The organism is Aeoliella straminimaris, from assembly GCF_024054565.1.
GTDB classification, from domain to species: domain Bacteria; phylum Planctomycetota; class Planctomycetia; order Pirellulales; family Lacipirellulaceae; genus Aeoliella; species Aeoliella straminimaris.
In genome coordinates this window covers 1-57,671 of record NZ_JAMXLR010000051.1, presented here as the reverse complement: position 1 = coordinate 57,671, position 57,671 = coordinate 1, and the positions used below count along the sequence as shown (strand labels likewise).

Sequence of the window (57,671 nt, the reverse complement as noted above, 5' to 3'; positions counted from 1 at the left end):
TCAACGCCTAACGGCCGTGCTGCGGGGCTTGGTGTCGGGCTTTGCCTGCGATGCGGCCGACTTCTACCTGCTCAACGCTGCTAGCAACGAACTAGTGCTGCGGTCGCATTACCACGCCGAAGAGGGCGAACCAGGCGCCGCGCGGCGAACGCTGGCCGCAGCCCGGGCCGACGTCACCGCGCTGGCTGGCAGCGCCATCGTGCTGGAAGACGACGTGGAGGTAGCCGGTTGGCCGGTGCCTGTGTGGTGCGGCGCGGCGATTTGCCTGCCCGTGGCCAGCGACGAAACCATCCACGGCACATTGTGGCTGTACAGCAGCCAACCGCGGACGTTTGCCGACGCCGAACTGGAGTTGGCCGAAGTCGTGGCTGGTCGCCTGGCCGTGGAAATCGAACTGAATGCCTGGCGCGTAGCGGGAAGTGGGGGTAACGATCCGGCACCCACCCCGCCGCCAGTTGAGGTGGAAACATCGTCCGCAACGCCGGCAGCCAGCCCCACCACCAAAGCGCGCATCGCCCGCCCGGCGTCGAATCCGCTGGTCGACGAGTGGGAGCTAGCCGGCTGGACGTTCGATGGCGTGACACCGCAGGCATTTTACGATTGGCAGACCCTACCCGACGGACGGACGTTGGTTGCGACCGGCTCGATCGATTGTGCCGACGCCATGGCCGACGGTTGGTTGCAGGCGGCGCGAATCGCACTGCGTGCCCACGCCGGCGCGGCGAGCGACGCTGGAGAACTGCTCACCCGAGTCAATCACACGCTGTGGCTGGCTTCGCCCGGCGGAGAGGGACTTGCTGTATCGGTGGCGATGCTCGACGTCGATGGCACCCACGCATCGCTGGCCACGGCCGGCGAGGCGGGATTTGCCCGATGGCGTGCGTCGTCGTGCGATTGGACCTCCGCCAATTGCCCGGCACTCGGTTGGTCGGAGCGAGCCGTTTACTCGCCGAGCCGAGTAGAGTTGCTGGTTCGCGAACGACTGGTACTAACGGCCGCCGGCATGCCGATCGCTGAGAAACGCGATGCCCATCGCCTGTCGAGCCGACTTCGCCATAGTTCGCCCGACGAATTGCGGGCGATGCCGGGTAAGCGTGCCTTGCGACTGTTCGCCGAAGCGGCGCACAGTGTCGGCAAGCGGCCGGCCGGCCTCGCCCTGGTGCGTCGGCGTTAAACGAGTTGGAGGGTGGTCGACAGCCACCCACCAATCAGGACACCTGTGGACCACCGCGCGGAGCGGACGATTGCTCGGCAGATCACCATGCTGGTGCCCGATCCGTCGAAACGCGGGCCATCATGTCTTTCTGTGTGAAGATGTTTGCCATTCTCTGGTATACCACAGCCTTTCGGCTGGCTGGCATCTCGTTTGCAACCTGTCTTCTGTGTTGAAGTACGAGATAGATACACAGATGAAGGAGGTTTGCAGATGGGTTTATTGCTTACAAAGAAATTCGACACCCTTAACGACTTGTTTGTCGATCAGGTGAAAGACTTATACGACGCCGAGCAACGCCTGACCAAGGCGATTCCGCATATGGTGGAAGCGGCGCAGTCGCCGGAGTTGAAGAGCGCCTTCGAACATCACTTGAAGGAGACAGAAGGACAGGTGAAACGTTTGGAGAAGGTGTTCGAGCTGATCGACACCAAGCCCGATCGTGAGACCTGCGATGCCATGAAGGGCTTGCTGAGCGAAGGCGATGAAGTGCTCGATTCCGATGGCGATCCATCGGTGATCGACGCCGCTTTAATTGCGGCGGCGCAGCGTGTCGAGCACTATGAGATGGCCGGTTACGGCACCGCCCGCACGCTGGCCAGGCAGCTTGGTCTGGAACAGGTCGCCGAGTTGTTGCAGCAGACCCTCAATGAAGAGTCCGCAGCGGACGACAAGCTTACACACATTGCCGAAACTTCGGTAAACGTTGCCGCTGCTACGAGCTAGCTGACTCCCAATTACCTTAGCTGGCAAAAGATGTATGTATCGCTCCCCGGTCGAGTCTGGTTTATTCCACGCTCGGTCGGGGTTTTTTTGTGTCAATCGGCAACTGCTGGGAGCACTGAGTTCCCGTCGGCGTTGCGATATCGTGTGGGCTCTCGTCGTCGATGATGGGCTTCTGGTCGATGTAGCCCATCTCCCAGGCAAATTCGGCCCAATCTTCTTCGTCTTGCCCCGGCCAGTGGACCCGCAGCTTCTCGCGAGTCCGTTGCTGCCCATAGCGGTCGACGAGTTCGCGGAGGGCATTTCGGCAATCAACAAAACCGTCGTTCTCGGCGCTCCGCTCGAAGTCAACCAGCCAGTATTTCCCGGTCGGCAGCTCGTCGTCGCTGGCGAGATCGAGATCTAGATGCGGCCAGTCGACATTGGGGGTAGTGAGAAATCGCCTAACGCACTCCTGCCAACCAGTGCGATGCCACTTGCGATAGAGTTCTTCGCCGTTCTTCGCGACCGGGTCGTTTCCCAAGCCACCGCTGACGAGCACCGTCTCGGGCAGGTCCGCCGGTGGAATGACGTAGTATTCCACCACGATTGGCACGGGGCGAAACATCAAGGCGACGCCGGAGACTGCGGTGGCCGCAAGCATCAGCGTGTGGAGGCGAAAGCGGAGCATCGATCAACGCTGCGGCTGAAAGCAGTGGGATTTATCGATATGCTTGGGCCGTAGACAAACTACTTCGGAGCGTTCTGAGGCTGCTGTGCCTGACGCAGTGGTTCTTCGACACGCTTCCAGCCCAGCGGGGTGCGGGGTTCCTGGAACAGGTTGGAGAACCAGGCTGCAATCACCGGGTTCACCTGGGCTTCGTTCAGGTCGAACACATACTCGTCCCAACTGCGGTTGGGATGGACCACTCGAATACCGACCGGCATCAGCGGTTTACCCGCCACGTTCTGCAGCACCACGTAGATGTCCGAGTACTCAGCGGCGTCGGCCTGGAACTTCGGCTTGGCGTGGATACCGACGTAGCTGCCACGGGTGGTGGTCATGTCGGGCTCCATCCAGAATCGCTTCTTCAGCTTTTCAGCTTCAGCGCCGAACATGAAGGGCAGGGGGCCGTTAACGATTTCCTTGCCTTGCATTTCCTTGGGTACCGGGGTGACGACCAGTTCCTTGTCGTGGCGACGGAACTGGAAGATCTTTTCACCGCTGCAAACCCAATGCTCGCCTGGCTCTACCTTGCCGTCGACATCTTTGCGAGGCAGGTAGCTTCCTTCAACGGGTTGCGCCTGCTGTTGTTGGGGAAGCTGGTTCGGCTGTCCAAGAGGTTGCTGCTTGGGAGTCCACACCAGCGATTCGGTGATCTGGAAGCTGCCGCGGTCGGGCTTGTGGTAGGCCAGCTTGCCTTGTTCTCTAGCGGCGGGGCGGCCGTCGCCGGGACCAGCAATGGTGTGACGCGAACGCTTGAAGTTGCAATAGAAATTGTTGACGTTTTTGCTCTCGCCTTCCCACTTCCGGAGCACATCGTCGACCCAGGCAAGCTGGGCGGGGGACAACTGAAACGGTCCACCCGGAGCCACGGCCGGCTGTTGTTGAGCGACCTGCTGGATGCTTGGATTCGGGGTGGTAGGCTGCTGTGCCGTGGCTGCGGTCGTGGCGGCGAGGCAAGCTATGGCGAGGAGGATAGGCGTACGAGGCATGGACCGTTTCTCTCCGGCGCAAGGTGGCGTAGGCTGGGGGGGATGAATTCGGGCCGGGAGTGTAGCAAGCAATCCGTGGGCCACCTAGAGCGATTGGCGGAAAGTTCCTGGCAGGCCGCCGGCGGGCAATATTGGCGAAGGTTGAGAGTCGGACATATGAATTTGATCTGGAAAGCCTCGGCATCGGCCAGCGCCCTGCATGCAGTGCATGCACTGGCGCGAGGTTTAGCGTTGGTGCCCCCCGGACTCGCCGAAGCGCTCGGGCCACTGGTCGCCGGACCACCGTCGGCGGCGCAGAAAGATTTGCCAGGTCTAACAGCGGGGCTACTGCAGTACGCCGCGGCGGGGTGTGAGCAGAATCGGCAACTGGCCGAGCAGGCACTCGCCAAGCATGGCGGGCGAGACAAGCTGGACGAGGCCGATGTTTCGGAGTTGGCTGACTGGGTAAGCAGAGTCGAGCAGGCGTACTTCCAGTGGCATCGTGGCCAGACCGGACGGCAGTTGGCGGACGAGATTGCCACTCGCACCGTACCAATGCGAGATCACTGGGATGCCCGTGGGCCTGGAATGATTCGGCAAATCGAACGCCTGACCGAGCCTTGGCTGGTTGCCGAGCGGGTTGAGGTGGTGATGGTACTGCCCGTGGTAGGGGGCGATGGAACGGCGCACCTGCCGGCGAACGTGGTCACCATCGAGGCGCTGCTGGCCAATGTCGACCCACAACTGCCCGAGGTGGTTCGCCTGGCGTGGCTTGCCTCGCAGTTACAGTTCGATCTGCCGGCCATTGCCGAACAAATACCGCCCGGCAGGTTGCCCCACATCGCGGCGCTCGCCATGTTGCCGGCAACGCTGGCGGCGGCCGAGGCCGTGGAACTGGCAGAGTACTCCACGGAGAGTTTGAGCAGCGCCCTCCAGTTGTGGAGAGTCGCTAGCACCGCCGCCGAGGTGCAACCACTGGCCGAGACCCTCACGCAGTGGTGGGACAGCTATCAGTCGAGCGACATGGCCTTGGCCGCTGCGGTTGCATCGCTCGAGGCCACGCTGGTGGAGTAGCGGAACTGCTCGATCTTGACCCAGGTCGCAGAACTTACCATCATCCGCCGCGGATTCCCTCGCGTCGTCGGCAAGGCGGCAGTTCCTACTCTTTCGCGGATGGTTGTGATGCGAATTCTATTGGCGATCGCGGTGATGTCGTTTGGCTCGTTAGCTCTGGCCGAGGAGAATGGTCCCCGGTTGGCGGCCTACGAAACGCTGAGCTTGCCGAACCAGGCCAAGACCGTGACCTTCACCAAGCGGGGCGCCCAGCGGGGCGACCGCGTCGACCAGCAGGTGGATGTTTCGCTTCGCATGGACTCCACCACCCGCCGGGCCAATCAGCCGATTGAAAAGTCGACCAGCACCATCCAGCGCAAGCAGCAACGGATGCTCGTTGTCGAGCGGGTGGTCGATGGCCGTACCGTGGCCGCACAAGTCCGTTTTGGCAAGTGCGAGCGGACTGCCGATGGAGAAACGGAGGAGCCGCCCATCGTTGGCAAGACCTATCGGTGCGAGCGGAAGGAGGACGACACCCTGGGCATCACTCGAGCCGATGGCACATTGGCACTGCCCGACGAGTTCGCCCTGGTGGCCGAGAGCATGCACGCTCTGGGGCGGCCCAATCCACTGGCCGACTACCTGGACGGCAAGTCGGTCCGCACCGGGCAGAAACTCGAAGTGCCGAAGGAACTGGGCGACTCGCTACTGTCGGGCGATGGTGCTCTGGGCAGCGTGTCGAAGTTCGAACTTACCCTCAAGGGCGTCGACCCGACGACCAGAGTTGCAAACTTCGCGATCGAAATCCTTTCCGAAGGCGCCGAGACGACGCAGATGAAGCTGATGGTGCACGGCACGCTGGACATCGAGATCGATACGTGCCGCACTCGCAAGTTGCAGTTCGGCGGCCCATTGGGAATGGCGACCACCACTGGCAGCTACAGCGCGTCGCAAACCACGTTTGTCAGCGGCACACTGAAGATGGAGATGTCGGCCAACTACACCGATCGGTGAACCAGATCACTCGGGGAATTCCGAGTCGACGGCGTCGGTTTGGTAGATGGGCATGTGGCGGTAGTAAACTTCCAGCGTCATACATGCCATGGCGGTGCAGTACAGGCGGCCACCTTTTTGGGTGTCGTGTCCATGGTTGACGTGCCAACTGCCCTTGAGGTGCCCCTCTTTTTCCTGCGTCTCTACCAGGTAGTCGCGAAGCTTCGTGTTCCATTCCCGCCACATCGGCCCAGTGCCGTTGGTGTATTGGAAGATGAGCTGTGCGGCATAGTAGTTGTAGTAGAAGTCATTTTTCGACGGGCCGATCTTGGCGATTCGGTCGGTGCCTTCGATGATGGCCTGATGGTCCTTCTTCCAGCCCAGGTACATGCGGCATAACAGGCCCACTGCGCTCGTACTGGCCCGATAGGTTTGCTTGGCGTCGGTCGTATAGGCGTAGGCGGCGCCGTAAGAACCGTCCATCTGGGCGAAGTCGAGGAATCGCGACGCCCCCTCCACGGTGGAATGAGGCACATTCAGGTGCGCCAGGTGGGCACTCTTGAGGGCCATGATCTGCCAGCCCACGACCGAGGTGTCGCCCGCTTGCTGGAAGGAATACCGCCAACCACCGTCGTTAGGATTCTGGGCCGAGACAATGTAGTCGATTGCCGCCTGGGCAGGCAGCGCTAGCTGGCTTTCGCCGGTCATGCCGTACGCTTCGCAGATGGCGATGGAACTCAGGCCGTGGGCGTACATCGTGCCGCCGTCGGTCCAGGAGACGCCAGCCCCCCGGCGAGGCTTCTCTCCCAACCGCACCAGGGCATCCAGGCCGCGGCCGACCACGGCTTTGTACTTACCCTCGTAGCGAGTTTGGCCGGCACCCAGGAACGGCAGCAGAGCCAGGGCCGTTGCACTTTTCAGCGAGTTTTCAATCTCGCCGGGGTCGCCACACTGTCCGTTGCAGTCGCCCCCGCCACGATGGTCGAGGTGCCAGGTGCCATCGCGATTCTGATGCGTGGCGAGCCACTTCAGGGCCGCCTCCACGGCCTCTTCGCTCGCGCCGTTGCCGCCTTTGGCACGTACCAGGGCAGCCCGTGACGCGTGTCCTCGTCCCTCCAGGGCATTACCTGCGAACGCGTTGACGTTGGCCGTCATGGCGTCCGGTGCGCTGGTCAGACCGAAGTCGGCCAAGTCCACAGGGGCCGCCGCTTCCATCTGCTCGCTGAACGGCGAGAAGCTTACCTGCTCCTCAATCACATCGGTATCGGGTTGGAAGTCGAGGTCTTCGGGTTCGATCTCGACATTCACGTCGTTGAAGTCGACCTCGGGAACATCGACCACTTCGTCCGAAATCTCTTCGCTATTCGAGGCCGACAGCAGCGAGTCGAGCGACTCGGGCATCCGAATCACGCTCAATGCCAGGATAATGATGACGATCATGTGCACGATGACACTAATCATCCAGCCCGCACTGTTGTTGAGCATGTTGCCGACGAACCCCCGGGTGTCGTCCAGCGGCTCGTCGTCGGCCGGATCGGCCTGGGCTTGACTCTCCTGCTTCGCTTGGCGTGGCGATGTTTTACCAGCAGGATCTTGTTTGGCCTTGGTGGGGGGATCAACCAGCGCTACATTCACCTCGGCAGGTGGCAGATTGGAAGAGGAGTTCGACTTGCCCATGGACCGGTTGCTCTCTGTTCGTGGGAAGCTCGGCGCAAGAGAATTCCGAGGGTAGGGCGCCGGGCATCGTCCCTTATGCCATAGTAACAAAATCCGGGGCACTGGGCCACTATTTGAGACGGGAGAATCTGCCCATTATCCCCAGAGAAAACCGTGCCTTCGGCGAATTACCCTTATCCGCAGCCCTATCCGTTTCAGTTGCAATACTTTGCCTGCGGGTGGATGTAAAACTATAATTTGGCCGCCCCAAGAAACTCAGGATTTGTAGGATTCGCCCGGATGGTTCCGTCTAGTCAGGTTTTGATGGGCTCGCGCCCGCCAGCTGTCCGCCATTGGCGGCATGCGGGAATTGCTATGTTGGCCGTATCGGTGGCGCTGACCGCAACGCCGCTGTGGGCTCAAGAAGCGGACGATCCGCCGGCTGCTGATCAACAGGACGAGATGCGCCGCCCGGGACGATTGTTGCGCTTGCGGCTGCCGATCACCGGTAGCGCCGACTCGGCGTTTCGGAGCATCGTGCAGCGTACCAAGACTCGTTTGCTAACCGATTATGACGGCGAGGACCGCCCCGTGATCGTGATCGAGTTCGCGCCGCTTGCCGAAGGCGACGGCTTCGGCCAAGGGACCGACTTTGAGCGCGCCTTCTCGCTGGCCCGCTATCTGACCAGCGACGAGCTGGCAGGAATCAAGACCGTGGCGTTCATCCCCCGCACGATTAAGGGGCATGGCGTGCTGGTGGCCCTGGCGTGCGAAGAGATCGCCATGGCGCCGACCGCCGAGTTAGGCGAGGCCGGTATCGACGAAGATCCCACCCGGCCAATCGAGCCAGCCGTGATCGAGGCCTATCGCCAGATCGCCCGTGCCCGCCGCACCGCGCCCGAGGCCGTGGCCATCGGGCTGGTGGATCGCAACACCGAGGTGCTGGAGGTGGAGACCGAGTCGAGCATCGAGTACGTCGAACGTGAGGATTTGGAAGAAGTGGAGCAGGACGAAACCGTCATCCGCACCACGCCACTGTTCGCCAATGGCTCGATGGGCATCTTCACCGCCCGGGAAGGTCGTATGTTTGGCGCGGTGAAGTACGTGGTGGAGGATCGCGAGTCGCTGGCCGGGCTGCTACGACTCGATTCCGACGCACTGGCCGAGGACGCCGCGCTGGTGGCCGACTGGCGGCCGATGTTCTACACCATCGAAGGTCCCATCACCGCGAAAACACCGGGCCGCACCCGCCGGCTGGTCGATGGGGCGATCGATAACGACGGCGCCAATTGGATTGGACTGCGGATCAACAGCAGTGGTGGCAGTCGGACCTACGCCCTCGATTTGGCTTCCTACGTGGCCAGCTTGGGCAACGACCAACGCCGCAGCGTGGCCTACGTGCCCGAGGAGGCCAGCGGCGTATCGGCCCTCGTGGCCCTGTCCGCCGACCAACTGGTGTTGGGACGCGACGCCATCCTGGGTGGCGGCGAGCCGGAGCCGCTCGACGAAGTGCAGCTGATTCCGCTGCGCGACTCGATCAAAGAATCGCTGGCGCCGAGCACGCCGCATACCTGGTCGCTGCTCATGGCCATGGTCGACCCGGACCTGGAGGTCTACCGCTACACCAATACCCAGACCGGTGCCGAACAACTGTTCTGCGAAACCGAAGCGGACGAGCAAGCCGACGCCAATGACTGGCGGCAGGGCGACGCCATCACCACGCCGGGCGAAGTGCTTCGTCTGACTGGCGAGGATGCCGTCTCGCTGGGCATTGCCACGCATGTGGTGGACAACGTCGAGGAGCTGAATCAGATCTACGGCTTCCAGTCGACTCCGCGTGAAGTGCAGACCACCTGGTCGCTCGAGTTGGCCGAGGCGCTTGCTTCGCCAGGGGTAACGGTGCTGCTGCTGGTGATCGCTTTCGCCGGCATCTACTTCGAACTGCACACGCCTGGGCTGGGCATTGGCGGATTCGTGGCCGCCGTAGCGCTGCTGTTGTTCTTCTGGAGCAAAGCCCTGCACGGCACGGCTGATTGGCTGGAAGTGCTGCTGTTCGTCGGCGGGATTGTGGCCATCATGATGGAGATCTTCGTGCTGCCAGGCGTCGGCATCTTCGGACTTGGCGGCGCCCTGATGGTGGTGGCCTCGTTGGTTCTGGCGGGGCAGCATCGCTTGGTGCCACGCAGCCCCGAAGAGTTCGCCGAACTGCAGACGTCGCTGGCCGTGGTAGCGACCGCTGGCGCCCTGATGGTGGTAGCTGCGCTCCTGCTGCGTCGTTACTTGCCAAAAATTCCCATTCTGAACGACATGATGCTGGCTGGTCCCGAAGGAGAGGAACTGGCCCAGCTAAACTACCGCGAAAGCCTGGCGGAGTACTCGCACCTGGTGGGCAAGCAGGGCGTCACTACCACGCCGCTGATGCCATCCGGCCGAGCCGAAATCGATGGCGAGCTGGTCGACGTGACGGCCGGCGGGCAAGTAATCGATCGCGGAGTCGCCATTGAAGTCGTCAGCGCTCGAGGCAGCCGTGTCGAGGTCCGCCAGGTGACCAGCTAGCGGTACGTGCGGCTTTTGTCATCTGCGGCTGCTGTGGGCGGTGCCAGCGGTAATTTTGCCGAACCTTCGCGGGTAGAAATGGGGTCGTTTCATGGAAACTTCGCTATAATTAGCCCGTAAGGGCGAATAGGTGTTGGTAGGTTGGATAAGCGGAGCTGAACCATGGAAACCATCGATCCTCTAGTCTGGGCTGCGCTGCTGGTCGTAGCGGGCTTTGCGCTGTTGGTGTTGGAGATCCTGCTGCCTTCCGGTGGAATTTTGAGCGTACTGGCCGCGTCGGCACTGATTGCCAGTGTCATCATCGCCTTCCGCACTGGCGGAGCGACGACCGGCTTCACGTTTATTACCATCGTGCTGGTGCTTGCGCCGGCGGTATTGACGGCCGCGTTTCGTTATCTCCCTCGCACCCCCATTGGTCGCGCCCTGTTGGGGGAAGCTCCGAAGGACGAGGATGTGCTGACCGCTGATCCCAGGCGCCAGCTCATCGGCAAGGTGGGTGTCGCCCGCAGTAAGATGCTGCCCAGCGGTTCGGTAGAAGTCGATGGGCAGATGCTCGATGCGGTATCCAAGGGCCAGGCCATCGAGCCAGGGCAAAACGTTCAAGTGATCGAGGTCCGAGGCAACCGCGTCGTGGTCCGCCTGGCGCCCGACGACATGCGCCCTGGCACCTCGAATCCCGCGGACCTCCTGAATCGCAGTATCGAAGAACTCGGCATCGACTCGCTGGACGACCCGTTGGCGTAGGGGCCGTTGGTTGCTGGCTATCAGCAAAAAGGCGGTGCAATTCCCATCGCGACTAGCCGACGACCTGCGCGTCGTTGGTGTGTAGCCCATTCCTCTTGTCTCATGTGATTTTCTGTCCCATGATGCGCAGCTTGTTGGCTATGCTGTAGCCATTGAGAACAATCGCTTGCTGTAGGCGAATCGCTGACAGCCGGCAGCATGATTGGTTGGATTGATCGTTCTCCAATGGGGGAGGCCAGCAAATGCGTGGTGCGACAGCTTTTCTGATTCTGTCTGTCCTGGTCACATCGGTCGCTGCGGAAGAGCCTGAATTGACGTTGGGTATTTCGGGGACGGTGGTGGACCAGCAGGGCGCAACGGTCGAGGATTTCGACGTTGCCCACTTCTGGTCGTCGAATGGTGTTTGTTGGAATGCTGACGGAGAGTACTACCAGCCCGCAGCAGAAAGCGATGAGCAGAAGATATGGAAAGACGAGGGAGAGCTTGGAGAGCTCGCGCCACTTCCCCGGAATTTAGCGCAGCGACTGCCGGAAGGCCACTTCTTTATTGAAGTTCCCGACCTCGATCAGGTGGCCCTCATGGCGGTGGATCGCGATCGCCAGCGGGGTGGCATCGTGGTGGTGGACATCGCCGCGACCAATCAGCCAGTGGAAATTGTCCTCAGGCCACTCACGCGGGTGACCGGCGAAGTCTATTGCGCCGAAGCCGGCCGGAAGCCCAAGTCCTCGGCTGCCCGCGTATGGGCGAGGCACGACCAGGGAACTGGACCCGCGATCACATTCTGTGTTTCCCTCCAGAGCAAGTTTTCATTTCTACTCCCACCTGGCCAATACGACATCAACGTACACAGCGAGTCGCCCGATGCCGCATTGCCCCGGCCGTTTCAAGTTGAGGTACCCACCGGGAAGCCGTCACTCGACCTGGGGGTGATCAATGTCTTGATGACTCAGCCTGAGGATGGCATTCCCCGCGACTACAGACAGTTCTACGGCAAGCAGCCACCGCCGCTGAACATTACCGATGCGCGGGGCGTTAGGGAGGACGTGAAGCTGAGCGACTTTCGTGGCAAATGGGTGGTGCTGGATTTCTGGGCCACTTGGTGTGGACCGCGTGTGAAGAATAACCTCTCGGAACTGGCTGAGTTCTGCCAGCAGCACGCCGAACAGCGAGACCATTTCGAGATCCTCTCAATCTGCAACACCCAGGGCCAAAAGGCAATCACCATCGAAGCCTTCGAGAAGTTCTCGGCACCGCTAGTCGACGGTGCGTGGAAGGGCACGTCGCTGCCCTATCCAGTGCTCGTGGATGGTGAAGGAAAGACGGCCGGCGCGTATGGAATCTACCGTTGGCCAACGGCGCTGCTCATCGACCCCGAAGGCTGCCTGGTGAAAGACGGCGATTTGGCCTACTTGGCCGAGAGGTTGAAAGAGCGTCGGCCAGAATAGCTCTTTGGATTTCCTGTTCGCTGGCCGCTTACAACAAATGCCGCGCTTTGACTTCCAAGTAGCGGTTCACCAGTTGCCCGGTTAGATTCTCGGGGAAGGTGTCGACCAGGAGCACGCCTTTCATCTCCAGGTCGGCCAGCACGTGGCGCCGCCAGGTGAGGATGTCGGCAGCGCTGGCCGCCTCGAATAGTTTGTTGTCGGCCACCTGGTCGAAGGCCGCCGATTCCGGCCGATCGCCTTCGCCTGCCTGCAATCGTTCGGCCACGTGCAGTTCGTCCTCCACGGCCTCGACCGCGTTGTAAACCTCATGGTCGCGAAGCAACACGGCCATCGGCAGGTGACGGCCACGAAATGCCGTGAGGTGTTTTTCGATCTGATGGGCGTTCACGTCGTCGATCACGTTGGTGATTAGCACCACTAGCGCCCGTTTGCGAACGTGCGAAGCCAGATGCAGGAAGGCGTCGTCGTAACGTGACTCGACCATCTGCGGAAAGCGGTCATAGGCGGCGTGCAACAGGTGGTTCATCTGCCGGCTGCCGCCCTTGGGGGGCACAAACGTGTGAACTTCGTTCGAAAAACAGAGCAGGCCCACCTGGTCCTTGCGTGCGAGCGCTACGTAGCTCAGCATCAGCATCGCATTCAAGGCGTGGTCCAGCAGGCTCACGCCGCCGCTGGTGCCGGTCATCATGCGACCGCAATCGACCATGAATACGACCCGCTGACTCTGGTTGGCCTGGAAGTCCTTTACGGTCAGTTTGTTTCGCCGCGCGGTGCTCCGCCATTCGATGTGGCGGTAGTTGTCGTCGATGGTGTAGTCGCGGAGTCGTTCGAATTCGTTGTCCTGGCCCACCCGACGCGTGCGGCGGAGTCCCATCAGGCTCAGGCGATTGGTTCTTGCCAGCAAGGCGTACTCGCCCAACTGTTTCATGTCGGGGTAGACGTTGATCCGCGAATGGCATGGCAGTCGCAGATAACGGTTCCACATGCCCCACCGGCTGCGGACCCTCAGGTAGGCATGCTCGAAGTCGAACCCGCCACGGCGGTGGGGCCGCAGGTGATATTCGAGCGTCGCCCGCCGCTCGGCTGGCAGTACCACGTTGAATTCTTCGGGCTCGGCCTCCAGGTGCTCGGGCACGCCATCGCGAATCCAGACGGGCCACTCTTTCTTGCCGCGGTTCGTGGCCGTCAGCGTCACCTTGTGCAATTGGCCCAGTGAGGCAATGAGGCCAACGTGCCGCTCGATCTGAACTTTCCCCGAACCACGCAGGCTGTTGAGGTCGATCAGCGTTACCGCCAGCAGCAGTAGGTCCAAGAGGGCCACGATCGGCCAGATCGAAGGTAGAAAGGCGATCCAGATCGAGACGAACGACGGCACCAGCAGCAGCACGAACAACGGCCGATGGGGATAGACGCCCGCCCACCGCGCAAGGGCAACCAGCGCTATTAAGAGTGCGATGAGTGACAGGAAGACAAACTGCATGCGTTGTAGGTTTAAGAGCTTTACATTCGGGGTACTTCGACGGTACGAATCATCTCGCGGAGGGCCTGGTCGACCTGGTGGCCTTCCACTTCGGCCTCGGCGGTCAGCACCACGCGGTGGCGGAGTGCCGGCAGGGCGATTTCGTTCACGTCGTCGGGGATGGCGTAGTCCCGACCATTGAACGCGGCCAACGTTCGCGCGCCCTGTACCAGGGCGATTCCCGCCCGCGGCGAAGCCCCCAGATGAAACTGTGGCCAGGCCCGGGTTTGGCGAACGATGTTGTTGATGTAGGTGATTAACTCATCGGCCACCAATACCTGGCCACACAGTTGAGTTGCTTCGACAATCTGCTCTGGCCCTGTGACGGTGGCCACATCGTCTTCCAGCCGTTTCTCGACCGGCACCTGGCGGCTGTGTTCCTTCAGCACGCGGGCTTCCTCACTGGCCGTGGGGTAGTCGACCAGTACCTTGAACATGAAGCGGTCGAGCTGTGCCTCGGGCAGGTTGTAGGTGCCTTCGCTTTCGATGGGGTTTTGCGTAGCCATGACCAGGAACGGTGGTTCGAGCGGATGCGTGGTTCGCTCGACCGTGACGCGCCGTTCCTGCATGATCTCCAACAGCGCGGCGTGGGTCTTTGCCGGCGAGCGGTTGATTTCGTCAGCCAGCAGCAGTTGCGTGAAAACTGGCCCGGGGCGGAAGACGAACTCCTGCGTCTTCATGTTGAAGATTGGCGCGCCGGTGATGTCCGAAGGCATTAGGTCGGCGGTGAATTGGATGCGTCCGAACTTGGCGCCGAGCGCCTTGGCCAGCGTGCGCACGAATAGCGTCTTGCCGAGCCCTGGCACGCTTTCGATCAGCACATGCCCGCCGGAGAACAGGGCCACCAGCGTTGACAGTACCAGTTCATCCTGCCCGACGTACACTTTGCCCACTTCGCTGCAGAGTTGCTGGTACAGTTGCTGCACCGCGGCGGTCTGGGCCGGTTGCGCAGACGTGGGGACGACTTCGAGTTCGAATTCCGAGTCGCCTGCCGGTGGTGTCGGTTCGTTGGGCCCGGAGTTGGGTTGATTGAAGTGGTGAGGTTGATTCATTCCGAGTCGCTATCTGCAGGTGAAGGTGGCGGGAGAGGCGTCGTGGATTGGCTGATTTCGGTGCCGCCAACCGATTCGTGCCGGAGAGATTGACGGTACAACATGAGCAGCCGTACGGCGTACCCACGGTTACGGCTGTCGCCCAGCAGGCGGCCAACCGCAGAGATGTGGCTGCTGAAGTCGGACAGCGACTTGCGGACCAGTCGCTTGGGAATACCGAAGATGGGCCACCGCATCACGGCAAACACGATTCCCAGTGCGGCCAGTTGCGTTAGCACCGCACCAATCGGCCAGATACGAAACAAGCCCAAGGCGTTGGGCAATTGGGTACTGGGATCTTCCTCGCGGATCGGCGGTCCGTCGATGCCTGATTCGAGGAACACCACGTTGCGCCGGGGGGGACCGACGCTGTCGATCAGGTGGCCTGCCAGCTTGCGATGTTCGTGATTCACCAGCCGTGCGTTGAGCAGCCACGAGCCGTTCTCGATCAGTATCAAGCGACCCGACGGCAACGGTTGGTTCGGGTAGCTGCTCTCGTACACCAGTTCACTGGCAATCGGCTTGTCCGTCTCGTCGACCAGCAGCGGCTGAAAGTTGCGGTCGGGGATGGTCATCCGAGTTTCATGGACAATGTCGGTTTTCGCCGGATCGACGCCGGCCGCCCATTCGCCGGTGAGCTGTTGAACCTTGGCCCGTTTCGGCTGGGTGTCGTATTCGAACCAGTCTTCGGTCTTGCTGCGGGTGAGCGGGCGGGGGCGGTTCGCCAGGGCATCGGACTTGGCTTCGGACAGTCGCCGTTTGTACTCCGCTTGTAGCCCTGGGGGGGCTTGCCCCTGCATGTGCTGCCAGTAGTCGGGCGCGGCGTCGTAGTCGCGGCCGACGTAGATCAGCACGCGGGGCTGTCCATCGTCGCTCTGGCCGGTAAGCCAATCGGTCAGCCAGTATTCCACCTCTTCCGATGGTACGTTGAAGTCGTCCGGAAACCAAACGATGACGTCCGCTTTGTCCAGCTTGGGCGACAGATATCGCCAGCTGCGCACCCGGTGGCCAGCGTCTTCGAACATATCGCCCAGCACGCGGGTGCCGTTCAGGCTGGTTTCACCCAGGCCGCCCCGCTGGCCGTAATCCGAGGGTACGTAGTCGCTACAGCCCATGGCCGCGAGCAAGGTCGCGAGCACCAGGCCAAAGTGTTGCAGGTGGCGAGTGCGAGCAGATTTCATGCGGCCTGTTCCTCCCTCGCTCCTACGAGCGATTCGAACAGATCGATCTTCTGCCACACGCCTTCGATGGTCTCGCGGGGCGGAAGTCGTTTGCCGAAGAACACTTCCTCGAACACCAGCACGGTCTGATAAAAGGTATCGGCCAGCGTGCCTGCCGACGGCGATGCGCTGCGGCGTACTTCGCGGAGATACTGCCGGTTGGTTTTGCCTTTGACCAGTCGAATCCAGTGCCGTCGGTCGAGCTGAAGCAGTTGATGGCTGAACAGGTAGACGATGGCCTGGGCAAAATCTCCCTTGGAGTACAGGCGTTGCGCTTCGTCCAGAAAGTCGGCTGGCGACTTGTTCAACGCGACGGGAAGTTCTTCCACACGCGCAATATCGGCCCCCGCATGGGCTACGCTCGCCACGATGCTTTCCTCCACCTCGCGCCGCAGGAACGATCGCACAATCAGGTAGATCAACAGCCCCAGCAGCACTGCCAGCAGCAGCCAGCCCAGCCCCAGCAGTACGTCGTATCCGTCGAAATTGCTGCGGTTGTTGCGGGGCGGTTTAGGCACCTCGACCTTGGCTGCGCGAAAGTCGTCGGTTTCCGAGTCGTACCACGGAATCTTGGGTGCGGAGGAGAGCGAGTTTTTGCCCGACTCGATCGCGGTGTTGGCGTCCGAGAAGTCGCTCTCCGCAAACGCCGGGGGCAGCATCGCGCACCACGTCAACACCGCGAGCGCGACCGCCATGCAGCGGTAGTTCGAGCGGAATCTGGACATGTAAGCGACGGACATCAAGCACTCACCAGGGACGAAGGTCGCCGCAGCCGAGACGCCTCGGCACGCATCAAAAGTTCCACTTCCCACCCTTCGCGACGGATGCGCAAATCGAGGTACGAAAGAAAGCGTACCACGGCCATCCACCCCACCACCACCCAGAGGGAGAGGGGACCGACTACCAGGAACTGGATCAAAGGAGTGACTTCGATACCGCCGATCTGCGTAACGAGGATTGCGATACCAAAGCCCAGGGCCAGGGTCAGGGCCCCACCGACGATCACAGCGGTGACCCACCGCCCGAACAGCTCAGCGCCGTTGTTCGAGTGAAGATTGCGGCTCCGGCGGTTGGTGGTCAAACGTTGGTGGCGTCCACCGGTCAGTGGGTTGCGTTCCAGCAGGATCAGCTCGCCCAGGTACGGCATCAGCCAGTACGGCAGCAACAGAAAGGGCATCAACAGCGTCCGCAGCACCACCTGGTAGAGTAACAGTTGAGGCAGACTGCGAATCAGTTCCACCAGCATGGTGCGGAATTGAAACGGACTGTTAAAGGTCATCTTGCCCAGGTACAGCGTGATGGGAGCCGTAGCCAGCGGAGTCTCGATTGCTACGAGTATGAGCAACAGGATTCCATAGCGAACCGGTACTTCTTCGAAGTCCAGGTCGTCGACAAGCGTAGGATAGAGCAGAAATCCGTTGAGCACCGCAAATGCCGATACGCCCAGCAGCCACAGCGGTGCGATCCAGTGAATGCCTGCACGCGTGACCTGCAGCGCAAGCCCCAGGATCTCGCCGAAGCGACGCTCGCGAATCACAATGCGTGTCTGATCGAGTTGCATGGAAGCTCAGGAGGCGATGGTGGATGTCGTTTGGTGGGGCGATTGGCCAGCGGGCTGTTTCAAGGTTGCTAGAATAGTGCTTCGAGTTCGGTATCATCCGAGGGGGGCTCGTCCGAGTATCCCAAGACGGTGAAGTAAATCATCAGCATTAGCATCGACATCATGGCCACCAGCGCCTTCAGCGCGTAGGGCGCCGGCGAAGGCGACAGGAATCCTTCGATCACGGCCGCCATGAAGAACAGAGCTACGGCCACCAGCATTGTCGGCAAACTTTGCCGCGCGGCGAGCGCCAGGGAGTCGAATCGTCGCATGCCGTGCGTGTTGACGAGCGAAAAGCCGAGCCGCATGCCTGCCGCCGCCGACAGCACGACGGCCGTCAATTCGAAAGGACCGTGCGCGGTGACGAACTGAAAGAAGTTGTCCTGCTGTGGTACGGTTGTCATGTGGCCAAACACGGCACCAATCACCACGGCATTGTGCATGGTTTCCAGTAGTCCACCGATGCCGAACAGCAATCCCATCGCAAAGCACCGCAGACCGATGGTCGTGTTGTGGTTGACATAAAAGCCCAGCATCAAGCCTTCGGCCCCTGTGGACCGGCCCCCATCCCAGGGGGCGTCGGTGTACATGTCCTCCATTTGCATGATGTACTCTCTCGTCAGCACGTTTTCGCTGAACTGGTACATGGGGGTCCACTTGCTGGCCAGGAAGGCCGACACCAGGAACGTGCCCCAGAACAGGACAAACGCCAGGCGGACGTAGCCGTCGTGAAACAACCGCTGTGGTACGCGGCGAAAGATTTCGTCGAACCACGTACGGTAGGCAAATCGTTGACTCCGATAGAGTTGATTGTGCGCTCGACCCACCAACTGATGCAGGTAACGCACCGTGGTGGCCGGCAGTTGGTAGGCATCGGCCAACGCCAGGTCGGCGCATGCCGCGCGGTAGGCCGCGGCAAACTGGGCTCGAGCTTGCGGACTCAAGCGATCGCGGCGACCGCCAGTCTCCAGGCGGATGCAGGCTTGCTCCAGCTTCCGCCAGTCGACCATTCGCGATTCTACAAGTTCGGCGGCTTTCATGAGGGAAACTATGCGTGGCGTAGTGAGTGAATTCGAATCGTATCAAGCTGGCCGAGGTGGTGCAGGACCGGCAGCGGTCGAACTTGGCGCCGTCATGGCCTTAAGTTGGGCACTCCGATCCAGCGGCCGTAGGCGGAAACGAGTTGCTGTTTGTTGGCATTGTACGAAGCCTCGAGGGCTTCCTCCCAGGACATGCCTTCTTTCAGCAGCTTGATGAATCGCACGTACTTCTCCTGATCGGTCTGGATGAGAAACCGAGTCATGCTGGTCGCACTGCCGTAGCGGTCGCTGGGAATGTTCTGGGTTGTGGAGAAAAAGTCGTCGCCCAGGCGGGGTTGGGGCGATTGCAGCATGCTTTCGATGAATTTCTTCTCTTTGCGCTGCACTCCCTGGCTGCTGGGTACCATCTTCGACGCAATCACCTCGGCCATTCCTTCGTTTACCCAACTGGGAACCAGGGCGCGTGTCTGGTAGCAGAAAATAAACCCATGGCTCGTTTCGTGAACCAAGATGGTCGCGAAGTAGTCGGGATCGTCACCAGTGTAACAGGCGACGCACACGTTGCGGTCCCAATCGTGGTGGCACAAACCCATGGCGAATCCGGTGGAGTCGTTCTCCATGAACTTGCTTTCGAACGCAACGAACTCGGATTTCTGTGCAAATGCGAACACCGAGGCCTTGCCACGCCACACAGGCTGGTCGGGATCGACCCCGTACGTGTGCTGCATCCAGCTATACATGCGATCGAGCGATTGCACAAAAACACGGACCTGCTGAGGCTGAAGGTTCGAGCAGAACAGGAAGTGTTTGGTCTCGTAGAGTTGCAAACCTGGCAGCAACTTGGCCACTTCCTGGTACCGCTGTTTGTGGGCCTCGATGGCCTTGGCGTGGTCCTCCTCGGTTAAGGGGTCCCAGGGTTTGACGCCACGGGCCCGTAGCCGCGCCAGCCACAGTTCGTGCTGCTTTGCGGCTTCGTCCTCCTTGGTTTCTTCAGTCGACTTGCTCTTTTTCGACTCGCCGCTGTGGGGCGTCGCCGATGCCGAGTGGCGAAACATCACTTTTCCGTCCAGGGCGATCTGCTCGATGGTGTCGAATTTGAATGTCCGTCGCCTGCTGCTTGCCAACTGACCGATCAACCGTTGCGGCTGACCGGTGCGGGTGTGAGTGGTCACACGATCGACAACAAAGTCCTCGTACTCCACGCCGCTCTTCAAGGTGACGACCACGGTCTCGCCTTCCAGCGCAGTGACGTCGCTGGTCGTTTCCTGTTCGGCCGTCGGCGCGGCAGTGACCATCGATATCGAGAACAGCACCATCCCGATGGCCGCCCCGACCCGCCAGACAGGTCGTCTAAGGGTGGGCCTCCATCGAGTTGTGAATGTGATGTGCTTCATAATTGTCCCCCGATTGATTTGCTCTTCTGGAGCGGAGTCGGACATGGCCGTTGGCTGTCGCCCGCTGCTTGTTGTCTGGTTAGTTTTCTGGCCACACGTGGGCGAGCACGCGCTGACGCTGCTTATCTCGGCGGTTCGAACTCGCGGGGTTGTGCTGGGGCAAGCACCGGGTTCGTGCCTACCTGGCCTTCCGGCAATAGTGGTTCGAGGACGATGTCATCTTCTTGGTTGGCACTCAGGAATGCGCGGCGATACAGAACGCACAGTAGGATGTCGTAGTCGATGCCCTCGGGCAGATTGTGCTGTTCGGCAAACAGCTCGCCCACATGACCGGCGATCTCCGCACGACGTTCGGGGCCGAAGTAGCGTCGCCGCTCGACGTACTGCGAGATCGCCTTGGCCAAGGTGCGGCTGGGCAGGGCGCCGGGTGGCAACAAATCTTCCACGGGGCCTAGCATCACGTCGGTGATCTCGTTGAATTTCGTGGCCCGCGAACGGTCTTCGGCTATCACCATGGTGCCGCACGCCAGATCGCCCAGTCGCTGATAGCGGCGGTTCATGGACGTGGTCAGCAGGCCGACCAGGTAGCTGCTCACCGGGAAAACCGCCAGCGTTAGCGCTGGCAGCCCATCCACCAGGCGGAGGAAGTTTCGCAGCACGGCCTGCCCTGCATTGATGGGGCTGCCATCGACGCGAACGACCCGCAGCCCCATGGAGCGTTTGCCAGGGGTCTGGCCGCTCCAGAAGGTCTCAAAAACTCCGCCATAGAACCAGGCGACGGTAAACTGGATAATCGCCGCCATGCCGAGGCCGACCTCTTCCAGGCCCAGGAACCCAAACACCAGAAAAGCCAGAAAACCGACTGCCAGGACCAGCAGCACCATGATGAACATGTCAATCAGGTAGGCCACGGCTCGCTCGAAGGGACTCGCCACGCGATACTCAAACGCGATGTTTTCGGGCGTTACCACACGGATGTGCGAATCGATTTGTGGCAACTGGTTGGGCAAGCCATTTTCTCCGGCATTGGGGACGTGACTATGCATTATCAATACGCGGCCATCCGCCTGCAACCAAGAGAAATCCACGAACCCGCACAGGTGCCCGGAAAACCCCCCGTTCCGCCCTTCCCAAATGGGCTAGTACGAAGAGAAAATGGCGTGAGACAGCGACGGATGGCGAGCGAGAGATTTCTTGCGCTGGCGGCCGTTTCTGTAAGGCGCGATGCTCGACACGTCCCAATCCATTCCTACGCCCCGGCCTGCTCGCATGACCACCGCCACATCCAATAATCCCCAGCTTGAATCCATACTGGCCGAATTCCAGCACGACGCTGCGGGCGACGCTAACCCGTTGGTCGCCAAAGCGGTTTATCTTGCCAGGCAATTGCAGGAGCGTGCCCAGGACCTGCAGACGCCCGCCGAGCGGAGGCAGCAGGCCGAACTGGATCGCATGATCCAGTGCCCTCACGACAAGGCAACGCTCACTCAGATGACCGATCAGACCTTCCGCTCGCGGGAGGCCCAGCGGTCGGCCGATCAGTTCATCCATATTCTCGACGTGCAGGGCGTGCCGCGATTCTTCAGTCCGCTCGACCGCACACTGCTGCGCGGCTTCCAATCGTTCGGTGCGTACCTGCCCGGCGTGGCGATGCCGCTGGTGAAGGAGAAGATGCAGCACGAGACGGCCAACGTAATCCTGCCTGCAGAACCGGAATTGCTGGAGAAACATCTGGCCGCCCGGCGTCGCGAAGGGGTGCGGATGAACGTCAATCATCTGGGGGAAGCACTGCTGGGCGAGCGCGACGCACGGCGGCGACTCGAGAAGTACCTGGCCGTGCTGCAGCGACCCGAGATCGAAGTGATCAGCGTGAAGATCTCGACCATCTTTTCGCAGATCACGCCGCTTGCTCGCAAACAGACCGTCGCCGAACTGTGCGACCGCATCGAACTGTTGTTCCGGGCCGCAGCGCGGGGCACCTTCACCCGTGCCGATGGCACCACGGTGCCGAAGTTCGTGTACCTCGACATGGAAGAGTACCGCGACATGCATCTGACGGCCGCGGCGTTCATGCAGGCGCTCGACCGCAAGGGGCTGGCGGGCGTCGAGGCCGGTATCGCCCTGCAGGCGTACGTGCCCGACTCGCTGCTGGTGCTGCAGCAACTGTTGGAGTGGGCCCGTGGCCGCGTAGCCGCCGGCGGAGCACCCATCACCGTGCGGCTGGTCAAAGGCGCGAACATGGAGATGGAACGCGTCGAGGCCAGTATCGAAGGTTGGCCACAATCGCCCTACAAGGAGAAGATCGACACCGACGCCAACTACATCCAGATGCTGCACGAGACCCTGTTGCCCGAGAACCGAGACGTGGTTCGCGTGGGCGTGGCATCGCACAATCTCTTTACGTTGGCCTATGGCCTGGTGGCTGCACACGAGGCGGGCATGCTCGACCGCGTGCAGTTCGAGATGCTCGAGGGCATGGCCAATCATCAGCGGCGGGCGTTGTTCGAGTTGGCTGGCAACCTGCTGCTGTACGCCCCGGCCGCGCATCAGGACGACTTCACCAGCGCCATCGGCTATCTGGTCCGTCGGCTCGACGAGAACACCGGGCCCGACAATTTCCTGCGCCATGCATTCAACGTCCGCGTCGGCACCACCGAATGGGAGCGGCTCGAACGGCAATTTTGCGAGTCGTTCGACAAGCTCAAGACACTCTCCAGCCAGCCACGGCGAACGCAAGATCACCGCAAGCTGGGCCACGTGCCGCAGGGCCCGACGCCCAGCCCCCAATATCCCTTCCGGAACGAACCCAACACCGATTGGGCGCTGCCGCAGCACAGCGAGTGGGCCGAGTCGATCACCGCGCAGTGGAAGTCCCGCCACAGCGATCAGGCAGGCGAGGTGCCCCTGGTGATTGCAGGGGAGGAGATCACCAGTGGTCGCACGGTGACCGAAACCATCGATCCCTCGCGTCCCGAACTCGTGGTGGGTCGTTATCACGCCGCGACGCCTGAGGATGCCGAGCGGGCAATGACCTCCGCTGCCGAAGACGTCGACGGCTGGCGTCGGCGCAGCCCCAGTGAGCGATCGGAGATCCTGTTCCGCGCGGCGGCCATCATGGCCGAGCGGCGGGGTGATCTGCTGGGCGTGATGATGGCCGAGGGCGGAAAGCTGTTTACCGAGTCGGACCCCGAAGTAAGCGAAGCGATCGACTTCTGCCGCTTCTATGCCCAGACGGCCGCCAGCTTCCATGATCTGGCCGGCCTGCAAGCGCGTGGCAAGGGTGTTGTGGTGGTCGTGTCGCCTTGGAACTTTCCGTTGGCCATTCCGTGCGGCGGTGTCGCCGGGGCGCTGGCCGCAGGCAATACGGTGATCCTGAAACCTGCCAGTGATACGGTGCTCATCGCTTACAAAATGTGTCAGTGCCTGTGGGACGCCGGCGTGCCGCGGACCGCACTGCAACTGGTTGGCTGTGCCCACGGCGAAGGTGTCGCCCAACAACTGGTTACGCACCAGGCGGCCGACGTGGTGGTGCTCACTGGCGGTACCGACACCGCCGCGCACCTGCTGCGAGTCGATCCATGGATGAACCTGCTGGCCGAGACTGGCGGCAAGAATGCCACGATTGTCACGGCCCTGGCCGACCGCGACCTGGCGGTGAAGAACGTGGTGACCAGTGCCTTTGGCCACAGCGGGCAGAAGTGCTCGGCCACGTCGCTGTTGATCCTGGAAGACGAAGTGTACCACGACCGCAGTTTCCGCGATGTGTTGTGCGACGCGGTCGAGAGCCTGAAGGTCGACAGTGCCTGGAACCTGGCCTCGCGCGTGGGGCCGTTGATTCGTCCGCCCAGTGGCGTGCTGGAGAAAGGACTCAAGGAACTGGAGCCGGGCGAATCGTGGGCCGTGATGCCGGAAATTGGCATCAACGACAATCCACACCTGGTTTCGCCCGGCGTAAAGTGGGATGTGCAGCCGGATTCGCTGACGCACTGCACCGAGTTCTTCGGCCCGCTGCTGGGCGTGATGTGCGTGCGGACCCTGGCCGAGGCCATCGACCTGGTGAACGCCACGGGGTTTGGATTGACATCGGGACTCGAGAGCCTGGACGATCGCGAACAGCAGCAATGGCGCGAAGGAATCCGGGCAGGCAACCTGTACATCAATCGCTCGACCACCGGCGCCATTGTCCTTCGCCAACCATTCGGCGGCATGGGCAAGAGCAACGTCGGTCCCGGCATCAAGGCGGGCGGTCCGAACTACGTCGCGCAGCTGATGGACTTCGAAGGCGCGGACGACACTGCGGAGACGCACCAGATCGCCAGTCCATTGCTGGCGGAGCTGGTCGAAGCGTTCGACCCCAGTGGTTCGCTGGGGCTGGCGCCCGCCGTGGCAAGCTACGATCGCTGGGCAAGCGAGGAATTCGGGCAGACGCACGATCACTTCCGGCTGTTGGGCGAGGATAACGAACGCCGCTACCTGCCGGTGGATATGGTGCGCGTCCGCGTGCACGAGTCGGATACCGAATTCGAGGTGCTTGCCCGCGTCGCTGCCGCTCAGGCCGCCGGTTCGCGAGTGGTGGTGAGCTCGCCCCATTTCGACGAAGGCACTCCACTGGGGGATCTGATCGCCAAACTCGACGAAGTGACCGACACTTGGGCCGGGGCCATTGAGTTCGTCGAAGAGTCGGACGCCGAGCTCGCCGAGATCATCGGCCAGGAACTGGTCGGCCGCGTTCGCTACGCTGATCCCAGCCGCGTGCCGGAGTCGATCCGCACCGCCGCCGCCGAGGTGATGACTTACATGGCCGACGCGCCCGTCTCACCGCACGGCCGGGTGGAGCTGCTGTGGTACGTCCGCGAGCAATCGGTCACCTTCCGCTACCACCGCTACGGCAACCTCGGCTTCCGCGCGGAGGAAGAACGGGACGAGCCGGCGTAGTAGGGTAAACCGTCGACTGTCGCGCACGCGCGTGGCGCTCCGCCTAACCGTAGCTACCGTCGCCAGACGGTGGACCTCGACCCGATCGTTTTGGGCCAGCATCGTATTGGGCCAACCTCGGGGGATTTACATCCATGGGCCCAAAACTCCAGTGGTTTTGGTCACCCCCCAGGTGGTGAAACCCTTGTATTTCTCGATCAATCCAATCGAGGAAGGGGACAAAACCCACCACGTTGTTCTCCGCATGTTCAGGTTGGCCCAAAACCCCATAGTGGCCATTCGCTCCGCGAATGAGCGAAGTACCCCCGGGCGCTCCCTCACAGAACCACCGCCCACCAACTGCGCACCGCGAGCGCCAACCTCTGGCTTATAGCTTACCCCCCCAGTGCCTACAGCCCATTCACAAATTGCCAAAGATCCACGGCAGGTACAAAGTGCCGCAACTCTATTGGACCAGACTGGCGCGCGATATCAACGGCGAATTTTTTACAGCCGACATTTCAGGCAAACCTGCGACCGATGGACCAGGCAAAGTGTGGCCCGCGAATGCACGCAGATGCACGTGAATTGATGAAGCACTACGCGAACCTTGACGTAGCCCAGGGCGTTTCAGTCTATTGTGAAGCTGTCAATGGATGCGCCATCCGGTAGGTCTTGGACTTGGCGGTGAATTTGCCCATGGATACTGACGTGGACGCTGACATTGGTCGCTTCGATATTTTCTATATCGTCATTGCCCCCCAGCACTAATGGCTGCTTGTGACTGTAGACGGTTTGGGGCTCCAGGGTTACTCCGGCATTCCGCAGCTGCACAATGCGTGACGGGAACATGTGGTCGGTGACGAATTGTGTATCGGATAGAAGTGATTGGAACGACGAGCCATCCTCGGCAACCGATTCAATCGTTCCCTGGACGGTGTCGATGAAGTACACATTACCAGAGGTGCCTTGCGCAAAAACGTCACCCATCACAGTTATGAGAATCGGACGCAGAGGTTCTGGCATCGCCCATTCCCAGTCGGACAGAATCGCATTCATGTCGACGCCGTCGGGGCTGATCGTGAGGTCATTCATGGTAATGGGCATCAGTGACTCCGGTTTGTTCCTTGCGTTGTTCGTCTTCGCGATCGGTCGCCAAAGCTACCACAAAGTCGATGAACGACTGCTCGTCTTCTACACGCTCTTTCAGCAAAATTGCAGGCGAGAACTATTCTTCAGGGAAGGCTGACTGTCTTGCTTCTTCGTAGGCGGCTTCCAGATTGAGTTTGCCTAGCCACACCGCCATGTAGGCATGATCGAGACTTGCGTGATTCTCGCGCAACAGCATGGCGACGTCAGACAAGTCAAGCACTCGCCCCGCCAGAAGCTTTAGCAGCATGAGATCCTCGCAGGAGAGTACCCGAATTGGACGGTCAAGACCGGGAACTTCTTGCTTCTGAGCTCGCTGCAACGCAGACTTCAGCAAGTCATTTTCGGCGAGCAGTAAGTCGAATTGGACGTCGTAGAACTCATTGGGCGGGGTAAATAGGAACTGGGCAATATGGTACGGTCCCACTGGGATGAGCGGTGGCGTGTGCTTCGGTCGACAGCCATGGCTGGTGAGCGTAGTGAGAAGTGTGTCGAACTCACTGGATTCCACACCAATGAGTAAGTCGACGTCGCGAGTGGCCCTCGGGTATCCCCACACGGCCAACGCTAGTCCACCGGCGAGAGCGAACGGGGAGGGAAGAGTCGAAAGGGCGTTCGCTACATGGTTGAGTACATCACGTACAGCTTCACCTGCCATTTCCCACCTCGCGCTCGGCCAAACGCTGCAGCATTCGGACCTGATCGCGGTCATGCTGCTCCATCTTGCGGACGTACCATTCTCGATACGCTGCCGCCAGCTCGTCCTCGGATTTCAAGCGGCCACGGAGTCCGGCCTTGACCAGCGCGTCTGCTTCGTCAACTAACTCGTACCAGAGTTCCACACGTTTGGCGAGCGGAAGATGGCGGATACTGGGCGGAGCGGTGTCTGCCGAAGGAATTAGCGATGACATGGAGAGGCCAAGTTGGTAGCCATGGTGGCGAAAGGAGCTGTAGTGCTGCTGACAATTGTACCACGTTTGGTTCGAGCCCCCCAACCACGAATTCGGCAGCAGGCGTCCCCAAATCGCCGTTGGTCGGCCGTTAGCCTGTAAGCTACACTTGCCACATGAACGATGTGGCAGCCGACAAATCGAAGGGAAGGCCCAAACTCGGTCCCGGGCCGGCCGGGTGGCAGCGTAAGTGGTACGAGGTGATCTTCGAGCACGACACGCCCGCCGGTCGCTGGTTCGATGTGTGGCTGTTGGTCGTCATCGTGGTGAGCGTCGTGGCGGTGATGCTGGAGAGCATCCGCTATAAGGATGCACCCGAAGCCTGGTACGACACCTGGCGAGCGGTCGAGTGGATTATCACCGGGCTCTTCACCTTGGAGTTTGCCGCGCGGCTCGCCTGTGTCAATCGGCCTGGCCGCTACGTGTTCAGCTTCTTCGGCGTGGTCGACCTGGTGTCGCTGCTGCCCAGCTACTTGATGATTCTCATTCCGGGGGCGCAGTCGCTGGCCACCATTCGTACGGTGCGGCTGTTGCGCGTGTTCCGTATTCTCAAGCTCGCGCACCACGTGCGGGAAGGGCAGGGGTGGCTGCTGGCGCTCAAGCACACCTGGCCCAAGATCACGGTATTTATCTCGGTGATTGTCTGCACCATTATCATCCTCGGTTCGGTGATGTACCTGGTGGAGACGGACGCGGATAGCGGGTTCGACAACATCCCGGTCAGCGTCTATTGGGCAATCGTTACCATGACCACTGTGGGCTATGGCGACATCGCTCCGGTCACACCGTTGGGCAAGACGATTGCTTCGCTCGTAATGCTGCTGGGCTACGCGATCATCATCGTTCCCACCGGTTTGTTCAGCGCCGAAGTGATGAAGCAGCGGGCACTGCGGGGTACCGAGCGCAGCTGTCCACGCTGCGCGTTCAATACCGCGGACGACGGGGCGCAATACTGCAGTCGCTGTGGCGAGCGACTAGGCGCGTTGCAGCCGACCGGTACGCCACAGGCAGATGCCTAACGCGGCGAGCGAGAACATGGCCGTGGCCGCGGCAGGTTCGGGAATGGACTGAGCCGTGGCCTGGTTCGACGGCGATGCCGTGTGCCCGAAGTTCAGTCTCCACAGATTGTAGTCGCCGGTATCGACCACGCCAGAATTGTTGCCGTTCTCGGCAATCACGTCTTCGCTGGCGGCGCCCAGGTTGTTGCGCCAGACGCTGTAGTCGGCCAGGTCCACGATTCCATCGTTGTTGAAATCGCCGGGCAAGTCGGTGCTGGCCAGCAGGCTGCCAAGCGGGTTGTGCATCACCGCGTCGAGGTACACCGTGGCCTGGCCGGTTCCAAAGAACTGGATCGAGTCGATGGTGGCTGTTGCCGCGTCGATGATGCCATCGCCATTGGCCCAGGCTTCCCATTGGTCGTCGTCGTCCAGCGACCACTCGTACAGATGCCACTTGCCGTCGGCAATCACCTGTTTGGCGATGCCGCGATCGGCCGTGTCGGGGGCATCGATCGCCAGTCGGACGGACAAATCCTCGTCGTCGGTCTTGAGCCAGAAGCCGATGTAGCCGGTCGTATCGAAGGCCTGATTCGAGCCGGGCGATGCGGGAGTACCGATGCCGGAAACGTGTCGCAGGAACCAGCCGTCGTCGTCGCCATCGATGAACAGCTCCTGCGATGCGGCGCCTTCGTGCGCTTTGGTGGTAATGCGGTCGGCGTAGCTCGCATCGCCGATGCCAGTGTTCGATCCGGAGTACAACGGAGAAGAGCCAAAGTAGCCTTCGTCGATCTCGAAGTCGGCAATCATGGTTGGTCCGCCGGGCGACGTGCCGAGGCCAATCAACTCGGCCTCGAGTTGCTGGCGGGTTCCATTGAACAGATTGCGGTCGACATCGCCACCGATGCCTGGCACGCTGCCTTCGGCAGTCCATTGCCAGTACTTCCAGGTGTTCCAGGCGGGCGTGTCGGACTGCGTGGGCGGATTAGCTGTACCGCTCGACTTCCACCAGGCGAGCCACAGGTCGTGCTGCGAGGCAATCGGGTCGGTGAAGTACGTGTTGGCCGCCGACTTGCCGGTGTAGATGATGGGTCGCACCCCCATCGAATCGTAGACCGTGTCGCTGAAGTCCTGAATCCAGTTCGACACGAAGTTCTTCACGCTCTGTCTACCCGGAGGCGTGAAGCCGAAAACCTCGATGTCCAGCACCGGCGGAAGATGAGTGCCCGTATCGTAGTAAGGCGTGATCGCGTCCAGGAAGTCGTTGGCCTCGTTGATCGGGTCCAAGGGGTTGTTCGAGGAACTATCGGGCCGAGCGAAATGATAAGGCCCCGTCAGCAGACCCGCCGCCGTGGCGTTCTGCATGTTCTGCACAAAGTAGGGATCGACTTAGTCGACCCCTTCGGTGGCCTTGATAAAGGCAAACTCGGTGTCCGAGTTGTTGACCGCGTTCCAATTGATCGATCCCTGCCATCTCGAAACGTCGATGCCGTTGACGTAAGACTGCGACCAAACAGTGCTGACAACTGTCAATTGCAGTAGCAAGGTAGCGACACAAAGATAGCAATAGCGCATAAGGCGGTGGGACAGTTCACGGACGACGAATGGGAAGACCTTGGCCAGCGATGGCCGTACGGCGGATGGTCGAACTGTCAGTTTAACCGTTGGCTACTTCCTCGCAGAGGGCTATGCGCACTTGCGAGAAACTCTTGCGGAGAACAGTAGTCTGCAGCCCAAGATTGCGAGCAGCGATAGGGTGTTGGGCTCGGGCACCTGCACTGGCTCGGGGTCTACGTTGGATGGCTGGTCCGCGCCAAAGTGGGTTTTCCACACTTGATAGTCGCCGGTGTCGACGACTCCCGAGTTGTCGCCATTGCCTGCCAGGAGGCCTTCGTCCGCGACGCCCAGGTGGTTTCGCCACACGGTGTAGTCGGCCAGGTCGACGGTGCCATCGTCGTTGAAGTCGCCGGGCAGACCCACGGCGATGACACGCAGCTGCACATCGGCCCCCGTGTAGTGCAACTCCCAGCCCAGTCCAATGCCCGGCCGGGGCAGTTCGTCGGCCAGCGTGTCGAAGGTGCCGGTCACTCCGTCGCTGCCGGTCAGGATTGGGAAGCTGTCCCCCTCCGTAGCAACGTAACTGTCATCCACGGCGAGCTGTAGTTGGCCGGCGACTTGCGCGGTGTCGGCAAATTCCAGTTGGCCGAAGTCGGTCGAATTCAGGATGTCGACCAGCAGCGTACCGTCGGCGGTTTGGGTGAACGACCGCACCGACGAATGGCCTTCGAGGTGCAGTTGGCCTTCGCTATCCAGATCGAGATCGATGTTGTTGCCAGCTTCGAGCGTCAAAGTGCCAGAAGATAGATTCTGCAGTAGGCCCGCCCCGGCGAGGGTGGCGCCGCTCGCGATGGTGGAGTCGCCATCCAGTTCCAGTACGTCGCTGGCCAGAGGAACGTCCACATTGGCGTCGGCCGCGAAGGTGGCGTTCTCCAGGCGTCCCAGTCCGCTCACTTCCACGGTGCCGCGAAGTTCGCTGCCATCGCCACCGCTCAGCACCGTGGCGCGATCGGTTTCGTTGCCGGTGAGCTGCAGCGTGGCCTCGGCACCGAGTATCCAACCTTGCTGGAACATCAGGGTTCGCCCCGCGCCGACGAAGGCGTTGCCATCGAACTCGTCGGTCAGCCCGCTCGCCAGGGTGAGGTTTCCGGACGTCGCCTGAACTTGCCCCGAGGCGCCGTCGCCATCGAGGTCGATTCCCTCCGTGGCAGAGACGACCAGCGTTTCGTCAGCCGCTCCCACGGCGTGCAAGGTGCCGTTGTTAATGAACGTGCCGACGGCAATTTCGCCGCGTCCGAGCGTGATGTTGTTGTTGACGATTCCGGCGCCGGCGATGGTGCCGCCGGAAACATCCAAGATGGATAGGTTGGCCGTGTCGAGCATCTGGCTCAACTGCAGTGTGGCGCCATCGTCGGCAATCACCCGATCGGCGTTGAGCACCTGGCCCCCCAGCATGAGAGTTCCGCCGCTGGCGCGCAAGTCGGCGTTGCCCGCAAAGATCAAGTCGGCATTGATAACGCCGTAGCCGGCCAAGCCGGTCGAGTTGGTTGCCCGCAGTTGGCCAGGCCCCTGGATGTGTCCACCCGAGATGGAATTGGGCGTTGCCGATGAGCCACCCGCTAACCGCAGTGCGGCGCCCGGGGTGTTGATGTTGATCGTGCCGCCGGTGGCGACATCGAGCCGCGCGGTGAACTCGGTGTTGTCGGTGACGACCACGCTCCCCTCGACCAGCACATCGTCGCCAGATAGCGAACTCGCAAAACCGGCGGTGCCGTTGACGTAGATGGCCCCTTGTTCGCCCAGCGTCCATTGGTTGCTGGTGAACACATCCACGGCCAACTGACCGTCGGCACCGTTGATGTAGATGGCATCTTCAACCGGGTCGGTGTTGTTGCCGAACTTGTCCATCTCGTTGGTCTGCACCGACAAACGGGCATTCAGCTGCCACGTTTCGCTTTCCGTTGGGTCGGCCGCCAGATTCAGCAGGCCCTGAGACATGGCCAGCGCCTGGTTGCCGTTGACCGTGAAAGTGGCCGCGTGGAACTCGAGCGTTCCTTCTCCCGAGTGGGTACTGCCTCCCTGGAAGGTGACTTCTCGCTCCACACGCAGCGTGGCGTCCTCTTCGATGTTGGTTCCGCCAGAGGCATCGGTGGCGAACACCGTGGGGGCGCGAAGAGCGTTGAGACCCGTGGCGACATGGATCACGCCGCCAGCGACGGTCATCGTTTCGTCGGACTCGATGGTCGAGTTCGGAGTGAACGAGAAACTGGAGTCGAGATTCATCGTACCCCCGAACACCCAGCCACCAGGAGTCTCAGGATAGAAGTTCGAATCAATCAGGTTGAGGGTGCCATCGTAAGAGTCGTCGTCCTCGGCGGGCGAGATGTCGTCGCTCTGAACGTACAAGTTGCCAGACTGAACCTGCGTGACGACGTCCTCGGGGCCATCCCAATCGAACGACGGCGACTTCAGCGCCAGCGACGTTTCGTCGACCAGCAGTGTGATGCCCGGGCCGTCGAAATTCAGCGTACCTTCAATCTCCGAGACGGTCCCGCCACCGGGAATCTTGTTTTGAAACACCAGCGTGGTGTTCGCCGCGAGATTAACGACCGAGGCGGAGTTGAGGTGAAACCCCTCCTCGTGAACGAAGCTGCCCGAATTCACGTTGTAAGTAGTGGGGGTGGTATGCGTCTCGTCGCCACCGATGCGATAGCCGCGGACGGTGGCCGATCCGGTAGCGCCGGCGTCGACGTTCACCGTGGCGCCGTTGGTGGTGAAGGGGTCGTCGAGTTCGAGCAGGGAGCCCGCTGCGAAGTTCAGCGTGCCACCGAACGTAGCGGCCTGAGCCTGCAGCTCCAGCGTGGTTTCCTCCCCGATGTTTACTACGCCGGCGCCGTTAGCGCCATCGAGGTCGATGCGGTGGTTCACGTGGCTGGAATCGATGACGAGCGTAAAGTGTTCGCCTGCACCGGCCGATAGGGGACGTTGGCTTTGCAGCGCGCCGTCGTTTACCAGGGTGGTCGTGACCGTGGGCCCCAGGTCGTCGTGCAGCAGGATGATTCCGTAGCCCGAGATCATGCCCGACGTATTGGTGAGAGAAGCAACACTCGGTGGTCCGTCGATTTCGTCATCGAATACCAGCTTACCGCCGGCAATGGCGAGTGTCCCACCGCCAGAGAGCAGCATCGACTCGGCAGCGACGGAAGTGCTGTTCGCGCCATCGTTATGGGTGGACACCACCAGGGTGGTGCCAGCGCCATCGATGGTGGCGGTGCCTGCAATGCTTAGCAAGTGGCCCGAGGTATCGGCGTCCGTACCGGCCGCAAGGGCAAGACTGGCGATGTTGAAGTCGGAGTCGATGAAGGTCGAAACATCCGCCGCCTCGGGCAGGTCGCCGATCGAAAGATCATGATCCGCGGGACTGGCATTGGTCGACCAGTTATCGTTATCCGACCAATTGGTGGTAGTGCCGCCATCGTCCCAACTAACGTTGTCAGCCGAAGCGAAACCACAAAGCACGAGCCAACAGAGGCTCCCCCGAAGTGCACTGCGAAACGATCCCATTCCCCGAAGCTCCCAGTCGACAAGGCCGGGCTCGCTGGCCAGAGGCAACCCTATGCAGGGACCAGGCGAGCCAATTTCGAGCCTCTAGACTAAGCGCCCAGGCGACGGGAGGCAAGAAAAACAATGTTTTTCAATGTTTTCCCTGACGAGCACGGCCAAGGCACAGCCCCCCGAAACACACTACCGCGATGGACAGTGCGGTGGGCTCGGGGACGGACGTTGGACCGGCCAGGCCGCTAAAGGCGCCTTGTGACTGTCCAAAGTTGTTTTTCCAGATGGTGTAATCAGCCGCGGTGATACCGCCGCCGTTGCCGTTGTTATGAATGGCCAACTCGTTGCTGCTACCCAGGTTGTTGCGCCACACGACGTAGTCGGCAATGTCGACCTGCCCGTCTCCATTGAAGTCGCCCGGCTGGCTCAAGTCGGGCGGAGTGACGCTCCAGCCAATGTCCTTCAGCGCCGCGGCGTCCAGATCGGTGAGGTGCTTGCGGTCGCCTCTTCGAAGCGTGGGGTCGAGTGCCGTTTCCTGGGCCACGTTGGTTCCGTAGCGGACACTCATGGTTCCATCGGCCCAGTGCCCCGTGGTTGCGGGTGGATAGGTGCCGTAGGAGGCGATGGAATTGGAGCCAGTAAAAACGTTGTTGCTCACGTCGACCAATCCGGTCCACTGGCTCGAAGTGCCGAGCCCCAACACGTGGCCCATTTCGTGTATCGCCACGGAGTACAGATCGTTTTGATTCGATGTTGGATTGACGGAGTAGTCGTAGTTCCAGGTGGTCGAAGTGTCGTTGTCGAATGTCAGCGAACCACCCCAGCTTACGTAGCCGGATAGCTCGCCCCGCGTGGTGACCGCGTCGACAAAATCATCCGAAATGCTGTTGATCTGGCTGATTTCGGAACTGGAGAAACCTCCATCGCCGCCGTAGCTATAGCCGGGCGAGCTGGTGCCTCCATAGCCGAGGGTGGATCCGCTGAGAGAGCGTGCCCCCACGTAGATCCAGAATTCGTTTTGGGGAATGGTTAGGTCATACAGCGTGACAGATCCACCTGTGCCAGGATGCGTGAATCCTGCTTGCCACTCCCAGGTCGCGACGCCATTGAAGGCCTGACTGTAGAACGGATCGGGCGTTTCGATACGATCCAGCGTGTCGGTGAGTATCTCGGAGTAGAAGTCGGCCGCCGCTTCGAGCGTGGCCCGCGCCTTTTGTCCGTTGCTGGAGCCCGTGTTAAAGAAGTTCTGCGTGTCGTAATCGTATTTCAACACGATTTCGACCGCTTGAGCGGTTGTCGCGAATGCGAGACTGAGTGCGAAGAGCAGAACCCGAGATCGCATGATTTGTAGCTCGTCCAGGAGTGGGGGAACCGCCAGCTACCATTCTACACGAAGAGTCGCGAGCGAGAACCAGCTGCTAGCGGCGCCTAGTCCGAGCCAAGGCGAACAGCCCCAGCGATAGCAGGATCAGCTTCCAGGCCCCCGGCTCTGGCACGTTGGCCGATCCCGAGGATGACGCACCCGCCAACGACTCACCAAAGTTGCTCTTCCAGAGCGCGTAGTGGCTGGCGTCGTAAATGCTGCCCAGATTGTTTCGCCAAACGACGTAGTCGGCCAGATCGACGGAGCCATCGCTATTGAAATCGCCGCCGAGTCCTGCCACGAGTTCCAGGCTGTTGGATTGGTAGAGCACTTCGAAACCATATCCCGTCGGGAACAGCAGCGACTCGAATTGTCCCGCCATGCCCTCGGTCGCTGAGATCAGCGTGAAGGTATCGCCAGGAGTCGGCGTGAAGCTACCGCCGCCAAGATCGGTAAGCGAGATCTCCAACGTGCCGCCAAGAGAAGCGGTGCCGTCGACGACAATCTGGTCGTACTCCGTGCCGGCGGCCAGGCCGCCAAGGTCGAACATCATGGTGCTGCCGTCGGCCACTGCAAGGCGACCCTCGATCTGTAGCGAACCAATCTCGCTGCCCGGCACATCGAATCCGGGAGCCACGGTACCGCGGACGTTCTCCACCTGGCCAGCAATGCCTCCGCTGCCGGTACGGATCATGCCAGTGCCGGTGAGTGTTCCTCCGTCGCGAAGCTCTACGAACTGAGCATCCACGGTGGCGCCGTCGAGTTCCAACACGCCGTTGGCTTCGATGTTTACACCAGAGTAGGTGGTGAGGGTCACACCGCTATCTACGTGCAGCTTCATCTGCTCGCCGGACGTGCCGCCCGATACGTTTACCTCGAACGCCGAGGCATCGACACCGACAGTGGCCTGTTGGTTACCTCCCGAGACGTGCCGCACGTTGGCGATGGCCAGCAAGTCGGGAACCGAGGTCGTACTCCAGGAACCTGCGGTCGCCCAGGAGTCGGTGGCGGCCGTACTGGTCCAATTGGCATCGGTGGTCACCGGATCGCTAATGTAGAGGCCCGGACTGGGACCACCGCCACCCAAGGATGGATTGGGGTCGATCACGATGTCGCGGCCTTGGAAGACATTCATGCCGATGATGCCATCGACGATGTTGCCGGGGTTCGACACGTTGGTTACGTCGAGCACGATCACTGGCACGTTGGTCGCCGTGAAACTGCCACCCAGCGCCGGGATGGTCAGTTGATCGATGAAGAAGCCTGGTACATCTTCCAGAGTGCCGCCGGAGCCGACAATCGAGATGGTGAATTCTGGATCGTCGAGGGTGACGTCAAAGCCCATCTCCAGGGCTTTGAACTGCGAGAGTACGGTAACGCTGGCACCGGTGTCGAGGAAAAACTGCGAGCTGAGCGACGCCCCGTTGTTGTTGAACGTTGCATTCAGGAAGTGACCACCTTGCACCACCGTGGGCTGAGAGGGATTCTCCGAGGGGTGGTCGAGGTCGAAGTTGCCCAGGTTCGGAAACAGCAGCGGCGTGGAAGGGCTATCTCCCAGCAGGTTGAGTTGCGCTTTGCGATTGATGCCCAGTCCTTGGCTGCCCAGGGGGTGGAAATCAACGGCCGGCGAGCGTACGGTCTTGCCGTTGACCTCGAAGATCTGCGGCATGCTATTGCGGATGCGAGTAGTATACTGACTGGCAAATGATAGTCCCAACACGTTTGGCAGGTCGGACTCCGGTGGCACCGTGACGAGGGATGTGTGGGTTTGGCCCGCCATGGCGGAATTGTTCATCTGCAGCGTCGCGCCGCTTGCCGTGCGATCTTGCAGCCCACCGGCGTACAGCCCGAGCGGATCGCCAATGCTGGCGTCCAGAAAGCCCGAGGCGCCACCAATCGTAATGACTTCGGTGCCGCGATAGCCCTCACCGTTCCCATCGCCAGGATAAGGGCCATCGATGTTGAATGCGGCGTCCGTCTCCGAGGTAATCAGCGAGATGGCCGCACCGGTATCGAGCAGGGCGACGTCGTAGTAGCCTTGGCTGTTACCGAGAAAGTTGCCCCCAGGCTGCGAGCTGGGAATAGGAAAGAACTCGAGATCGTCGGTGTATTCGCCGGTGAGCGTGATGCCGACCTGGGGGAGAAATCCATCGACCGGAATGCCGGTGGCGCTACATTCTGATGCGGCTACAGCGGCTCCGAGCGCGACTAAACTGAGCAGGCCGAGTTCGCGCAGCGTGCGCGCACATCGAGGGTGAATGCCTCTGGCGAAATACGTCTTCATTATCTTCCGTTCCGACGAGGAGCCACGGCGCGAACCTTGCTGCCGGCGGACACCCCTAGACGAGCGGGCAGCACCATCACGGCTTCCGCTCCACGATTAGGGCAAGCTTGCCGACGCGGCGCAACACCCGTGGGGCAGCGCGCAGCGTCTACCCGTTGAGTCTATTTGTAGGGGTCGAAACCGTCAAGCAAACAGCATTCGGGTGGCCGCAGGCAACACGCCGCCGCAGTCGTAAGGCTGGCCCCGCTTACTGCACCATCGGGCGGCCGATGCTGTAGTACTTGTAGCCACGGCGCTTCATGCGCTCCGGCTCGTACAGGTTGCGGCCATCGAACACCACGGGCGACTTCATCAACTGGTACATTTCGGCGAAGTCGGGCGAGTGATAGTCTTTCCAGTCGGTCATGATCACCAGGGCGTCGACGCCTTCGATCGCCTCCATCCGGCGGTCGCAGTAGGTGATCTTGTCGCCCAGTTCGGCCTCCACGTTCTCTATCGCTTCGGGGTCGTGTGCCTTAACCGTGGCGCCCTTTTCAAGCAGCCAGTTGATGAGCACCAGGGCCGGTGCTTCGCGAATGTCGTCCGTGCGAGGCTTGAAGGCCAGCCCCCAGATGCCGATGGTCTTGCCCTTCAGGTTGCCACCGAAGTGTTCTTCCAGCTTGTCGTTGAACACCGACTTTTGCCGTTCGTTCACTTCGTCCACGGCCCTCAGCATGGTGGGCTCGCAACCGTGATCGGCGCTCATGGCCGTGAGGGCCCGAACGTCCTTCGGGAAACAGCTGCCGCCGTAGCCCACGCCAGGGAACAGAAAGGCGAAGCCGATGCGGCTGTCGTGGCCGATGCCGCGGCGGACATCGTTGATGTCGCCCCCCATCTTTTCGCACAGATTAGCCATCTCGTTGATGAAGCTGATCTTCGTGGCCAACAGGGCGTTGGCCACGTACTTGGTCATCTCCGCGCTTTCGGGCGACATGCTGATGAAGGGCTTCTCGGTCCGCAGGAACGGCTGGTAAAGCTGCTGCAGCACGTCGGCCACTTCCGGGCGTCGTACGCCCACCACCACACGGTCGGGCTTCATGAAGTCCTCGATCGCGGCCCCTTCCTTCAGGAACTCGGGATTGCTCGCCACGTCGCATTCGCGACCAGTCAGCTCCTTGAGCATGCCGAAGATCTTGGCGTTGGTGCCGACCGGCACGGTGCTCTTGGTGACGACAACGGCGTCTTCGCGGATGTGCGGCGCGATTGCCTTCACGACGCTCCACATGGCCGACAGATCGGCCGAGCCATCGTCGCCTTGGGGGGTGCCGACGGCCAGGTAAACCACATCGGCATCCTTAACCCCTTCGGCGGTGTTGGTGGTAAACACCAGGCGTCCCGCTTCGGCATTGTGTTCGACCAGCTCGGCCAGTCCAGGTTCGTAGATCGGTATTTCGCCCTGTTTCAGGCCCTCGATCTTCTTTTCGTTAATGTCGATACAAGTGACATTGTTGCCACTGTCGGCAAAGCAGGTGCCCGTAACCAAACCGACGTATCCAGTACCGATGACGGCGATTTTCATCGTGAGGGGTCTCCCCTGAATCTAAAGTAAGCCTGCAATGCCGTGACCGCGACCAATTCGAAGTCCTCTATCATAGTCTGCCTTACATAAGTGTCGAGCGACCCACTGGCGAGCGAAACACTGCCTGTTTTCATGCTCCAGCTGGTAGCGGCGGCCTGTCGAGCTCGGCACCTACCTTGCGGGTTGTCCCATCCTTGGTCGCTGCGCCCGATACTGTCCTTGTAGGTCATGGTTTGGCGGCCGCTGCCGGTGGTCACTATCGAACCAGACAAACCCTAAATAACTTACACGGTTTTTCTTACTGTGGGTGATATAGTGTAGGTTGCATAGGTAAGATAAAGGATTCGGGCCCCTTTAGAGCGAGTGCCTTCCGTGGTACTCTTCCCACCCCACCCTAGTTGCTTGGCCACCCGGCCCCCCTCCGATGTCGGATTTCGTCGACCGTTTGCCTTAGATATTTGACCATGCTTTCGCCAGACCAACACGCCGACGGCTTGCCGGCGGTCTCCCACCTGCCCCTCGCTGAGTTTGCCGACGATGTACTCGGCAATCTATTCGCCTTGCACGAGGAGTTCGGGCCCGTGGCGGCCATCGAAGACGGCGGGCAGCGGCTCGTAGTGTTGTTCGATCCGGAACTCAACTTCCAGGTACTTCGCGATACCGACACGTACCAGGGCCGGTTCTTTCCCATTCGCGGGCCGAAGCGCTCCAGCCAGCGCCGGCTGACTTGCGGGTTGTTGGGGATGAACGGCGAACAGCATGCCCGCAATCGACGCATCCTGAAGGATGCCTTCAGCCTGCGGGCGATCGCCGGCTATCGTCCGGCCGTGGAGTCGATCACCGACCGTTGGCTCGATGCCTGGCAGCCAGGGTCGACGATCGATCTGAACGACGAAATGACGCGGTACATGCTCACCGTGACCAGCACCTTGCTGTTTGGCATGAACGACCAGCAGCAGGCTTGCGAGTTGGGCGAGCAGATTGCCGACTGGGTGTCGCGGATGCACGATATCGGCGCGGGGGCGCTGGTACCCGATGCGGCCTTCGACGCTGGTTACGAACCACTGCTCGAGCAAGCAGAAGAGCTCGAACGCTCGGTCACCGCGATGATCGCCCGGCGCAGGGAGACCATTGCCGACCAGCCCGACGCTTGCGACGTACTGTCGTTGCTGGTGCGTGGGCACGGCGAGCTCGGCAAGCTCAGCGATGAGGAACTGGTGGGGCAGGCCTGCGTGTTGTTCGGCGCCGCCCACATGACCACGGCCCACTCGCTCACCTGGACGCTGCTGCTGCTGTCGCTTCATCCCGAGATCGCCGCTAACCTGTTGGCCGAGACTCTGGGACCCGAGGAGGCTCGAACCGGGCTGATCGACCGCGTGATCAAGGAAAGCATGCGGGTGCTGCCGGCGTCGTCGTACTCGCAGCGGGTTACCAGTCGCCGGGTGCAGGTTGGTCCCTACGACTGTCTGCCCGGCACGCCCATCGTGTTCACGCCGCTCATCACGCACCGCCTGCCAGGGCTGTATGAAGATCCGCGAACGTTCAATCCCGACCGTTGGCTCGACATCAAACCATCGACCTACGAGTACCTGCCGTTCGGCGCCGGCGCGCGGATGTGCATCGGCGGCCCGCTCGCCATGGAGATCCTCCGCCACGCCATCCCCAGAATCCTCGAACGCTTCCGACTTGATGTGCCAGCCGGTACGGAGATCAACGCGCAGGTGACCGGTACGATGCTGTCGCCGGTGGCTACGGTGCCCATCGAGCTGCACGAAGCGGATGGCCAGTTCTCCAGCCACCCGATTCAGGGCAATCTCACCACGCTGCTCAACCTGCCCGGCGCTGCTGAAGCTTCGACTCGCCCGCGGCAACCGCGGTAGCGCCGATCGTCGCCCCGTTTCCTAGTCTGAGTCCATTCTCAGAATGCAGGCTCGTCAGGCGGTTCGAACTCCGGCAGTGGCAGTTCTAACTTCGGCAATCGGATAGCCACGTCGTCGGCGGGTTCGGTGAGACGAAGGAACTCGTAGTCGCCTTCGAACTCAGGCTCGTACTCAGGCAGACCCAGACGCTTGCGGAGGGCGCGGTCTGCGGCTTCGGTATCGGCCATCTCGTACCCTTGGTAGGTTTTCCACATCTCGTGGGAACCTCCCTGGTCCTTGCCATCGGCGCCGAGCGAGTACAGCAAGAAGCCGTCGGAGGTGCGCTGGTAGGCGAGCGCGTTGCCATGCGGATCGACCAGGGGCGCGGCCAGGTAATCGGGCACCAGGGCGCCGAGTTGCTCGGGGTATTCGCCATGCGCGAGCCGATAGCGGGCCAAGGCGATGGCCGTTTGACTTAGCAGTCGCTGGCTTTGCACGCGCCGTTCGGCCCCCAGGGCAGCTTCGATGCTCGGCAGCAACAACTGGCACAGGACGTACGCAATGTTCTTGCTACGCGCCGACCGGCTCAGGGCCGTACCCCCTATGCCGCCTGGAGTAGTGATGGCGTTCGATCGCTTGGTGAGCGAGTTGCTCCAGGCATCGAGCGCCGCCTGTTGCTGGGTGGCGGTCGGCTCGTCCAAGGCGGCGACTATCTGGTCGTACTCCTGGTTGCCAATTTCCAAGATCGCGTTCCAGTCGATGGCGATGGCGGAGATTATGGGGATGCCAAACTGGCCGGCGATCGAGTCGTTCGGATTCTCTGGCGTGCGGGCGTGGGACATTTCGAGCATGCCCGTGACGAATCCGATCCGTTCGAACGAATCCACCGCGTCTCGCATGGTGCTGCCAGGCTGGCGGGCTGTAATGAACTGCTGCATGTCGGCGGCCAGTTCGGGCGTCAAGTCGGGCGACTGAAGGAGCTGCAGTAGCGTTTCCTTTGCCTGACCTTCACAAGCGTAGGCGACTAACTTGCTGACCAACGTGCAGTGCGTTTCGAGGTCGGCCAGGCGGTACATCGTTTGGCAGTCCTGCCAGGCTCCGGCAAGGTCGCCGCTGCCGATTCGCAGATTCGCCCGCAGCGCGAGACTGCGAACAGCAGGGCGCGGGTAATGCAGCTCCGGAATATCGAGGACGATCACATTGACCTTGGGATTGGCCAGCAGGGCAGGGGCCGGCAGATAAAACTCGGGTCGCGCCATCGCTTCGTGGAGCAGGGCGTAGTCGTGGGCATGGGCCTCCACCCAATCGGCCACCGGCGGGGCATCATCCGCTTGCCACGGTTGCATGCCCAGCGCCCGCAAGTAGTCGTTCTCCACGAAAAACTTGATGTCGTGATCGAGATCCGAAAGATGCTCGTCGGCGGGTACCTGATTTTTGAGATACCAGGTCGTCATGTCGTCGATCAGCTTTCGATTGTCTTCGATATCGCGGAGCCCATCGGTGGTGAGCACTTCCATGCCCAACTCGCGGCACACCAGTTGTTGATCCTGGGCCTCGAGCTCCGCCGGCCACATCGCTTGCAGCAGCGGAATCGCCCCGTTGTTCTCCGGCGTGACGCCCTCGCGCATCTGGTCGAGCAAATATTTGGAGTAATTTGGCAACCCATCGTCGGCCAGCGGCTCGGTGATGACCGTGGTTTGCGTTGAGACCTCGATCGGACCGGACGGCCAAAACAGTTGCCAGAGGAAGTAAACCATGAACACCCCGAGGGCGATGGCTGACCATTTGAGAATGCGTTTGAACATGAGGAGATAAGGGGTAAGGAACGAGTGGCGTTTATTCTACTCTTTCGAACTTGGGAATCGGCCGCTGGAGGAGCGGTAGCCGGATGGCGATGTCGTCGGTTTGTAGCTCTGGGTCGATGGTGGTGTCGATCACCAGGACGTCGTCATTGTGGAAATTGTCGACTTCTACATCGAGGGCCGGTTCCCCCAGTTTTTTGCGGAGCTGCATTTCGGCGGCCTCGTCGTCGGGAATGGGGTAGCCCTGAAGGGTGCGAAGTTCGATGCAGTTGCCGCGGTCGTCGATGCAATTGGGACCGAGTGAGTAGAGCAGATAACCATCGCTGGTTCGCTGATACACGATCGGGCGGTCGAACGGATCGATGGGCAGCTTATCCAGAAACTGCGGCATCAGCCCGTCGAGCGACTCAGGATACTCGCCGGTGGCGAGTTGATAGCGCGCCAGGGCGACGGCCGTTTGGGGGAGCTGGCGATGGGTACGATTCTGTCGGTCTAGCCTGAGGGCAAAGTTGTCGCCATAGCCCTCCAATAGCATGTAGGCCATGTACTCGGTGCGGACCTTGCAGCTGAGCATAAAGCTCACGGGCGAGGGTTGGACCGCCTTGCGCTGGATTTCCGCGTACCACGCATCGAGCGCTGCCTGCTGCTCGGCATAGGTTGGTTGGTCGACCGCCTCGAGAAACAGGTCGTACTGCTGGTTGGCGATGTGGAGTACAGTGGTCCAGTCGATGGAGGGTTCGCGGCCATTGTCCCTGTCCCGCGGTACTACCCAGTCGGGGGTATTCGATTCCTCAAGAGGGCGGAAGTCCGAAATTTCCAGCAAGGAGGTAATGTGGTCGATTCGGTTGCCGGTCTCCAGCGTGTCTCGCATGTTGTGTTGCGGCTGGCGGGTGGCGAGGAACGCGTCGATCTCCTCGGCCAGTTCCGGTGTGAGCTCGGGCGACTCGAGAATGCGGAGCAACAGGGCGTTGGCAAACTTCTCGATGTTGTGGGAGATGACCTCGCAGAGCACCGTTGGGTGCGTCGATACGTCGGTCAGCTGGTACATCACCCGGCAGTCGTCCCACGCCCCGCGGATGTCGCCGCTGCCGAGTCGTAAGTTGGCCCGCAATTTGAGGCAACTGGCGGCACTGCGAATTCGTTGCTCGCCCGGGATCATCACCCGAACGAAGCATGCTTTGGGGTCGGCGAGCAGCGTGGGCGATGGGAAGTAGAACTTCTCTCGCTCGACCGCTGCGTAGAGCAGGTCGAAATGCGGGGCGTGCTCCGCGAGCCAGCGTGCAATCGGCTCGGCGTCGGTGGCAGTCCAGGGGCCCTCTTCGACGGCGTCGAGCAGTGCCTCGTCCGGACTCAAATTGTTGTCGCGCTCCTGGCCGGTGAAGCCGATGCCGTCGAGTTCGTCGTCAGCCGATTCGCCCGCTGGTTCGGGGTCCCCGCCGCACCACTCGTACAGTTCGGTCATTAACTGCCGATTGGAGTAGGGCGAGTCGAGTCCTGCCTCGCTGGGCACTTCCATCCCCAACTCATCGCAGACCAAGTGCTTCTCGTCGTCGCCCCACAGCCCCGCCGGCCACATCGCCTGGATGAACGGGATCGCCCCGTTGTTCGCGGGCGTGACGCCCTCGCGCATCTGGTCGAGCACGTATTCGGAGTAGTTGGGCAGCCCGTCGTCGGCCAGGGGGGCGGTGATGAAGGTGGTCTCGGGCGAGACCCTAATCGGCCCGGCCGGCCACCACAGCTGCCAGCTGAACCACGCCATGAATAGCCCGAAGGCGATGCCGGTCCATTTCAGTAGGCGTTTTAGCATGAGAGGCGACCGGCGGCGAATGGCGAGTAACGGGCGACGCTACTCCTGCCATTCGAACTGCGGCAACGGATATTGGATGTGCGGCATACGCAGCGCGATATCGTCATCTTCGATCCTCGGGCCCCATTTGTCCATAACCGCGGGCTGGCTGGTGTTTTCGGCGGACCGGGGCAGCGCGCCCAGTTGCTGGCGTAATTGCTGTATCTTCGCCGGACTCTCGGGAATCGGGTAGCCCTGGTACAGGTTCAGCATGTTATTGCTGCCACCGGAGTCCTGGCCATCGCGACCGAGCGAGTAGAGCAGGTAGCCGTCGGGAGTTCGCGTGTAGGCCAGGGCGCGGTCGAACGGATCCATCGGCATCTCGGCCAGGTACTCGGGCAGCAGCCCGTCGAGCGACTGGGGGTACTCGCCGGTCGACAGGCGATAGCGGGCCAGTGCCACGGCCGTGAGATGCAACTGGCGATTCGCGGTGATGCGTCGGCCGTTCTCGATGGCGGCGGCCAGGCGGCTCGGGATCATCTTGGCCAGTTCGTAGGCCATGTGGTTGGTGCGGACCTCGTAATCGAGCAGCATATTCGTCCACTCGGGTTCCTTGGCCAGATCGCTCACGCGGTCGGTCCAGGCATTGAGTGCCGCCTGCTGTTCGGTGTACGTGGGTTGGTCCGCGGCGGCGAGATACAAATCGTACTCTTCATTGGCGATGCGGAGCACGGTGCACCAATCGATCGCAGGCTTGTGATCGATATCGTCCTGCCCGTAGGCGACGCCCCCGTGGGCCGAGGCAGCGCTGGTCCGCCGGTAACCGGAGATTTCCAGTAGTTCGGTGACAAAATCGATGCGCGCGCCCGACCTCAGCGTGTCGCGCAAACTGTGTTGTGGTTGCCGTGAGCCGAGACAGGTGGCCATCTCTTCGGCCAGCTCGCTGGTTAGCTGCGGCGACTGCACGATGTGCCAGAGCGTGCGGTTGGCGATTTCCTCGCGTTTATAGGCCAGCAATTCGCACAATACGGTGCTGTGCGTCTGCACGTCTGCCAGGTGGTAAATTGCTCGGCAGTCGTCCCAGGCGCCCCGCAGGTCGCCACTGCCGACCCGCAGATTGGCCCGCAGTGCCAGGCACTTTGCAGCGGTGCGCAACGTTTGCGTGGCTGGAGTTCGCATGCTGTGGAGACTTGCCTTGGGGTCGGCGAGCAGCGTGGGCGAGGGAAAGTAAAACTCCTCCTGCCGGGCGGCTTCGTGCAACAACTCGAATTGCTCGGCATGCTGCTCGATCCACTGGGCCAACGGTGGGGCATCGGCCGCCGTCCAGGGGGCAGCTTCAATGGCCTCGAGCAGATCTTCCTCGGGCACCAGGAATTCGGACTTTTCGGCCGGGTCGCACCACTTGGCCAGCGCGGCCATCAGCGCCTTGTCGGCGTAGGGAATCGAGAGGCCCTCTTCGGTGGGCATGGTCATGCCAAGTTCGGTGCACACCAGCTGCTTGTCGTTGCCATGCAATTCGGCGGGCCACATCGCCCGCACGAACGCCGGCGCCCCGTTGTTGTCGGCCGTAACGTCGGCCTTCATCCGCTGCACGAGGAACATCGAGTAGCTCGGCAGTCCGTCATCGGCCAGCGGACCGGTTATGAGCGTGGTTTCTCGTGCCAGGCTAATTGGCTCGGCTTGCCAATAGAGTTGCCAGGAGAACCAGGACGCAAAGACACTCAGCGGGACACATGTCCACAACAGCAAACGAATTGGCATAGCGGTGGGGGAGAGCAGCTAAGCAAGTGGTGGCCCAGGGGAGGGAGGGGGCCACAACTCGAAAGCTAACGCACGGGCGGGAGGGGGGAGGTGGGAGAGGCGTACGGTTGTAGCGCCTCTATCGCAGGTAGGTATAAATCATCGCCCGTTTCGGTTTGCTGCAACCGCAGTTGGTCTAACAACTGCGCTGCAACCACCTTGTACTCACCATTTTCAGATAGATCAACCACCTCATGCGGGTCTTTTTCCAGATTATACAGTCGTACGCACGGAACCTTCGGATAAACGATCAGCTTCCACCCGTCTTGCGTCACCATCCGCTGGCGATCGAGGTACGCGCCGTAGATTGCCTGCCGTGGGGTAGCTGTGACATCTGGGTCGAGTAGCGGATTGAGGTCCTGGAACTCGATGCCATCGGTCGACGCCCCGGCCCAAGTCAGGGTGGTGGGTACCACGTCCTGCAGGTAGATGGGCGTGGTGATTTGCTGGCCGGTGGGCAGCCCCGGTCCGGACAGGATGAACGGCACGCGGACACTGTGGTCGTACATGTTCTGCTTGCCCAGCAGCCCATGGCGGCCGATCGCCAGGCCGTGATCGGAGGTGAAGATGATCCGCGTGCTAGCAGTCAAACCAAGTTGGTCCACCGCATCCAGGATGCGCCCGATCTGCGCATCGAGGTGCGACACAATTGCAGCGTACTCCGCGCGGTGGGCGCGCACTGCGTATTCGGTCCGCGGGAACGGGGCCAGCCGCTCGTCGCGCAGACCACGGCCGGCGCCCATCGCTTCGGCGTAGGGATACTCGGGCTGGAAGCTCTCGGGCACCGACATCTTCTCGCGCGGGTAGCGGGCGACGTACTCGGCCGGCGCCTGGCGGGGATCGTGCGGTGCGTTGAAGGCCGCGTACAGGAAGAAGGGGCGCTCGTCGCCGGCGACGGGCTGCATCAACTCGATGGCGTCGTCGGCCACCACTTCGCTCCAGTGGCGTCCCCCTTTCCAGTGTCCGCCGGCCGACTGGTCGCTGGGATCGAACGGATCGGGCTGGTCCTGGTGCGGGCGGTTATACATCCACTTGTGATCGTTGGGCATGCCAGGGCGGACGTGCCGCACCTGGTCGAACACCTTCTGCGGGTCGGCCTGCACGTGCCACTTGCCGGTCATGGCGGTGCGGTAGCCAGCCGCGCGAAGTCGCTGCGGCCAGCTTTGTTCGGTTTCCACGTATCGCTGCTCGAGCTTCGACGCGTCGCGCTGGGCGTGCCACAGTTGCTGACCGGTAAACAGCATGGTGCGACTGGCCACGCAGACCGCGCCGCTCCAACTGCCCGGGTTGTAGGCGTGGGTGAAGGTGGTGCCGCGCTCGGCCAGACGGTCGATGTTGGGGGTGTCCACCTCGTCCCATCCCAGACAGCGGGCCGCATCGTACGCCTGGTCGTCGGTCAGGATCAGCAGGATATTCGGCTGTTCGGCCGAGGTTGCCGCGCTCGAGCACAGGGCGAGGGCGAGCAATAACATGATGCGACGCATGGACACTTCTCCACCTGGGCGTGACTAGGATCCCGCGGGTTTTCGGGGCGATTTCCAGCGTACGGATGATGATAACAGAACCACCGAGCCGGCTTCTCCGATTTTTCTGAGCCAAATTCTTCCGCCGGCGGCGCGAACCCTGGCGGCAGTTGAGCCCTAGAACCTAGTTGCACCCCACCGAAAATGGGGCAACCCTTAGAATCTGGGGCCATCGGCCACCAAAATCGCGCATTTTGCCGCAGTTGTCGCGGATAGAGGACCCTCGGGGTATACTACTTCGGACCTGGGGCGATGTCCGTCGAGTTGTAGCCGCACGGCTGTTTACTGCTCCAGTTTCCCACCTACAGGCCCCACCTTCGTTTTCTGAACGAAAGAGAGATGTTGATGCGTATTCGTTCGACTATCGCCCTGCTCGCTTTCCTGCTGTTCTCCGCTCCACTGGCTTTGGCCATTGACGAGAACATCTGCCGATACTGCGGTCGCGATCACGCGGCCGAGGCGGCCGCTGCCGCGGCGGCTTCCACCGACGGCACCGGACGCAAGTACGCGCCCGATCGCCTGGTGGATGTGTTGAACATCAAGATCGATGTGGTGCCCGATTTCGAAAAGCGCACCGTCAGCGGTACGACAACGCTCACGTTTGCTCCCATCTCCAAGCCAGTTGAAGAGTTGACGCTCGACGCCGAGAAGCTGGACATCGAGAAGGTGGAATCGTCCGCCCCGCTGGCCGACTACGTCGTGACCGACCATCACCTGGTGCTATTGTTCGCCGAGCCGCTGAAGGTGGGCGCGAAGACCGAGGTGGCCATCACCTACTCGGCCGAGCCGAAGAAGGGCCTGTACTTCCGCACGCCCGAACTGGGCTACCCCGAGGAGGACACACACATCTGGACGCAGGGCCAGACGCACGAGGCGCCGCACTGGTTCCCTTGCTTCGATTATCCCAACGAACGTTCCACCACCGAGGTGATCTGCACGGTGCCCCAGGGCATGAAGGTGGTCTCGAACGGCAAGATTGTTTCCGACGAGACCACCGGCGACGACATGCACCGCGTGCACTGGGTGCAGGACAAGCCGCACGCCAGTTACCTGGTGGCACTGGTGGCCGGCAAGTTCGAAAAGCTGGAAGACCAGCATAAGGACGTGAAGCTGGGCTTCTACACCCAACCCACACTGGCCGAGCACGCCCCCAACGCATTCCTCGACACGCGAACCATCATGGCGTTCTACGAAGAGGAGATCGGAATTCCGTTCCCGTGGGACAAGTACGATCAAGCCACGATCCGCGACTTCAATAGCGGCGGTATGGAGAACACCACCATCACCACGCTGTACCACGGCACCATCTGGGCCAAGGAAACCGAGAACATCTACTCGAGCCGTAACCTGGATGCCCACGAGATGGCGCATCAGTGGTTCGGCGACTACGTGACCTGCGAAGATTGGGCCCACCTGTGGCTGAACGAAGGCTTCGCCACGTACTACACGCACCTGTACAACGAACACAAACTGGGCCGCGACGAATTGCTATACGGCCTGTACCGCGACGCCACGGGCCGGGTTCTGCCAGCATCGGACGACCCGCGGCCCATCGTGTTCCGCGGTTACGACAATGCCTGGGAGCAGTTCGACTTCCGCGCCTATCCCAAGGGTAGCTGGGTGTTGCACATGCTTCGCAGCCAGTTGGGTGTCGACCTGTACCGCGCCGGCATCAAGCATTACCTGGAAACCAACGGTCAGTCGTCGGTGGTCACGTCCGACCTGATGGCCGCGTTGGAAGAGGTCTCGGGCCGCGAGCTCGATCAATTCTTCGACCAGTGGGTGTACGGCGCCGGTTCGCCCAAGCTGAAGGTCAGCTACAAGTGGCTGCCGAAAGAGAAGCTCGCCCGGGTGACGGTCGAGCAGACTCACAAGGTGGACGACAACACGGGGCTGTTCCAGATTCCCACGAAGCTGCGTTTCGTGATCGACGGACATCCGGTCGACCACGAAATCGAGATTGAAGACAAGAAGCACGAGTTCTACGTACCACTGGCCGCCCAGCCCGAAGTGGTGCGGTTCGATCCGGAGTACTCGGTGCTGGCCGAGGTCGACTTCGACAAGCCACAGAACATGCTCGAGAAGCAAATCGTGCTGGAAGGCGACATGATGGGCCGGCTGCTGGCGGCCAAGGCTCTGGCCAAGGACGACAGCCAGAAGTCGGTGGGACTGCTGAAGGAAGCGTTGAATTCCGACGAGTTCTACGGCGTCCGGATCACGGCGGCCAATTCGCTGCAGGACATCGGCACCGACGAAGCGTACGACGCCCTGACCGCGAGCCTCGACCAGTCCGATGCCCGCGTGCGGCAGGAAGTGGTGGAGCAAGTGGGCAAGTTCTACCGCCCCGAATCGCTGGAGTTGCTCCAGGGCGTCGTGGCCAACGAAGCCAATCCCGCGATTGTGGCCACGGCCATTAGATCGCTGAGCAAGTACCCGGCCGACGACGTACGCAACCTGATCGTCGAATCGATGGATCGCGACAGCTTCAACAATCGTATCGCTGCGGCGGCAATTCAGTCGCTGGGCCAGACCGGCGACGTGCAACTTCGCGGCAAGGTCCTCAGCAAGCTGAAGGCCGACCGCCAAGAGTTCACCGACCGCGACTACGCCTCGGCCCTGGAGACGTTGGCCAAGCTGTGGAAGGACGCCGACGACAAGGAGCCCGTGCGGGTGATGCTGGTAGAGTGCCTCCGCGACCCGGCCCGCCGAGTGCGTGTTGGCGCCATCGAAGGCCTCGGCGCGTTGGGCGACCCGCAAGCGATTCCCGCCCTGCAGACATTCGCCGACCGCGAAGGGAATGGCCGCGACCAGACGGCCGCCAAGGATGCGGTCAAGAAGCTGACGGAAGACGCCCCGTTCGTGCCCCGCGAAGTCCGCGAACTCCGCCGGCTGGTCAGCGAACTGAAAAAGGAGCAGGCCTCGCTGCAAAAAGAGGTCGACACGCTGAAGGCCAAGACCGAGGCAAAGCAGAATACGCCCACGGCCGAGGTCAGCACGAAGGCGGGCAGCGATCAGTAGGCCGGCATGGCGAATGACGACATCCGCCACGGCCAACCTGAGGGAGTGGACATTCCTCGGAACATGGGTCATTGTTAACTGGACGTTGGTCATTCGACTTGGTCTCTCCGTGGTTAGCTCCCGTACATGCAACTTCAGTCCCTTGTCGCCGTCGATATTGGCAACAGCCGGTTGAAGCTGGGGCGGTTCGATCGTGAGTCCGGCCTTCACGCCGGACTGCCCGAGCCGGTCGAGACGTTGGCCATTCCGCTGGCCGAGCGGCGCGCCGAGTTCGACGTGGCGGGACTGGCCGATTGGCTGAGCGAGCACGTCGCGCCCGGTACGCCCATCGTGATTGGCAGCGTCAGCAAGCCCGCCACCACCGCGCTGGTGGAGTTTCTCGACGAGTTCGACGACGGGGCGTGGAACAACGTTCGGCAGCTTGCTGGAGGTGACTTCGCCCTCGAGAACCGCACCCAACAGCCCGAGCGAGTGGGCATCGACCGCCTGGCGGCGGCCCTGGCGGCTGGCGCCATTCGCCGCGCCGATACACCTGCCATCGTGATCGACTTCGGTACGGCGATTACCGTCGACCTGCTCTCGGCCGAGGGGGCCTTTCAGGGTGGCGCCATCCTGCCGGGTGTCGGCACCTCGGCCGAGGCCCTGCATGCCCGCACCGATGCGCTTCCCGCAGTGTACGTACCAATGGAAGGCAAGTCGCCGCCGGCGGTGGGTACCGACACGGCGAGTGCCATTCATGCCGGACTGTATTGGGGCGCCGTGGGCGCGGTGCGAGAACTGATCGCTCGCCAGCGCGACAGCCTGGTCGCCCCGCCGCAAGTGTTCGTGACGGGAAGCACTTCGCCCGACATGGCCCGCCTGCTCGGCGCGCCGGACTATACCGTCCGCTACTTGCCGCATTTGGTGCTGGCCGGATTGGCCTTGGCGGCCGGCTGATTGTCTAGCAGAGGCGGTCGGAGTGGCTGCCGTCGCCAGACGGTGGACGCCCAACCATAACGCCTGATACTCTCGCCGTTGCTGGTGAGTCAGTCCCCGCTCTGTCGAGCGTAGCTACCCTGAATGTCCGACCCCATGATCGACCATCACCCCGACCACAAGCCAACCGTTTGCGTGCTCACACCACATGGGCGGGGGGCGATTGCGGTGGTAAGTGTCGACGGGCCGGACGCGGCCGACGTGGTAGCACCGCTGTTCGTGGCCGCCAGCGGTAAGCGGCTGGCCGAGATTCCTCAGGGCCGGGTGGCGTTCGGTCGCTGGAGCGTCGCGGGGCGAGAGGAGGTGGTGGTCACGCGGTTTGCAGGCCGTGTCGAGATTCATTGTCATGGCGGCATCGCGGCGAGCCGTGCCCTTGTCGAGTCGCTGGTCGAGGTCGGCTGCCAGCGCGTCGACCCCGTGTCGTGGCTCATCACCAGCGGCCACGACCCGTTGGCCGCGGCCGCCAGCGAACTGCTGGGCCGAGCGCCAACCGAGAAGGCGGCGCTCGTGCTGCTCGACCAATGGAGTGGAGCGCTGCGGACTGAAATCGAGCGAATCATTGCCTTGCTGGATAGCGAGCTGTGGGACGAAGTACAGCAGGCGATCCAGACGCTCAGCGACCGTTGGCCACTGGGCAAGCGGCTCACACAGCCCGCCCGCGTGGTTCTCACCGGCCCGCCCAATGTTGGTAAAAGCAGCCTGATCAACGCCCTGGTGGGTTACGAGCGGGCCATCGTGTTCGATTTGCCCGGGACCACCCGCGATGTGGTGACTGCCACCACGGCCATCGACGGTTGGGCGGTGGAGCTGATCGACACGGCCGGATTGCGACTGCAGGCCACAGGCGTCGAGCAAGCTGGCATCGAACTAGCGCAGCGGGCACTGGCGCGGGCCGACCTGGTGCTCCGCGTTGCCGACGCCCAAAACCACCTGGCGGGTCGTGAGCCCGCGACAGTGTTTGACGATTGGGTGGAAGGCAAGCCGATGATTCAAGTGATCAACAAGGTGGATCTGCTAGCCACTGATCAGCGCGAGCAGCTAAGCCCGCAAGCCGACGACTCGCTCGTTGCGACTTCCGCCACCACCGGCGAGGGCGTCGAGACCTTGCTCGAGCGGATCGCCGACGTAGTGGTGCCGCAGGAACCACCGGCCGGCGCGGCGGTACCTGTGACCGAATCGCAGCACGGATCGCTGACAACTGCGTTGGGTTATCTGGTGAAACTCGATTCCGCCAAAACAAAAGAAACGTTGCTAGCAATGCTGGGGTGACCTTCCATCCCCGCGGCTCGCTCGTTGGGTTGCGCGGCATTATTCCCAAAGTCCGATGGTTGAGTTTGACGATTAGTGAGTTCGTAGCGGTGCACCGCCGCGGTTGCTCGTCTGTTACTCGCTTATCGGGAGGTCGTTGTGTCGACCAGACTTTTGGGATGGACTCTCACCCTGTTGTTTGCCTGCTTGCACACGCCGGTGGCGTGGGGACAGAACGACGCACCGCCCGCAGTACCGAATTGGGCGAAACCCGACATCAAGGCACCCATTGCGGTTCCAGTCGCCCCGGCTGCTCCCGCCGCGCGGCCGGCTCCGGCGCCGCATGCACCGCTGGTGAGTCCCAACACGGCGCAGCGATTGAGTGTCGAGTCGACCGCTCACCTGCCAAGTCGGGTGAAGAACGTGCTCGACTTCTACGGTGGCACAACTTCGGCCCGGGCGCTGTCACAGCTGCCTTATCGGCCGTCGACCGGCATGACGTCGCCACCGCCAGTTCGCCAGGCTCCCAAGCCGTTTGAAGGCACCGTGAGCAACGCACCGACGGTTAGCCCCTACATGAACCTGTTCCACGAAGAGTCGGACGAGGCACCGCCAAACTACTTCGCCTATGTCCGCCCAGCCCTGCGGCAGCAGGAAGCCAACCGCCGCGCACAGCTGGAATTTCGCTCGCTCGAGCGGCAGGTTCGCACCGTTTCGTATGGCGAAGCCGTGCAAAACTCCAGCGGCGGCGTTCCCAGTACCGGTCATGGCACCCGGTACCTGAACACCAGCCGCTACTATCCCGCGGCGCCGCGACTGCGATAGCAAATCTCGGTAACGCTGGCTTGCCGCTCGCCGGCTCGGTAGATTGAAGGCAACTCAGGTTGTCCTCAGTCCGTTACCTCGAGCCTCGGAGATTTGGCGATGAAGGCGTTTAGTTGTTCCCTGTTGTTGGTGGTGATCGCAGTTGGCCAGGTGCGGGCGCAGGAGCCTGCCTCGAGCGAGGAGGTCACCGTCAACGAGCAGGAGGCCAAGCTCAGCAAGATGCTCACCGGCGCCACGCTCGTGGGGTACTTCACCGTGACTGGCGATGGCCAGCAGGAGGGTCCACCTCGCCTGCGGGGCGAGCGTTACGACCTGGTCGAAGTGCGTAAGGTCGACAACAAGGGTAACTGGCTGTTCAAAGCTCGCATTCGTTACGGCGATCACGATGTCACGCTGCCGATGACGTTGCCCGTGAAATGGGCCGGCGACACGCCCGTGGTGGTGGTCGATAACATCGGCTTCCCAGGCCTCGGCACATACAGCGCTCGCGTGTTGTTCCACGATGGCCACTACGCCGGGCACTGGGGCGGCGGGGACCATGGTGGCAATTTGTTCGGCACGATCGAACGAGCCAAAGCAGGCGAGGGCGACACCGAGTAGTGTGCCGGTTCCGCAGTGGGAGTCAGGAATTCGAAGCCACTACGGCCACCAGCGCCAGCGCGGCCGTTTCGATGCGCAGAATGCTTGAACCCAGGCCGACGCATTGCCAGCCTTGGTCGATGGCCAGGGCAACTTCCTCGTCGGTGAAGCCGCCTTCGGGGCCGATCAGCAGCGACACCTGGTCGGCAAATTCCACACTGCTTAGTGGCTGGCCCGTCGGGTGGGCGATCACTCGCGTACCGCTGGCGCCCGCGACGAACTCGGCCAGTGGCTGAGGCTCGTCGATTTGCATTAAGGTGTTGCGGCCGCACTGCTTGCTGGCTTCCACCACGCCACGGCGGAGCTTCTCGAGCGACTTGCCTTTCAGGTCCGCCACGCTGCGCTCGGTGGAAAGAATTGCCAGGCGCGTGGCGCCCAGTTCGGTGAGCTTCTCGACGAGCCACTTCTGCCGATCGCCCTTCGGCAGCGCCACGCCCACCGTGATGCGGATGGCAAGTTCGCGGCTCAACTCCAGTCGCTCGCCAACCTCCAGCAGTACTTCACTGCGTCCGCACTTTTCGATGGTGGCCGGATACTCGCCCCCCTGGCCGTCGAACAACGTGATCGAGTCGCCCGGCTGCGCCCGCATCACATGCAGCAGGTGGTGTGCTTCGGGGCCATCGAGCGTGGCCTGGCCATCGGCAGGGGGAGTCGGCAGATAGAAGCGATCGGACATTCGTTGGGTGCTGCTAGCACAATGCAGGTGAAGTTAGCTGGCATGAGGGACCGATTATGACGATTAAGGGGGCGCTGCCCAATCCCTAGTCCACGATCCTCCAATTACTGCTTCCATGTCTTACTTGCGTCACTGGCAGCTCGAACATTCGCCCTATCGGCCCAGCAGCGAGGTTTATCCCGCGCCGCCTCATCAGGAGGCGCTGGCGCGGATCGACTATCTGGCCACCGAACGGCGGGCACTGGGGGCGCTGGTGGCCGCGCGAGGTATGGGTAAGACCATGGTGCTGGCCGACGCCCAGCGGCATCGCACGCGCGACGGCCGCTACGTGGCCGAGGTCGACGCCTTTGGCATGACCCCGCGGGAGCTGTTGTGGCAGATCGCCTGCGGGTTCGATGCCCAGCCGTCCCTGGGCGATAGCATTTCGCGACTATGGCAAAGGCTGGCCGACACGGCGGCCGAGCACGCCTGGCGGCGCGAATCGGCCATGGTGCTGGTCGACGATGCCGGGCAGGCCGGGCCCGATTTGTGCCAGCAACTGGTTCGCTTGTCGCGCGTCGCCGGCATGGCTGGCGCTTGCTGGACCGTGGTGCTGGCCGCCACGCCCAGCGAAGCCCAACGCTGGCCCGACTGCCTGTTGGAGCTGATCGACCTGAGGATCGAACTCTACGCCTGGGACGAGGACACCACCGTCGACTACCTGCAGCACGCCCTGATGATGGCCGGCCGGCTGGAACCAGTGTTCACCGAAGACGCCTTGCGCCTGGTATACGCATTGTCGCAGGGCATTCCGCGGCAGGTGGCCCGGTTGGCCGACTTCTCGCTGGTGGTGGGGGCCGCCGCGTCGACCGCGATCATCGACACGGGCATCGTCGAAACCGCCTACGGACAGGTGAACTGGTCCGCCAAAGTGGCCGGCTAGCGCATCCGCAATCTGGTAGCCCGCAGGCCGTTTGCCAGGGCCGGCGCGGGCGATTCTTGTTGGCCCCATGGTGGGCAGTTTTGGTACAATGGGGGTAGATTAGCCTCCCACATCTCTCTTCTGATTGGTACGCGTCATGGACAGCGAGCAACTCCGCAACGAACTCACCAAGCTGCACCAGGAGCTGAGCACCGTCGATTCGGTGGACGACTCGACCAAACAGATGCTGACCACCGTGATGCAGGACATCGTGAAAGTGCTCAGCGGCGAGCATACCGGCGAGGGCGACACGCCGCAGGCCAGCAGCGAGCACTTGCGCAGCATGATGTCGGAGTTCGAAGCAGAGCATCCCAAGCTGGCCCAAACCCTGGGACAACTGGCCGACGGCCTGGCGAACTTGGGGATCTAGAACGCAGCTCCCAGGTTACTCGGCCGTAACCAATCGCATTGCCTGGCGGCAGGCGAGTTCGTATTGCTCGACGTCCAGCAGCTCGTCCACTGTGTGGATGTTCTTTTGACCGCAGCCCAGTGTGACGGCCGGCACGCCGTTGGCCGCCAGCCAGTTGGCGTCGAGTCCACCGTTGCTGATTTCGATCGTGGGGGTGAGGCCTTCGGCTTCGACGGCTGCCTTGGCCGCGGCCACTGAGGGATCGTCACTCGGCAGGCGGAACGAGTCGTAGTCGAGGTGGCCTTCGAACTCGATGCTGCCGCGCTTGCCGGTGGCGCTCTTCACTTTCTTGCAGGCGCGGTGGAACGCCTTTTCGATTTCGCGGACGATTCGCTCGCGGAATTTGCTGTCGTGGCTGCGGGCTTCGGCGCGGAGCTTCACGTAGTTGGTCACCACGTTCGTGGCCTGGCCGCCCTCGAACACACCTACGTTGCTGGTGCCGGTGCCGCCCGGTTTTTCAATCAGCCCGTGCCAGCCGTTCTCCACCAGGTCGGCGATGGCCAGCGACGCAATGGCGATGGCGCTCACGCCTTGCTCCGGCGCGCCGCCGGCGTGGCTGGCGATGCCATGGATGTGGATGGTCATGCGGTAGCCACCCGTGGCTCCCACGGTGAGCTTGGTGGCCGAGCCGCCGTCGTAGTTGAAGCAGAGTTGCGGCTTGCCCAGCTTCGAGGGCACCACGTACCGCGCGCCGTACAGGCCGACCTCTTCCTGCACGGTCCACAAAAAGGTGATCGGGAAGCGCGGCACATCGCCCTTTAAGAGCTTCTCGGCCGTGGCCAGCAGCACCGCAGCGCCCGAGCGGTCGTCGGCGCCCAGTCCGGTGTTCGGGTCGGCCGACTCGACAAACTTGCCCTTCAGCACAGGCTGGCTGCCCACGCATACCGGAACCGTATCGACGTGCGCCGAGAGCATCCGCCGGGGGCCCCGCACGGTGCCGGGCAATTTGAAGATCAGGTTGCCCACCTGTCCGGCCAGCGGTGTCTTCTTGTGGGCGTTGTCGTGCACCAGGGCCTTGGCGTCGGCTCCGGCGGCCACCAGTCGATTGCGGATGAACTCCATGACGGCCCCCTCCTGACCGCTCGCACCGGGAATGGCCATTAGCTGCATGACCAGTTCGAGTTCGGGGGACTTGGCGGCGGAAGAGGAGGATTTTTTCGTGGTGCGACGCTTGGCCATGACGACTCGAATGGTGAGGGTAGGGTGAGCTGGAAGCGGGTAATAAGCGGTCATTACAACACCCCGCGACGTTTGCCGCTAGTAGCACCACACGGGGGCAGGTAGAATGAGAAAACCGCGAATAAATGAGAGCTCAAGCTATGATTCTGGTCATCGACAACTACGATTCATTCACCTACAACCTCGTGCAACGGTTGGGCGAGATCGATGGTGCGCTGGACGTCCGCGTGGTGCGCAACGACGAATGGACCGCCGAGCAGATTGAGCAGTCCAAGCCCGAGCGTCTGATCGTCTCGCCCGGGCCCTGCACGCCCAACGAAGCGGGCGTTTCGATCGAGGCCATCAAGCACATGGCTGGCAAGGTGCCAGTGCTGGGCGTGTGTCTGGGACATCAGTCGATGGGCCAGGCGTACGGCGCCACGATCGTTCGCGCTCGCAACCTGATGCACGGCAAGGTCGACCAGATTCACCACAATGGCCAGGGGCTGTTCAAGGGACTGGAGAGTCCCATCCAGGCGACACGTTACCACAGCCTGGTGATCGACCCCGAGACGTTGTCCGACGACTTCACCGTCACCGCGTGGGCCAACGAGCCGCATGGTGGCCGCGAGATCATGGCCATCCAGCATCGGGAGTTGCCGCTATTCGGTGTGCAGTTCCACCCCGAGAGTTTCTTGACTCACCGAGGCTTCGACCTGCTGCGAGCCTTCCTGGCGGCGTGAGTC

At 61.7% G+C, this 57,671-nt stretch carries 42 protein-coding genes and 1 pseudogene (1 of these 43 running past the window's edge); 18 read left to right on the top strand and 25 right to left on the bottom strand.

Features of this window, described 5'->3' with window-relative positions; genetic code table 11:
* Together NG895_RS13995 and NG895_RS13990 are read left to right on the top strand one after the other, a co-directional pair.
* Window positions 1–1,174, top strand: partial view of a GAF domain-containing protein gene (locus NG895_RS13995; RefSeq protein WP_252853130.1) — the 3' portion only. The gene continues 146 nt to the left of window position 1, outside the view; only the last 1,174 of its 1,320 coding nucleotides appear in the window; its start codon lies beyond the left edge, outside the window; the stop codon is at window positions 1,172–1,174.
* 252 nt (window positions 1,175–1,426) lie between these two features.
* A complete protein-coding gene (locus NG895_RS13990) occupies window positions 1,427–1,939 on the top strand; it encodes a YciE/YciF ferroxidase family protein (protein ID WP_252853129.1) in 513 nt (170 codons plus the stop codon).
* Window positions 1,940–2,000: 61 nt separating this feature from the next.
* Here NG895_RS13990 and NG895_RS13985 read toward each other — a convergent pair whose 3' ends face one another.
* Both NG895_RS13985 and NG895_RS13980 read right to left on the bottom strand, forming a co-directional pair.
* Window positions 2,001–2,606: a hypothetical protein gene (locus tag NG895_RS13985; protein WP_252853128.1), complete on the bottom strand. Its 606-nt coding sequence runs from the start codon at window positions 2,604–2,606 to the stop codon at window positions 2,001–2,003.
* A gap of 59 nt (window positions 2,607–2,665) precedes the next feature.
* Window positions 2,666–3,631, bottom strand: a complete 966-nt coding sequence (locus tag NG895_RS13980; protein ID WP_252853127.1) for a hypothetical protein — start codon at window positions 3,629–3,631, stop codon at window positions 2,666–2,668.
* A gap of 156 nt (window positions 3,632–3,787) precedes the next feature.
* On the opposite strand from NG895_RS13980, the gene NG895_RS13975 reads away from it, so the two are divergent.
* On the top strand, window positions 3,788–4,684 hold the full coding sequence (locus tag NG895_RS13975; RefSeq protein WP_252853126.1) for a hypothetical protein: 897 nt from the start codon (window positions 3,788–3,790) through the stop codon (window positions 4,682–4,684).
* A gap of 15 nt (window positions 4,685–4,699) precedes the next feature.
* Window positions 4,700–5,677 (top strand): hypothetical protein, encoded by a 978-nt coding sequence (locus tag NG895_RS13970; protein ID WP_252853125.1) that lies wholly within the window; start codon window positions 4,700–4,702, stop codon window positions 5,675–5,677.
* Window positions 5,678–5,683: 6 nt separating this feature from the next.
* Here the strand turns inward: NG895_RS13970 and NG895_RS13965 are convergent, their stop codons facing one another.
* Window positions 5,684–7,333 (bottom strand): prenyltransferase/squalene oxidase repeat-containing protein, encoded by a 1,650-nt coding sequence (locus tag NG895_RS13965; RefSeq protein WP_252853124.1) that lies wholly within the window; start codon window positions 7,331–7,333, stop codon window positions 5,684–5,686.
* A gap of 354 nt (window positions 7,334–7,687) precedes the next feature.
* Here NG895_RS13965 and NG895_RS13960 point away from each other — a divergent pair, with 354 nt between their 5' ends.
* The 3 genes from NG895_RS13960 (at window position 7,688) to NG895_RS13950 (ending at window position 12,057) form a co-directional block, all read left to right on the top strand.
* Window positions 7,688–9,868, top strand: coding sequence for an NfeD family protein (locus NG895_RS13960; RefSeq protein ID WP_252853123.1), 2,181 nt, complete (start codon window positions 7,688–7,690; stop codon window positions 9,866–9,868).
* 162 nt (window positions 9,869–10,030) lie between these two features.
* Window positions 10,031–10,612: an NfeD family protein gene (locus NG895_RS13955; RefSeq protein ID WP_252853122.1), complete on the top strand. Its 582-nt coding sequence runs from the start codon at window positions 10,031–10,033 to the stop codon at window positions 10,610–10,612.
* 242 nt (window positions 10,613–10,854) lie between these two features.
* Window positions 10,855–12,057, top strand: a complete 1,203-nt coding sequence (locus NG895_RS13950) for a TlpA family protein disulfide reductase (RefSeq protein WP_252853121.1) — start codon at window positions 10,855–10,857, stop codon at window positions 12,055–12,057.
* Window positions 12,058–12,085: 28 nt separating this feature from the next.
* Here the strand turns inward: NG895_RS13950 and NG895_RS13945 are convergent, their stop codons facing one another.
* From NG895_RS13945 to NG895_RS13910, 8 genes are all read right to left on the bottom strand, one after another.
* Window positions 12,086–13,537: a DUF58 domain-containing protein gene (locus NG895_RS13945; RefSeq protein ID WP_252853120.1), complete on the bottom strand. Its 1,452-nt coding sequence runs from the start codon at window positions 13,535–13,537 to the stop codon at window positions 12,086–12,088.
* A gap of 20 nt (window positions 13,538–13,557) precedes the next feature.
* Window positions 13,558–14,628: an AAA family ATPase gene (locus NG895_RS13940; RefSeq protein ID WP_252853119.1), complete on the bottom strand. Its 1,071-nt coding sequence runs from the start codon at window positions 14,626–14,628 to the stop codon at window positions 13,558–13,560.
* Window positions 14,625–15,848 (bottom strand): hypothetical protein, encoded by a 1,224-nt coding sequence (locus NG895_RS13935; RefSeq protein WP_252853118.1) that lies wholly within the window; start codon window positions 15,846–15,848, stop codon window positions 14,625–14,627. Before NG895_RS13935 ends, NG895_RS13940 begins: the two co-directional genes overlap by 4 nt.
* Window positions 15,845–16,627, bottom strand: a complete 783-nt coding sequence (locus tag NG895_RS13930) for a DUF4129 domain-containing protein (protein WP_252853117.1) — start codon at window positions 16,625–16,627, stop codon at window positions 15,845–15,847. The genes NG895_RS13935 and NG895_RS13930 overlap by 4 nt, the downstream gene beginning before the upstream one ends.
* Window positions 16,627–17,448 carry a hypothetical protein gene (locus tag NG895_RS13925; RefSeq protein ID WP_252853116.1) on the bottom strand — a complete coding sequence of 274 codons (822 nt, stop codon included), beginning with the start codon at window positions 17,446–17,448 and terminating at the stop codon, window positions 16,627–16,629. Before NG895_RS13925 ends, NG895_RS13930 begins: the two co-directional genes overlap by 1 nt.
* Window positions 17,449–17,516: 68 nt before the next feature.
* A complete protein-coding gene (locus tag NG895_RS13920) occupies window positions 17,517–18,527 on the bottom strand; it encodes a stage II sporulation protein M (protein WP_252853115.1) in 1,011 nt (336 codons plus the stop codon).
* Window positions 18,528–18,619: 92 nt separating this feature from the next.
* The gene (locus NG895_RS13915) at window positions 18,620–19,921 is read right to left on the bottom strand and encodes a DUF1570 domain-containing protein (protein ID WP_252853114.1); all 1,302 of its coding nucleotides are present in this window, start codon (window positions 19,919–19,921) and stop codon (window positions 18,620–18,622) included.
* Window positions 19,922–20,043: 122 nt separating this feature from the next.
* A complete protein-coding gene (locus NG895_RS13910; protein WP_252853113.1) occupies window positions 20,044–20,967 on the bottom strand; it encodes an RDD family protein in 924 nt (307 codons plus the stop codon).
* 178 nt (window positions 20,968–21,145) lie between these two features.
* Here NG895_RS13910 and NG895_RS13905 point away from each other — a divergent pair, with 178 nt between their 5' ends.
* The gene (locus tag NG895_RS13905) at window positions 21,146–24,856 is read left to right on the top strand and encodes a proline dehydrogenase family protein (RefSeq protein ID WP_252853112.1); all 3,711 of its coding nucleotides are present in this window, start codon (window positions 21,146–21,148) and stop codon (window positions 24,854–24,856) included.
* Window positions 24,857–25,465: 609 nt separating this feature from the next.
* On the opposite strand, the gene NG895_RS13900 is transcribed toward NG895_RS13905, so the two are convergent.
* From NG895_RS13900 to NG895_RS13890, 3 genes are all read right to left on the bottom strand, one after another.
* Entirely contained in the window at window positions 25,466–25,942 is a 477-nt protein-coding gene (locus tag NG895_RS13900) for a T6SS immunity protein Tdi1 domain-containing protein (protein WP_252853111.1), read from the bottom strand.
* 121 nt (window positions 25,943–26,063) lie between these two features.
* A complete protein-coding gene (locus NG895_RS13895; RefSeq protein WP_252853110.1) occupies window positions 26,064–26,642 on the bottom strand; it encodes a nucleotidyl transferase AbiEii/AbiGii toxin family protein in 579 nt (192 codons plus the stop codon).
* Window positions 26,632–26,895, bottom strand: coding sequence for a hypothetical protein (locus tag NG895_RS13890; protein WP_252853109.1), 264 nt, complete (start codon window positions 26,893–26,895; stop codon window positions 26,632–26,634). The genes NG895_RS13895 and NG895_RS13890 overlap by 11 nt, the downstream gene beginning before the upstream one ends.
* A 155-nt stretch (window positions 26,896–27,050) precedes the next feature.
* On the opposite strand from NG895_RS13890, the gene NG895_RS13885 reads away from it, so the two are divergent.
* Complete coding sequence (locus NG895_RS13885; protein WP_252853108.1) at window positions 27,051–27,953, top strand: ion transporter; 903 nt, start codon at window positions 27,051–27,053, stop codon at window positions 27,951–27,953.
* Here the strand turns inward: NG895_RS13885 and NG895_RS13880 are convergent.
* The 5 genes and pseudogenes from NG895_RS13880 to NG895_RS13860 form a co-directional block, all read right to left on the bottom strand.
* Window positions 27,909–29,462: pseudogene (locus NG895_RS13880) on the bottom strand (GH25 family lysozyme). The gene NG895_RS13885 and the pseudogene NG895_RS13880 overlap by 45 nt on opposite strands.
* 153 nt (window positions 29,463–29,615) lie before the next feature.
* A complete protein-coding gene (locus tag NG895_RS13875; RefSeq protein ID WP_252853107.1) occupies window positions 29,616–33,050 on the bottom strand; it encodes a beta strand repeat-containing protein in 3,435 nt (1,144 codons plus the stop codon).
* A gap of 130 nt (window positions 33,051–33,180) precedes the next feature.
* On the bottom strand, window positions 33,181–34,383 hold the full coding sequence (locus NG895_RS13870; RefSeq protein WP_252853106.1) for a matrixin family metalloprotease: 1,203 nt from the start codon (window positions 34,381–34,383) through the stop codon (window positions 33,181–33,183).
* A 76-nt stretch (window positions 34,384–34,459) separates the two neighbouring features.
* Entirely contained in the window at window positions 34,460–36,688 is a 2,229-nt protein-coding gene (locus NG895_RS13865; protein WP_252853105.1) for a retropepsin-like aspartic protease, read from the bottom strand.
* A 247-nt stretch (window positions 36,689–36,935) separates the two neighbouring features.
* On the bottom strand, window positions 36,936–38,246 hold the full coding sequence (locus NG895_RS13860; RefSeq protein WP_252853104.1) for a UDP-glucose dehydrogenase family protein: 1,311 nt from the start codon (window positions 38,244–38,246) through the stop codon (window positions 36,936–36,938).
* Window positions 38,247–38,710: 464 nt separating this feature from the next.
* Between NG895_RS13860 and NG895_RS13855 the strand changes: the two genes are divergently transcribed.
* On the top strand, window positions 38,711–40,126 hold the full coding sequence (locus tag NG895_RS13855; protein ID WP_252853103.1) for a cytochrome P450: 1,416 nt from the start codon (window positions 38,711–38,713) through the stop codon (window positions 40,124–40,126).
* 38 nt (window positions 40,127–40,164) lie between these two features.
* Here the strand turns inward: NG895_RS13855 and NG895_RS13850 are convergent, their stop codons facing one another.
* The 4 genes from NG895_RS13850 to NG895_RS13835 form a co-directional block, all read right to left on the bottom strand.
* Window positions 40,165–41,910: a type II secretion system protein GspG gene (locus NG895_RS13850; RefSeq protein WP_252853102.1), complete on the bottom strand. Its 1,746-nt coding sequence runs from the start codon at window positions 41,908–41,910 to the stop codon at window positions 40,165–40,167.
* Between the two features lie 31 nt (window positions 41,911–41,941).
* The gene (locus tag NG895_RS13845; RefSeq protein WP_252853101.1) at window positions 41,942–43,714 is read right to left on the bottom strand and encodes a hypothetical protein; all 1,773 of its coding nucleotides are present in this window, start codon (window positions 43,712–43,714) and stop codon (window positions 41,942–41,944) included.
* 39 nt (window positions 43,715–43,753) lie between these two features.
* On the bottom strand, window positions 43,754–45,454 hold the full coding sequence (locus NG895_RS13840) for a type II secretion system protein GspG (RefSeq protein WP_252853100.1): 1,701 nt from the start codon (window positions 45,452–45,454) through the stop codon (window positions 43,754–43,756).
* 65 nt (window positions 45,455–45,519) lie between these two features.
* Complete coding sequence (locus NG895_RS13835; RefSeq protein ID WP_252853099.1) at window positions 45,520–46,977, bottom strand: sulfatase family protein; 1,458 nt, start codon at window positions 46,975–46,977, stop codon at window positions 45,520–45,522.
* 384 nt (window positions 46,978–47,361) lie between these two features.
* On the opposite strand from NG895_RS13835, the gene NG895_RS13830 reads away from it, so the two are divergent.
* The 5 genes from NG895_RS13830 (at window position 47,362) to NG895_RS13810 (ending at window position 53,682) form a co-directional block, all read left to right on the top strand.
* Entirely contained in the window at window positions 47,362–50,034 is a 2,673-nt protein-coding gene (locus NG895_RS13830; protein WP_252853098.1) for a M1 family aminopeptidase, read from the top strand.
* A gap of 126 nt (window positions 50,035–50,160) precedes the next feature.
* Entirely contained in the window at window positions 50,161–50,970 is an 810-nt protein-coding gene (locus tag NG895_RS13825) for a type III pantothenate kinase (protein ID WP_252853097.1), read from the top strand.
* Window positions 50,971–51,093: 123 nt separating this feature from the next.
* Window positions 51,094–52,278, top strand: coding sequence for a GTPase (locus NG895_RS13820; RefSeq protein ID WP_252853096.1), 1,185 nt, complete (start codon window positions 51,094–51,096; stop codon window positions 52,276–52,278).
* 138 nt (window positions 52,279–52,416) lie between these two features.
* A complete protein-coding gene (locus NG895_RS13815) occupies window positions 52,417–53,082 on the top strand; it encodes a hypothetical protein (protein WP_252853095.1) in 666 nt (221 codons plus the stop codon).
* 99 nt (window positions 53,083–53,181) lie between these two features.
* Complete coding sequence (locus NG895_RS13810) at window positions 53,182–53,682, top strand: hypothetical protein (RefSeq protein WP_252853094.1); 501 nt, start codon at window positions 53,182–53,184, stop codon at window positions 53,680–53,682.
* A 22-nt stretch (window positions 53,683–53,704) separates the two neighbouring features.
* Here NG895_RS13810 and NG895_RS13805 read toward each other — a convergent pair whose 3' ends face one another.
* Window positions 53,705–54,397, bottom strand: a complete 693-nt coding sequence (locus tag NG895_RS13805; RefSeq protein WP_252853093.1) for a 16S rRNA (uracil(1498)-N(3))-methyltransferase — start codon at window positions 54,395–54,397, stop codon at window positions 53,705–53,707.
* A gap of 115 nt (window positions 54,398–54,512) precedes the next feature.
* On the opposite strand from NG895_RS13805, the gene NG895_RS13800 reads away from it, so the two are divergent.
* Both NG895_RS13800 and NG895_RS13795 read left to right on the top strand, forming a co-directional pair.
* The gene (locus NG895_RS13800; protein ID WP_252853092.1) at window positions 54,513–55,319 is read left to right on the top strand and encodes an ExeA family protein; all 807 of its coding nucleotides are present in this window, start codon (window positions 54,513–54,515) and stop codon (window positions 55,317–55,319) included.
* Between the two features lie 136 nt (window positions 55,320–55,455).
* Window positions 55,456–55,728, top strand: a complete 273-nt coding sequence (locus NG895_RS13795) for a DUF4404 family protein (protein ID WP_252853091.1) — start codon at window positions 55,456–55,458, stop codon at window positions 55,726–55,728.
* Window positions 55,729–55,743: 15 nt separating this feature from the next.
* Here the strand turns inward: NG895_RS13795 and NG895_RS13790 are convergent, their stop codons facing one another.
* Window positions 55,744–56,946 carry a M20/M25/M40 family metallo-hydrolase gene (locus NG895_RS13790; RefSeq protein ID WP_252853090.1) on the bottom strand — a complete coding sequence of 401 codons (1,203 nt, stop codon included), beginning with the start codon at window positions 56,944–56,946 and terminating at the stop codon, window positions 55,744–55,746.
* Window positions 56,947–57,086: 140 nt separating this feature from the next.
* On the opposite strand from NG895_RS13790, the gene NG895_RS13785 reads away from it, so the two are divergent.
* Entirely contained in the window at window positions 57,087–57,668 is a 582-nt protein-coding gene (locus tag NG895_RS13785) for an anthranilate synthase component II (protein WP_252853089.1), read from the top strand.
* Window positions 57,669–57,671 lie beyond the last annotated feature (3 nt).

Coding starts and splice junctions, on each gene's coding strand:
- NG895_RS13980 (WP_252853127.1), bottom strand. CDS start 3,631: ATGCCTCGTACGCCTATCCTCCTCGCCATAGCTTGCCTCGCCGCCACG.
- NG895_RS13905 (WP_252853112.1), top strand. CDS start 21,146: ATGCTCGACACGTCCCAATCCATTCCTACGCCCCGGCCTGCTCGCATG.
- NG895_RS13965 (WP_252853124.1), bottom strand. CDS start 7,333: ATGGGCAAGTCGAACTCCTCTTCCAATCTGCCACCTGCCGAGGTGAAT.
- NG895_RS13875 (WP_252853107.1), bottom strand. CDS start 33,050: ATGGGATCGTTTCGCAGTGCACTTCGGGGGAGCCTCTGTTGGCTCGTG.
- NG895_RS13975 (WP_252853126.1), top strand. CDS start 3,788: ATGAATTTGATCTGGAAAGCCTCGGCATCGGCCAGCGCCCTGCATGCA.
- NG895_RS13990 (WP_252853129.1), top strand. CDS start 1,427: ATGGGTTTATTGCTTACAAAGAAATTCGACACCCTTAACGACTTGTTT.
- NG895_RS13805 (WP_252853093.1), bottom strand. CDS start 54,397: ATGTCCGATCGCTTCTATCTGCCGACTCCCCCTGCCGATGGCCAGGCC.
- NG895_RS13830 (WP_252853098.1), top strand. CDS start 47,362: ATGCGTATTCGTTCGACTATCGCCCTGCTCGCTTTCCTGCTGTTCTCC.
- NG895_RS13920 (WP_252853115.1), bottom strand. CDS start 18,527: ATGAAAGCCGCCGAACTTGTAGAATCGCGAATGGTCGACTGGCGGAAG.
- NG895_RS13785 (WP_252853089.1), top strand. CDS start 57,087: ATGATTCTGGTCATCGACAACTACGATTCATTCACCTACAACCTCGTG.
- NG895_RS13985 (WP_252853128.1), bottom strand. CDS start 2,606: ATGCTCCGCTTTCGCCTCCACACGCTGATGCTTGCGGCCACCGCAGTC.
- NG895_RS13790 (WP_252853090.1), bottom strand. CDS start 56,946: ATGGCCAAGCGTCGCACCACGAAAAAATCCTCCTCTTCCGCCGCCAAG.
- NG895_RS13870 (WP_252853106.1), bottom strand. CDS start 34,383: ATGCGATCTCGGGTTCTGCTCTTCGCACTCAGTCTCGCATTCGCGACA.
- NG895_RS13795 (WP_252853091.1), top strand. CDS start 55,456: ATGGACAGCGAGCAACTCCGCAACGAACTCACCAAGCTGCACCAGGAG.
- NG895_RS13860 (WP_252853104.1), bottom strand. CDS start 38,246: ATGAAAATCGCCGTCATCGGTACTGGATACGTCGGTTTGGTTACGGGC.
- NG895_RS13960 (WP_252853123.1), top strand. CDS start 7,688: ATGTTGGCCGTATCGGTGGCGCTGACCGCAACGCCGCTGTGGGCTCAA.
- NG895_RS13925 (WP_252853116.1), bottom strand. CDS start 17,448: ATGCAACTCGATCAGACACGCATTGTGATTCGCGAGCGTCGCTTCGGC.
- NG895_RS13845 (WP_252853101.1), bottom strand. CDS start 43,714: ATGCTAAAACGCCTACTGAAATGGACCGGCATCGCCTTCGGGCTATTC.
- NG895_RS13840 (WP_252853100.1), bottom strand. CDS start 45,454: ATGCCAATTCGTTTGCTGTTGTGGACATGTGTCCCGCTGAGTGTCTTT.
- NG895_RS13935 (WP_252853118.1), bottom strand. CDS start 15,848: ATGAAATCTGCTCGCACTCGCCACCTGCAACACTTTGGCCTGGTGCTC.
- NG895_RS13865 (WP_252853105.1), bottom strand. CDS start 36,688: ATGAAGACGTATTTCGCCAGAGGCATTCACCCTCGATGTGCGCGCACG.
- NG895_RS13900 (WP_252853111.1), bottom strand. CDS start 25,942: ATGCCCATTACCATGAATGACCTCACGATCAGCCCCGACGGCGTCGAC.
- NG895_RS13955 (WP_252853122.1), top strand. CDS start 10,031: ATGGAAACCATCGATCCTCTAGTCTGGGCTGCGCTGCTGGTCGTAGCG.
- NG895_RS13930 (WP_252853117.1), bottom strand. CDS start 16,627: ATGTCCGTCGCTTACATGTCCAGATTCCGCTCGAACTACCGCTGCATG.
- NG895_RS13820 (WP_252853096.1), top strand. CDS start 51,094: ATGTCCGACCCCATGATCGACCATCACCCCGACCACAAGCCAACCGTT.
- NG895_RS13885 (WP_252853108.1), top strand. CDS start 27,051: ATGAACGATGTGGCAGCCGACAAATCGAAGGGAAGGCCCAAACTCGGT.
- NG895_RS13895 (WP_252853110.1), bottom strand. CDS start 26,642: ATGGCAGGTGAAGCTGTACGTGATGTACTCAACCATGTAGCGAACGCC.
- NG895_RS13850 (WP_252853102.1), bottom strand. CDS start 41,910: ATGTTCAAACGCATTCTCAAATGGTCAGCCATCGCCCTCGGGGTGTTC.
- NG895_RS13890 (WP_252853109.1), bottom strand. CDS start 26,895: ATGTCATCGCTAATTCCTTCGGCAGACACCGCTCCGCCCAGTATCCGC.
- NG895_RS13940 (WP_252853119.1), bottom strand. CDS start 14,628: ATGAATCAACCTCACCACTTCAATCAACCCAACTCCGGGCCCAACGAA.
- NG895_RS13950 (WP_252853121.1), top strand. CDS start 10,855: ATGCGTGGTGCGACAGCTTTTCTGATTCTGTCTGTCCTGGTCACATCG.
- NG895_RS13800 (WP_252853092.1), top strand. CDS start 54,513: ATGTCTTACTTGCGTCACTGGCAGCTCGAACATTCGCCCTATCGGCCC.
- NG895_RS13915 (WP_252853114.1), bottom strand. CDS start 19,921: ATGAAGCACATCACATTCACAACTCGATGGAGGCCCACCCTTAGACGA.
- NG895_RS13910 (WP_252853113.1), bottom strand. CDS start 20,967: ATGCATAGTCACGTCCCCAATGCCGGAGAAAATGGCTTGCCCAACCAG.
- NG895_RS13835 (WP_252853099.1), bottom strand. CDS start 46,977: ATGCGTCGCATCATGTTATTGCTCGCCCTCGCCCTGTGCTCGAGCGCG.
- NG895_RS13855 (WP_252853103.1), top strand. CDS start 38,711: ATGCTTTCGCCAGACCAACACGCCGACGGCTTGCCGGCGGTCTCCCAC.
- NG895_RS13825 (WP_252853097.1), top strand. CDS start 50,161: ATGCAACTTCAGTCCCTTGTCGCCGTCGATATTGGCAACAGCCGGTTG.
- NG895_RS13810 (WP_252853094.1), top strand. CDS start 53,182: ATGAAGGCGTTTAGTTGTTCCCTGTTGTTGGTGGTGATCGCAGTTGGC.
- NG895_RS13945 (WP_252853120.1), bottom strand. CDS start 13,537: ATGCAGTTTGTCTTCCTGTCACTCATCGCACTCTTAATAGCGCTGGTT.